Annotated in this window: 58 protein-coding genes (2 of these 58 cut by a window edge); 21 read left to right on the top strand and 37 right to left on the bottom strand. The window is 41.6% G+C overall.

The annotated features are described in order from the left end of the window. The 5 genes from HWQ40_RS27910 to HWQ40_RS27890 form a co-directional block, all read left to right on the top strand. On the top strand, positions 1–1,517 hold the 3' portion of the coding sequence (locus HWQ40_RS27910; RefSeq protein ID WP_292784616.1) for a proteasome protein. 1,033 nt of this gene lie to the left of the window's left edge; 1,517 of the gene's 2,550 nt are visible here — the last part of the coding sequence; its start codon lies beyond the left edge, outside the window; its stop codon occupies positions 1,515–1,517. Between the two features lie 31 nt (positions 1,518–1,548). After that, positions 1,549–2,397 (top strand): Rpn family recombination-promoting nuclease/putative transposase, encoded by an 849-nt coding sequence (locus tag HWQ40_RS27905; protein ID WP_292784614.1) that lies wholly within the window; start codon positions 1,549–1,551, stop codon positions 2,395–2,397. A 56-nt stretch (positions 2,398–2,453) separates the two neighbouring features. Beyond that, positions 2,454–2,705, top strand: coding sequence for a hypothetical protein (locus HWQ40_RS27900; RefSeq protein WP_292784612.1), 252 nt, complete (start codon positions 2,454–2,456; stop codon positions 2,703–2,705). A gap of 347 nt (positions 2,706–3,052) precedes the next feature. Beyond that, entirely contained in the window at positions 3,053–6,028 is a 2,976-nt protein-coding gene (locus HWQ40_RS27895; RefSeq protein WP_292784609.1) for a molecular chaperone, read from the top strand. Positions 6,029–6,147: 119 nt separating this feature from the next. Then, positions 6,148–7,239, top strand: a complete 1,092-nt coding sequence (locus HWQ40_RS27890) for a hypothetical protein (protein WP_292784607.1) — start codon at positions 6,148–6,150, stop codon at positions 7,237–7,239. 102 nt (positions 7,240–7,341) lie between these two features. On the opposite strand, the gene HWQ40_RS27885 is transcribed toward HWQ40_RS27890, so the two are convergent. Then, a complete protein-coding gene (locus tag HWQ40_RS27885; protein ID WP_069071239.1) occupies positions 7,342–7,521 on the bottom strand; it encodes a high light inducible protein in 180 nt (59 codons plus the stop codon). A 676-nt stretch (positions 7,522–8,197) separates the two neighbouring features. Between HWQ40_RS27885 and HWQ40_RS27880 the strand changes: the two genes are divergently transcribed. Further along, a complete protein-coding gene (locus tag HWQ40_RS27880; RefSeq protein WP_292784604.1) occupies positions 8,198–8,428 on the top strand; it encodes a hypothetical protein in 231 nt (76 codons plus the stop codon). Positions 8,429–8,797: 369 nt separating this feature from the next. Next, a complete protein-coding gene (locus HWQ40_RS27875) occupies positions 8,798–9,643 on the top strand; it encodes a DNA adenine methylase (protein WP_292784602.1) in 846 nt (281 codons plus the stop codon). Here the strand turns inward: HWQ40_RS27875 and HWQ40_RS27870 are convergent. The 5 genes from HWQ40_RS27870 to HWQ40_RS27850 form a co-directional block, all read right to left on the bottom strand. Continuing rightward, positions 9,604–10,629: an NAD-dependent epimerase/dehydratase family protein gene (locus HWQ40_RS27870; protein ID WP_292784600.1), complete on the bottom strand. Its 1,026-nt coding sequence runs from the start codon at positions 10,627–10,629 to the stop codon at positions 9,604–9,606. The genes HWQ40_RS27875 and HWQ40_RS27870 overlap by 40 nt on opposite strands. 49 nt (positions 10,630–10,678) lie before the next feature. Further along, positions 10,679–11,287 (bottom strand): ATP-dependent Clp endopeptidase proteolytic subunit ClpP, encoded by a 609-nt coding sequence (gene clpP / locus HWQ40_RS27865; RefSeq protein ID WP_292784597.1) that lies wholly within the window; start codon positions 11,285–11,287, stop codon positions 10,679–10,681. An 89-nt stretch (positions 11,288–11,376) separates the two neighbouring features. Beyond that, entirely contained in the window at positions 11,377–11,715 is a 339-nt protein-coding gene (locus HWQ40_RS27860; RefSeq protein ID WP_292784594.1) for a cupin domain-containing protein, read from the bottom strand. Between the two features lie 123 nt (positions 11,716–11,838). Further along, positions 11,839–12,411: an SRPBCC domain-containing protein gene (locus tag HWQ40_RS27855; RefSeq protein WP_292784592.1), complete on the bottom strand. Its 573-nt coding sequence runs from the start codon at positions 12,409–12,411 to the stop codon at positions 11,839–11,841. After that, positions 12,411–12,731, bottom strand: a complete 321-nt coding sequence (locus tag HWQ40_RS27850; RefSeq protein ID WP_229492935.1) for a metalloregulator ArsR/SmtB family transcription factor — start codon at positions 12,729–12,731, stop codon at positions 12,411–12,413. Before HWQ40_RS27850 ends, HWQ40_RS27855 begins: the two co-directional genes overlap by 1 nt. A gap of 173 nt (positions 12,732–12,904) precedes the next feature. Here HWQ40_RS27850 and trpD point away from each other — a divergent pair, with 173 nt between their 5' ends. After that, a complete protein-coding gene (gene trpD / locus HWQ40_RS27845) occupies positions 12,905–13,972 on the top strand; it encodes an anthranilate phosphoribosyltransferase (RefSeq protein ID WP_292784590.1) in 1,068 nt (355 codons plus the stop codon). Here the strand turns inward: trpD and HWQ40_RS27840 are convergent. Beyond that, entirely contained in the window at positions 13,902–14,954 is a 1,053-nt protein-coding gene (locus HWQ40_RS27840; RefSeq protein WP_292784588.1) for a retropepsin-like aspartic protease, read from the bottom strand. The two genes, trpD and HWQ40_RS27840, sit on opposite strands and share 71 nt — an antisense overlap. Positions 14,955–15,234: 280 nt before the next feature. Between HWQ40_RS27840 and carA the strand changes: the two genes are divergently transcribed. The 5 genes from carA to HWQ40_RS27815 all read left to right on the top strand — a co-directional run bounded on the left by carA (position 15,235) and on the right by HWQ40_RS27815 (position 19,754). Next, positions 15,235–16,401, top strand: a complete 1,167-nt coding sequence (gene carA, locus HWQ40_RS27835) for a glutamine-hydrolyzing carbamoyl-phosphate synthase small subunit (RefSeq protein WP_292784647.1) — start codon at positions 15,235–15,237, stop codon at positions 16,399–16,401. Positions 16,402–16,663: 262 nt separating this feature from the next. After that, positions 16,664–17,029 carry an STAS domain-containing protein gene (locus HWQ40_RS27830; protein WP_084227153.1) on the top strand — a complete coding sequence of 122 codons (366 nt, stop codon included), beginning with the start codon at positions 16,664–16,666 and terminating at the stop codon, positions 17,027–17,029. A 582-nt stretch (positions 17,030–17,611) separates the two neighbouring features. Further along, positions 17,612–18,091: a ribonuclease III domain-containing protein gene (locus HWQ40_RS27825; RefSeq protein WP_194044898.1), complete on the top strand. Its 480-nt coding sequence runs from the start codon at positions 17,612–17,614 to the stop codon at positions 18,089–18,091. 92 nt (positions 18,092–18,183) lie between these two features. Then, positions 18,184–19,365 (top strand): 23S rRNA (guanosine(2251)-2'-O)-methyltransferase RlmB, encoded by a 1,182-nt coding sequence (gene rlmB / locus HWQ40_RS27820; RefSeq protein ID WP_292784585.1) that lies wholly within the window; start codon positions 18,184–18,186, stop codon positions 19,363–19,365. 86 nt (positions 19,366–19,451) lie between these two features. Continuing rightward, on the top strand, positions 19,452–19,754 hold the full coding sequence (locus tag HWQ40_RS27815) for a DUF1816 domain-containing protein (protein WP_292784583.1): 303 nt from the start codon (positions 19,452–19,454) through the stop codon (positions 19,752–19,754). 175 nt (positions 19,755–19,929) lie between these two features. Here HWQ40_RS27815 and HWQ40_RS27810 read toward each other — a convergent pair whose 3' ends face one another. Then, positions 19,930–20,778 carry an alpha/beta hydrolase gene (locus tag HWQ40_RS27810; RefSeq protein WP_292784581.1) on the bottom strand — a complete coding sequence of 283 codons (849 nt, stop codon included), beginning with the start codon at positions 20,776–20,778 and terminating at the stop codon, positions 19,930–19,932. Positions 20,779–20,925: 147 nt separating this feature from the next. Continuing rightward, positions 20,926–22,158: a methionine gamma-lyase family protein gene (locus HWQ40_RS27805; RefSeq protein WP_292784579.1), complete on the bottom strand. Its 1,233-nt coding sequence runs from the start codon at positions 22,156–22,158 to the stop codon at positions 20,926–20,928. An 85-nt stretch (positions 22,159–22,243) separates the two neighbouring features. On the opposite strand from HWQ40_RS27805, the gene HWQ40_RS27800 reads away from it, so the two are divergent. The 3 genes from HWQ40_RS27800 (at position 22,244) to HWQ40_RS27790 (ending at position 25,647) form a co-directional block, all read left to right on the top strand. Continuing rightward, positions 22,244–23,065 carry an acyl-CoA desaturase gene (locus HWQ40_RS27800; RefSeq protein WP_292747045.1) on the top strand — a complete coding sequence of 274 codons (822 nt, stop codon included), beginning with the start codon at positions 22,244–22,246 and terminating at the stop codon, positions 23,063–23,065. A gap of 220 nt (positions 23,066–23,285) precedes the next feature. After that, positions 23,286–24,338 carry a fatty acid desaturase gene (locus HWQ40_RS27795; protein ID WP_292784576.1) on the top strand — a complete coding sequence of 351 codons (1,053 nt, stop codon included), beginning with the start codon at positions 23,286–23,288 and terminating at the stop codon, positions 24,336–24,338. Between the two features lie 220 nt (positions 24,339–24,558). After that, entirely contained in the window at positions 24,559–25,647 is a 1,089-nt protein-coding gene (locus tag HWQ40_RS27790; protein WP_292784574.1) for a fatty acid desaturase, read from the top strand. Between the two features lie 312 nt (positions 25,648–25,959). Here the strand turns inward: HWQ40_RS27790 and HWQ40_RS27785 are convergent, their stop codons facing one another. The 7 genes from HWQ40_RS27785 to fdxB all read right to left on the bottom strand — a co-directional run bounded on the left by HWQ40_RS27785 (position 25,960) and on the right by fdxB (position 32,991). Then, entirely contained in the window at positions 25,960–26,493 is a 534-nt protein-coding gene (locus HWQ40_RS27785; protein ID WP_292784571.1) for an ArsC/Spx/MgsR family protein, read from the bottom strand. Between the two features lie 96 nt (positions 26,494–26,589). Then, positions 26,590–27,201 (bottom strand): cupin, encoded by a 612-nt coding sequence (locus HWQ40_RS27780; RefSeq protein WP_292784568.1) that lies wholly within the window; start codon positions 27,199–27,201, stop codon positions 26,590–26,592. Between the two features lie 353 nt (positions 27,202–27,554). Beyond that, the gene (locus HWQ40_RS27775) at positions 27,555–28,040 is read right to left on the bottom strand and encodes a hypothetical protein (RefSeq protein WP_292784565.1); all 486 of its coding nucleotides are present in this window, start codon (positions 28,038–28,040) and stop codon (positions 27,555–27,557) included. A gap of 107 nt (positions 28,041–28,147) precedes the next feature. Beyond that, positions 28,148–28,747: a heme-copper oxidase subunit III gene (locus HWQ40_RS27770; RefSeq protein WP_292784644.1), complete on the bottom strand. Its 600-nt coding sequence runs from the start codon at positions 28,745–28,747 to the stop codon at positions 28,148–28,150. Positions 28,748–29,385: 638 nt separating this feature from the next. After that, positions 29,386–31,077, bottom strand: a complete 1,692-nt coding sequence (gene ctaD / locus HWQ40_RS27765) for a cytochrome c oxidase subunit I (protein ID WP_292784641.1) — start codon at positions 31,075–31,077, stop codon at positions 29,386–29,388. Between the two features lie 138 nt (positions 31,078–31,215). Further along, entirely contained in the window at positions 31,216–32,205 is a 990-nt protein-coding gene (locus tag HWQ40_RS27760; protein WP_292784562.1) for a cytochrome c oxidase subunit II, read from the bottom strand. A 492-nt stretch (positions 32,206–32,697) separates the two neighbouring features. Next, positions 32,698–32,991, bottom strand: a complete 294-nt coding sequence (gene fdxB, locus HWQ40_RS27755) for a ferredoxin III, nif-specific (RefSeq protein ID WP_292784559.1) — start codon at positions 32,989–32,991, stop codon at positions 32,698–32,700. Between the two features lie 1,073 nt (positions 32,992–34,064). On the opposite strand from fdxB, the gene HWQ40_RS27750 reads away from it, so the two are divergent. Further along, a complete protein-coding gene (locus HWQ40_RS27750) occupies positions 34,065–35,660 on the top strand; it encodes a helix-turn-helix domain-containing protein (RefSeq protein WP_292784557.1) in 1,596 nt (531 codons plus the stop codon). A gap of 32 nt (positions 35,661–35,692) precedes the next feature. On the opposite strand, the gene HWQ40_RS27745 is transcribed toward HWQ40_RS27750, so the two are convergent. Beyond that, positions 35,693–36,670, bottom strand: coding sequence for a sucrase ferredoxin (locus tag HWQ40_RS27745; protein WP_292784555.1), 978 nt, complete (start codon positions 36,668–36,670; stop codon positions 35,693–35,695). A gap of 1,103 nt (positions 36,671–37,773) precedes the next feature. Between HWQ40_RS27745 and HWQ40_RS27740 the strand changes: the two genes are divergently transcribed. After that, a complete protein-coding gene (locus HWQ40_RS27740; RefSeq protein WP_292784639.1) occupies positions 37,774–38,526 on the top strand; it encodes a Mut7-C RNAse domain-containing protein in 753 nt (250 codons plus the stop codon). A gap of 4 nt (positions 38,527–38,530) precedes the next feature. Here HWQ40_RS27740 and HWQ40_RS27735 read toward each other — a convergent pair whose 3' ends face one another. Next, positions 38,531–38,752 carry a hypothetical protein gene (locus tag HWQ40_RS27735; protein ID WP_292784552.1) on the bottom strand — a complete coding sequence of 74 codons (222 nt, stop codon included), beginning with the start codon at positions 38,750–38,752 and terminating at the stop codon, positions 38,531–38,533. Positions 38,753–38,863: 111 nt separating this feature from the next. Here HWQ40_RS27735 and HWQ40_RS27730 point away from each other — a divergent pair, with 111 nt between their 5' ends. Continuing rightward, on the top strand, positions 38,864–39,823 hold the full coding sequence (locus tag HWQ40_RS27730; RefSeq protein WP_292784549.1) for an ROK family protein: 960 nt from the start codon (positions 38,864–38,866) through the stop codon (positions 39,821–39,823). Between the two features lie 119 nt (positions 39,824–39,942). On the opposite strand, the gene HWQ40_RS27725 is transcribed toward HWQ40_RS27730, so the two are convergent. From HWQ40_RS27725 to HWQ40_RS27665, 13 genes are all read right to left on the bottom strand, one after another. Continuing rightward, complete coding sequence (locus HWQ40_RS27725; protein ID WP_292784546.1) at positions 39,943–40,338, bottom strand: hypothetical protein; 396 nt, start codon at positions 40,336–40,338, stop codon at positions 39,943–39,945. Positions 40,339–40,356: 18 nt separating this feature from the next. Continuing rightward, a complete protein-coding gene (locus HWQ40_RS27720) occupies positions 40,357–40,734 on the bottom strand; it encodes a hypothetical protein (protein WP_292784544.1) in 378 nt (125 codons plus the stop codon). A 219-nt stretch (positions 40,735–40,953) separates the two neighbouring features. Continuing rightward, positions 40,954–41,544 carry a Uma2 family endonuclease gene (locus HWQ40_RS27715; protein ID WP_292784541.1) on the bottom strand — a complete coding sequence of 197 codons (591 nt, stop codon included), beginning with the start codon at positions 41,542–41,544 and terminating at the stop codon, positions 40,954–40,956. 52 nt (positions 41,545–41,596) lie between these two features. Beyond that, positions 41,597–42,706, bottom strand: coding sequence for a glutamate 5-kinase (gene proB / locus HWQ40_RS27710; RefSeq protein WP_292784538.1), 1,110 nt, complete (start codon positions 42,704–42,706; stop codon positions 41,597–41,599). Between the two features lie 257 nt (positions 42,707–42,963). Next, positions 42,964–43,503: a YqeG family HAD IIIA-type phosphatase gene (locus HWQ40_RS27705; protein ID WP_099100917.1), complete on the bottom strand. Its 540-nt coding sequence runs from the start codon at positions 43,501–43,503 to the stop codon at positions 42,964–42,966. Positions 43,504–43,556: 53 nt separating this feature from the next. Continuing rightward, the gene (locus HWQ40_RS27700; protein WP_292784531.1) at positions 43,557–44,183 is read right to left on the bottom strand and encodes a hypothetical protein; all 627 of its coding nucleotides are present in this window, start codon (positions 44,181–44,183) and stop codon (positions 43,557–43,559) included. Positions 44,184–44,411: 228 nt separating this feature from the next. Beyond that, positions 44,412–44,984, bottom strand: coding sequence for a DUF3727 domain-containing protein (locus tag HWQ40_RS27695; RefSeq protein WP_292784528.1), 573 nt, complete (start codon positions 44,982–44,984; stop codon positions 44,412–44,414). Positions 44,985–45,130: 146 nt separating this feature from the next. Beyond that, a complete protein-coding gene (gene ruvX, locus HWQ40_RS27690; RefSeq protein ID WP_292784525.1) occupies positions 45,131–45,628 on the bottom strand; it encodes a Holliday junction resolvase RuvX in 498 nt (165 codons plus the stop codon). Next, positions 45,609–46,865: a GNAT family N-acetyltransferase gene (locus tag HWQ40_RS27685; RefSeq protein ID WP_292784522.1), complete on the bottom strand. Its 1,257-nt coding sequence runs from the start codon at positions 46,863–46,865 to the stop codon at positions 45,609–45,611. The genes ruvX and HWQ40_RS27685 overlap by 20 nt, the downstream gene beginning before the upstream one ends. Positions 46,866–47,073: 208 nt before the next feature. After that, a complete protein-coding gene (locus HWQ40_RS27680) occupies positions 47,074–47,280 on the bottom strand; it encodes a hypothetical protein (RefSeq protein WP_194044194.1) in 207 nt (68 codons plus the stop codon). Positions 47,281–47,404: 124 nt separating this feature from the next. Next, positions 47,405–47,896, bottom strand: coding sequence for a hypothetical protein (locus HWQ40_RS27675; RefSeq protein ID WP_292784516.1), 492 nt, complete (start codon positions 47,894–47,896; stop codon positions 47,405–47,407). Positions 47,897–48,007: 111 nt separating this feature from the next. Continuing rightward, complete coding sequence (locus HWQ40_RS27670) at positions 48,008–50,149, bottom strand: pentapeptide repeat-containing protein (RefSeq protein ID WP_292784514.1); 2,142 nt, start codon at positions 50,147–50,149, stop codon at positions 48,008–48,010. A gap of 182 nt (positions 50,150–50,331) precedes the next feature. After that, positions 50,332–50,670: a hypothetical protein gene (locus HWQ40_RS27665; RefSeq protein WP_292784511.1), complete on the bottom strand. Its 339-nt coding sequence runs from the start codon at positions 50,668–50,670 to the stop codon at positions 50,332–50,334. Positions 50,671–51,008: 338 nt separating this feature from the next. Here HWQ40_RS27665 and HWQ40_RS27660 point away from each other — a divergent pair, with 338 nt between their 5' ends. Beyond that, the gene (locus HWQ40_RS27660) at positions 51,009–51,440 is read left to right on the top strand and encodes a hypothetical protein (protein WP_292784508.1); all 432 of its coding nucleotides are present in this window, start codon (positions 51,009–51,011) and stop codon (positions 51,438–51,440) included. 42 nt (positions 51,441–51,482) lie between these two features. On the opposite strand, the gene HWQ40_RS27655 is transcribed toward HWQ40_RS27660, so the two are convergent. From HWQ40_RS27655 to petB, 6 genes are all read right to left on the bottom strand, one after another. Next, a complete protein-coding gene (locus HWQ40_RS27655) occupies positions 51,483–51,854 on the bottom strand; it encodes a hypothetical protein (protein ID WP_292784505.1) in 372 nt (123 codons plus the stop codon). Positions 51,855–51,938: 84 nt separating this feature from the next. Beyond that, a complete protein-coding gene (locus HWQ40_RS27650; RefSeq protein WP_292784503.1) occupies positions 51,939–53,120 on the bottom strand; it encodes a glycosyltransferase family 4 protein in 1,182 nt (393 codons plus the stop codon). A 10-nt stretch (positions 53,121–53,130) separates the two neighbouring features. Then, a complete protein-coding gene (locus HWQ40_RS27645) occupies positions 53,131–54,120 on the bottom strand; it encodes a GDP-mannose 4,6-dehydratase (protein WP_292784501.1) in 990 nt (329 codons plus the stop codon). 484 nt (positions 54,121–54,604) lie between these two features. Beyond that, the gene (locus HWQ40_RS27640; RefSeq protein WP_292739730.1) at positions 54,605–55,048 is read right to left on the bottom strand and encodes an anti-sigma regulatory factor; all 444 of its coding nucleotides are present in this window, start codon (positions 55,046–55,048) and stop codon (positions 54,605–54,607) included. A gap of 635 nt (positions 55,049–55,683) precedes the next feature. Next, positions 55,684–56,166, bottom strand: a complete 483-nt coding sequence (gene petD, locus HWQ40_RS27635; protein ID WP_104907753.1) for a cytochrome b6-f complex subunit IV — start codon at positions 56,164–56,166, stop codon at positions 55,684–55,686. A 243-nt stretch (positions 56,167–56,409) separates the two neighbouring features. Next, a complete protein-coding gene (gene petB, locus HWQ40_RS27630; protein ID WP_099102529.1) occupies positions 56,410–57,057 on the bottom strand; it encodes a cytochrome b6 in 648 nt (215 codons plus the stop codon). A 406-nt stretch (positions 57,058–57,463) separates the two neighbouring features. On the opposite strand from petB, the gene ctpA reads away from it, so the two are divergent. After that, positions 57,464–57,671, top strand: partial view of a carboxyl-terminal processing protease CtpA gene (ctpA, locus tag HWQ40_RS27625; RefSeq protein ID WP_292784499.1) — the beginning only. The gene runs 1,037 nt beyond the window's last position; 208 of the gene's 1,245 nt are visible here — the first part of the coding sequence; its start codon is at positions 57,464–57,466; its stop codon lies beyond the right edge, outside the window.

Raw genomic sequence — 57,671 nt, 5'->3', positions numbered from 1 at the left:
TCGGTGTGGGTCGCTTCGATCAACTACCTCTAGATAGCGAGGGTGGCGAAAGAGAACTTGACCAATTGATTGAAGATGGCTCATATTTGCAGGAAGAAACGGTTCTCCAAAAACTCAAAGTTCTGCATACGACTATTGATGGTTCACAAGCGTTTACAACCCAAAAAGACCGCATCGTTTTACTGTCGCCACTGTTGGGATTAGCTGAATTGGCAAAACGTTCTAGTACCGTGAAAGTCGGTTCACCAGAGTTTTTAGCTAACTTAGACTATCCTGATTACCTAGATCGGTCTAAACGGCTACAAAATAAATGGGAGCGCTTAAGTAAACATCTGCTAGAATCTGACACCCGTAGCTATTTGGGCAGACAGTTGGGTTACTTTGGTCAAGATGGAGGACTTAGTAAGCTGCGGGAATTGATTCAAACTCACGTAGCTAGTCATGGTTTGAAGCAACTGCATGAAGATACTAAAAGAGCTGCTGATGTGGTGAGTCAGCAACAAGATCACTTGAAAGACATCATAGATGAAATTCACGAGCAAGGTATCCCTACAGGCGATAGTCCTGCTTTTATCGAATTACGTTTTGTGGTCGAAAGCTTAGATAAAATCTATAGAAATTTTCAAAAAGATATCGGGAAAGAACCACTTAAAGATCGGCGCGGTGTTGTTGTCAGCGATATAGTAAAAGACGAACTCACCTTTAGAATACTCAATTGGAACCAATGGACTTTACTCTTCAACAAAGCCAATAATGGAGCGATCGCTCTGGCAGAATCTAAAGGTGCAGCCGGGAAATTATTCGATCGGGGAAACCGCGTAAATACTTCCCTTCCGACTAAGAGCGATGATTTTTATCCAGTATTTGAGAAAACTGTTAAAGAAGTAGAAGATTTTGCCCGCGATCGCATCCATCAAGCCGTGGTAGATTTGTTAAACCAATTATCAAATTATATCGCCCCAGAACGCGAACAATTGCAGGCATTTTTCCACCCAGAAATGGAACAAGAAATCGAAGAAAAATTTGGTTTTGAAGATGCCGATCTATTTTACAAATTATTACTTGGATGCGACCCTAACGAATGGAAAGAAGCAATTATCGCTGAAATCAGTAGTAAAGACAAAACCGTTGCACCCGAAATTATTTTCCCTCTAGCACGTCAAGACGATAAACACAACGTTGGTCAAATATTTGATTGGGCACCAGAGAAAAGCCAAGGCTTACCCAGATCGAGCAATCACCAACTTTTAGTACTGCGACTGCGAGATGAAATTACTGCTAGCGCCAGCCTGCATCTTGTGCAGTATGTTAGCGAAGTTAATCAGCAAATTAATTCCGAACTAGAAGGTATTTTGGATCAAATTATTCCGAGTCTGCAAAACCTTTCAAAGAAAGAAAATTTGTTGAGATATTTGGCAGCTGGGGAATTGCCATCTGAGATCCAAATTCCTACTTGGTTGCAGATTATTTCCGAAATCGCCGCAGTTTCTCACTCAGATGATTTGGATTTGAGATGACGCGATCGGATACGGATATGAGGATGTATTTGTGAGACGTGATGCGATTTTTTATACAATTTTCAAGCGTGTCCCCGGATTGTTTTTTGAGTTAGTAGAACAGCCACCAGCCGAAGCTGCTAGCTATCGTTTTGAATCAGTTGAAGTTAAAGAACCAACATTTCGGATTGATGGGGTATTTTTACCTCCAACGGATGCAACATCTCAGATGATCTTTTTTGCCGAGGTACAATTCCAAAGAGATGAGTTACTGTACCATAGGTTTTTCTCAGAATCCATGCTGTATATGTATCGCAATCCGTCGCTTTACGATGACTGGTACGGGGTAATTATTTTACAGTCTCGCAGCTTGGAACCGGAAAACACCACTATTCATAGATCGTTACTGAACAGTTCCCAAGTACAACGAATTTATTTAGATGAGTTAGGTAGTCCTGATGAGCAAAAAGTAGGTATCAGTTTGATGCAGTTGACTATTGCCTCAGAGACTCAAATGGTGCAAGAAGCGAAACGTTTAATTGAGCGGGTGCAACAAGAACAGATAACTGTTTTAGCTAAGGAGGAGATAATAGATGTAATCACAACGATCGCAGTTTATAAATTTGCCAACTTAAGTCGTGAAGAGGTAGAGACAATGTTAGGAGTTAAGTTAGAAGAAACTAGGGTTTATCAAGAAGCGAAACAAGAGGGACGAGAAGAAGGACTAGAACAAGGACTAGAACTAGGGCGACAACAAGGACTAGAACTAGGACTACAACGAGGACGAGAACAAGCAAAACTTGAACTTGTACCTCAGTTCTTAGCTCTTGGTATGTCGATGGAAGAAGTTGCCCAATTACTTAATTTAACTATCGAACAAGTAAGACTTGCATCTGAATAATCACAACGATCGCAGTTTATAAATTTGCCAACTTAAGTCGTGAAGAGGTAGAGGCGATGTTTGAAATTAAGTTACAAGAAACTAGGGTTTATCGAGAAGCTAAAGAAGAAGGACGACAAGAAGGACTAAAACAAGCACGAGAAGAAGGACTAAAACAAGGACGAGAACAAGCAAAACTTGAACTTATACCTCGGTTCTTAGCTTATGGTATTTCGATAGAAGAGGTTGCTAGGTTACTTAATTTAACTATCGAACAAGTCGAACAACTAAGACTTGCAAATGAGCAAGAATCTTCAACATCAACTTAGTAACTGCTGCAATTTTCATAGCGATCGCCTAGTTTGAGCTACGCCTATGCCCTTTCATATAAAATCCGCATTTCTCACAAAACGGTAGGGGCGGGTTCACAAGATATTTGTGAATGATTGAAGTATATTTGTAAACCCGCCCCTACAGCCTCTGGACTTGGGTTTCATAAATTTGGTGAGAAATCCGGGAGAAGCGTAGCCCAACGTAGATATCGCGCTAAATAAAAAAACCAGTGCTAAAGAGAATCAGTGGTACAAGACCAAAGATTCTCTAAATTTGTAATTTTATGATACAACATTACAGTTTTTAGCCAGCTATAAAACAAACAACAGAAAGTGATACTATAATGAACCCTTTTCAACTCAACAAATATAGCAATCAAGAACCAAGCGAGAAACAACAAAAAAGATTTCCAGGATGGTTTGCTTTAGATTTTGGTACATCGAACTCCACAGTTACACTTTTCGATCCAATTGAAGTACCGATCGCAGAAATTTTACCCAAAGAACAAGAAATGCGGTTGCGCGATCGCTTATCGCAATGGCTAAGTTCTCCCGCCTCTGTAGCTTTACCAGATGTTAGCACTGATGATTGGGCAAAGTTTATCACAGAAATTAGCAAAAATTTGGAGATAGAACCCAGCCGATTGAGTGAAGTATTTGAAGGTGATAATAAAGAGCGATTTTTAGAAGCAATTCGCCAAATTGAACTTTCTTTAGGAAACAGCGAGAGATTCCGCCGGGCTGTCAGCAAAAAACTTTACCAAATTTATCATGAGGTGTTCCGCGTCCCTACCCTAGAGTCGCAAAATCTGATCCCAGTTGTGCTGGATATCGATCGCCGCGACACGGAAATTCCCAGCGAGTCGGAAATTTCACACTTAGGGGATTTAAAACTGCGGATGGGTAGGGAAGCTAGAGATAATCGAAAAAAAGCGATCGCTCAAGGTACAAGCGGTTCTTTAAAGGAAATTATCAGCAGGTTTCACCATTCACCCAAACGTTATTTTGGTCAGGAGCGATCGTTTTCTATTATTTTGGATGGTGAAGAAGAAACAATTACCGCTAACCAGTTAATACAATCTGCTTGGGCGCATTTAATCGAGTTAACTGAAGACTACCGCCAACACGCACGACGCAGATTTTCTGAAGGAGATTTTTTAACAGCAGTTGTCACTTACCCAACAGTCGCCCCACCAGTTGTTCGTAAGGAAGTTAGGGAATTAGTTGAGCAGTTGGGGATCGATGATGTGCAAACTGCTTATGATGAAGCCGTTTCTGTGGCAATATTCTTTTTATGGCGAGAATTTGGCGGTAATCTCAACATTGGGATTGAGTCATTCAAAACTCGTTGTCGCCAAGTAGGAAACAAATGGTCACAAAATGTCCTCGTCTTGGATATTGGCGGCGGAACTACAGACTTAGCCTTAATTGAACTAACTTTAGAAGATAAAACCCCAGCTTTTGCTGATTATGAAGACCGGGGTTTAGGAGGACGTTACTATAAACTTACCCCCAAACTATTAGGTTCATCTGGTCATTTACAGCTAGGTGGTGAGTTAATTACACTGCGAATTTTTAGATTATTAAAAGTTGCGATCGCAGACTTTTTGTTGACAGCAGTTACAACAGGTGATATTGAAAACGAAAAGCTAGAAGATTTAATTAACTCCGAGTTAAACGAGCGCTTCTTAGAACAAGGCAAATTCAAAACTGGCAGTCTTTTAAAATGTCTGGATAGAGAGAATCCAGAAGGAGATATTGCTTACAAAGATGCCCTAGATACTGCCGAGAAAGTATTGCCTACTCGTTGGCAACAAGCACCTCAACGTCTGCAATCTTTTTATATTCTCTGGGATCATGCAGAAGCAGCTAAACTTAAACTTGGGCAAAAGCCACCAGCAGAGAATTCTCTATTAACCTTCACACTTTCTGAGCAGCAAATTTCCGAACTGCTTACCCAAAGCGCCATTAAACTGCAAGTTAGAGATCCAAATAACATCTGCATCACCCTAGACAACCAACAATTTGAACGAGCCGCCGCTTCGGGAATTAAAGAAGCGATCGGAATTGCCAAAGGATTAATGGAAAGTCGTTTGCGTCCCGATCATATCACCAAAGATTCTTGGAATTCCCAAAAAGTTGATTGGTTAATTTTGTCTGGAAAAACTTGTAATTTAGACATAGTGCAGCGCCAAATCTATCAAGAATTTAGTAAATCTCCATATTTTGTCTGGAATCCAGAACGGATTACCTTTGTGTTGGAATTTACCAAGCTAGCTACCTCCGCCGGGGCTTGCTATGCCGAAAAGCTACGAAGATTGAGATTCGATCCAGAAGAGTCTAAAAGCTTGCTGCGTAAGGGAGCAAACCAATTAGAAATTGATGTCAAAAACCTGTTTTATTATTTGCCCTGCAACTTCAAACGCAAAACCCAAAGCAACGATTTACTAACTATATTCAAAGCTGGACAAGAACTCTATCAACTCGCGCCTTGGGAAACTGTCGCCAAAGTTCGTACTCATTGGCAAGGCATACAATTAACTAATATTATCTATCGTCAAGATTACGAAGAAGGAGATTTACGACTTTGGGGAAGCTTTGACGGCAAAAACCTCATGAATCAACTAGAGATGCAAGAAGCAGAGTTTCTGAAAAAAATCAAAGTCCAGTTTGAGATTGACCAAACCCTAGAATTTAACGTATTACTTTGTCAAGGAAATCCCCATTATTTAATTGATATTTCTGGCATTGATTTAGAATCGGTAGTTTCAGAAACTTCAGCGCTATTTACTGATGGTAAATTAAACTGGAATATTGCTGTGGAAGGCTTCAATAAAGACTTAAACGATGGCGATATTGCTGTCAATGTTATTGAGTCAGCAACTGTCGATCAACCAGATGCCTATCATCTTGTGTTTGAAGTCGGAAATGATGGTAGTAAAAGGTTTCACAAATTTCACTATTTGCGCGATGGTGTGACGCAACCAGGAATTGGGTTAATTAGTAATCCCTTACCTCCATTCCCACAAACTGGCCAGCACACCTTCTATGTTTATCAAACAGATGCCGAGACCAACAGCAAAAAATGGATAAGAATTGGCGCACTCAGCAAACCAGATGTGACAACAGATTATCCTTGCCAATATCGTGTAACTCTCGACGATCAAGGTATTCTAAGGATGCACGCTGGTGAAGTACCTTACTGGACATCACAAAATCAAGAATGCCTGAACCAAGAAGGATGTGTTTACCGTGCTGAATTAGAGTTACAACCTAATGAAGTTGATAAAGAACGCGATCCCTTTTGTGGCATACATTAACTCTTGCATTAAACCTCTGCGTTGAAAAAATTAATATTTTTAAACGAAAACGGGTGCAGAGGTTTGCTAAGTTTAATTCGCTAACAATCACATACAGGTAATATTTGGAGGTGATATTCATGCAGCACTTGCGTCAATTATTAGAGATAGAAAACTCAGAGTTAGCCCAATTACTGCGGTTTAGTTTGTATGGACTAGAGGCTACTTTGAATCAGGCTCGCACAGAATTACCACTAGATCCAGGATCTAAAATATGTGATGATGTGCTGCAAGAACTTCATAACCTCTTACAACCTGCACCGCCACAGCAACATACTGGTTGGGAAGATACACAAGATGAGTTAAAACTAAATCACCTTCGAGAAGCTTTTAATTCTGACTCAGAACTTAATTATTATTTGGGTAATTCTCAACTGCAAAGCCAAACAGACTCAGACTTGTGGAATGAGATTCAACGCAAACTGTTGCGAGTCCCAGAGGATTTAGCTGCATCTTGGCAACAGCGCACCTTGGATTTAGCTCAAGAAGTTGGTGCGATCGCAGATAATTCTAACCTCTTTCAGCTTCCCTTTATCCGCGACGAAATTATCTACCCTGGACTTAGTGGTACTGTTCAAACTCAGGGATTATCTTTGTATCAAGAAGCACTTTCAAATTCCCTAAGTACTCAAGGGAATGCATCTGATTTACCAGCAGCATTCCTATTTTTATATATGAATTTTATCGAAATAGACCCAGATTTACATCATGCTTTAAAGAGCGTTTTTAGCTTCGATGTCATTTCCTTGCACTCCAAACCAGAACAGCGCGATCAATATATTGATGCTTTAAGCGATCGCTTCCAACGCACCCAAAAAGCAGAGAAAAACACTGATCCCCTATCAATTCTCCGTGCCTGGATTGACATGGACGAGGCTATACATTCCCTAATTTTTGTACCACCTGCTGAACGCTATTCTTGGTGGGGAAAGCTACAACATGAATCACGGCGCATCCTGAAGAAAGTCGCTGATGAAGCTATTAATGCAGGTAATGAAGTGCGAATTCGCCAATTATCGGGACTTTATGCAGATATCTGTGCTTTATCCAAGGATGACTTACAACTAGACTGTGGTGGTATTCCTGGCGAAGTCTTAACTTGTCTTCGGGTATATGCGCGAATTAATCAAGAAGAATCTCCAGGTCGTGTAATATTTCGCTCATCACGCTAGCTGCTAGCAACTTTTCTAATTCTTGAGATTATGAGGCAAGGCAGACAATTTTACAAATCCCCGCCTTGCCTCATAATCTAATGAAGGTAAAAACGTTTAAATTTAGAGAATGCCCCAGAAGTGTAAAATACCTTGACCAGAAAACACTTCAAGCGCAACAGCAGATAAAAAACCAATCATTGCAAAACGACCGTTCCAGTTTTCGCTCTGAGGAGTGAAGCCCCAGCGCAAAGCATTAGGATCTTCTGAAACCGAAGGCGTAGTCTTCTTAACGTCTGCCATAAATAATACTCCGAGCTTTTATGTTGTAACAGTTATAACTGCCTGTAAAGTAATGTAACAGGTTTTTACGAAAATGCAACATAAACTCAAATTTTTGGCTAAAAGATGAAAAAGGTAATCAAATCATTGATTTACTACTTTTAGATGACCAAGAACAAAAACTCTTGCTGATATAGATTCACAGCGTAAGCAACTACAAGTACTCGAAGAGAATGAAGCAACTCGTAAACAAGAAACTCAGCAGAAACGCGACAAGGTAAACCAAAGTATCCGTGAGTTACAACGAAATAGCAGAATTTCCTTTCAAAGATATACAGAGCAACTTTTAACTGTTGATGCTGTCGAAAAAATTATCCGCAATCTGTACGATGACAAAAAAGAGGCGAAGGAAGGTCTTGCTGGTTATCTAGTTGAGAAAATTCAACATGAGGCAGAACAGATAATCAAACTAAATTCTGATAAATTAACACCTTCAATTGAAGCTTTCCTCGGCTCATACCAAGAGGCTTTACTTAAACTACCAAATTTAGATATATCCATTGAGATACCCTTTGATGCTAAAGGAGCTTTTATAGGCAGACTTACAGGACTAACTAGCATTGGTGCTTTATCTGCTTGGGCAGCAGCACTAGGAAATCTTGGCGGTTATATCCTAGTAGCTAAGTTAGTTAGTCTTTTGTCTGCACTTGGCATTAGTATTGGTGGTGGCACTGCTACGTTAATTTCTTTCGTAGCAGCTATTGGTGGCCCAATAGTGCTAGGTGTAGGTTTAGTTGCTGCATTAGCTTTCGCTGTGTGGGGATTATTTGGAGAATCTTGGCAGAAGCGTTTAGCAAAGCAAATCGTTAAATATTTTGAAGAACAGCGTGTAAGTGATAAGTTCGCAGATGGAATTGATCAGTTTTAACGAGATACAATTAAGAGTTTTGAAAAAGGTGCTAACGCAGTAGAGGCAGACTGGAAGAAATATATTGAACACTTACGTGAGATAACTTCACCTACGATAGAATCAAAAGACCGTATTGAAGAGATTATCAAAATATTGCAGGCTAGTCATAATTTTTTCGGCGAAATTCCTTGGAAAGATATTAATTAGCAATGTTAATTAATAGCATATTCTGACTCCGAGACACCCTTTATTTTTAGGACAATAGCTCCTCTACTCATATACACTGCAAAGTCCTCTAAGGAAGACTTTTATTATTAAAATTTAATTTGATTTTTTGAATAGCATAGTATAAAATATTCTTAAAAAAATTAAACATTTCTGTCAATCATGTTCAAAAGCCCTCTACGATATCCTGGTGGTAAATCAAAAGCAATAAATCAAATAGTTGAATATTTACCAGAAAGCTTTTCAGAATTTCGAGAACCTTTTGTGGGTGGTGGTTCTGTATTCATTTATTTAAGACAAAAGTTTCCCGATCTCAAAATTTGGATTAACGATTTAAACCGCGAACTCTTCTTATTCTGGAAATTTGCCCAATCCGATCTAGCTCAGTTAGTTAAAGAAATTCGCCATATTAAAGTAAAGTATACAGATGGCAAATTATTGTTTCTAGAATTGACCAGTGTAGATGTCAATAAATTATCTGATTTAGAAAGAGCAATCCGCTTTTTTGTCCTCAACAGAATTACTTTTTCTGGAACTGTAGAATCAGGTGGTTTTTCTCAAGAAGCTTTCCATAAAAGATTTACTGATTCTTCAATAGAACGACTTGAAAAGTTAGAAAATATCTTATCAAAAAACGTCAAAATTACGAATTTAGATTATAGCCATCTATTGAAATCACAGGGTAAAGATGTATTTTTATTTTTAGATCCACCATATTTTAGTGCTACAAAATCAAAATTATATGGTAAAGATGGTGACTTGCACACTTATTTTGAACATCAGAGATTTGCTGAAGTTTTGCAACAATGTCATCATCGCTGGCTAATTACCTACGACAACTCAACGCAAATTCTAGAAAATTTTCAATGGGCTAATATTTCAGAGTGGGAATTACAGTACGGCATGAATAACTACAAACAAAGTGGTGCAGCTAAAGGAAAAGAGCTATTCATTACTAACTATGAAGTTCAACGGAATTTAGACAAAATCGCATCTTCTATTGCATAGTCCAGCAACCACGGTACTGCAAACTGCTGCGGTTCTTGAGGTGAATGAGTCCGTTGCCAATCAATAGTTCGTCGCAATGCTTGATCTAACGGCACAATTTCTTTGTATCCCAACTCTTGACGAATACGAGTTGAGTCTACAAACCAATCTTGCTCTGTATTACCAGGCAATTTCAACTCTGATGGTAACTGGCTTTTGGGTACGAGAACAACTTTACCCTGCCATCCTGCTATTTGCCCGACTTTGGTGATGCGTTGAGCTTCCGTAAGTGCTTCTACATCAGCGACATGATAAATGCGACCAGTTGCGCGTTCGTTTATTGCTGCTAGTGCGATCGCATACGCTACATTTTCTACATAGCCGTAAGAGCCACGCCATCGAGCGATACTGTCTTCCAAAACAATCGCAGGACGGTTATCATCCATCCGCTGAAGATAGGAATACAGGCGATGTCGGATATCTCTGGAACCATATACCATTGGCAAGCGTATAATCGTTCCAGGTAAGTTGGATGCCATCACTACCCGCTCCACCAGAATCTTTTCATAATCAATTGGCACAGCGATCGGTCTAGAGGGCATTTCCCGGTATGGATAAAGTTGTTGGCGCAGGGACGAATCTTCGGTAAGTGGTACAGGCACAACATCAGATTCCTTACCCCAAAGCACATCGTATGCACGATACACATCTATACTGCTGATTACAACAACACGCTGGGCAATATCCTCAAATGTGTTCGTTAGAGTTAGTGCATCTTGTTCGTTATAGGCAATCATATCTACCACGACTTGAGGTAAAAGCTGCCTAAACTTGCTTTTCATCTCCAAAAGATGGGAGCGATCGCCCAAAATTTCATGCACATTTGGTGGTAAGTTAGTTGTAGTTTTTCCCCGATGAAATACGCTCACTTCATGACCCATTGCAATCAGTTGATGGACTACAGGAGGGCCAATAAAATTTGTGCCACCAATGATGAGTATTTTCATTTTGGTTTCCATTTCATTACTATTTATGGATATTAGAATTGTTTGCAGATTAAATAGATGCAGATGTTTTCAAGATGATACTGTCAATTAAACCGTAAGCTTTTGCTTCTTCGGGACTCATGAAAAAGTCTCGTTCAGAGTCAAGTTCAATTTGCTCTGGCGATTTACCAGTATTGGCAGCGAGTATTTTGTTAATTAATTGGCGGAAATACAAAATTTCTTTGGCTGCAATTTCAATATCAGATGCTTTTCCCTGAACGCCTCCTAATGGTTGATGAATCATAATTCGAGCATTTGGTAGAGCATATCTTTTACCCTTACTCCCAGCAGCAAGCAAGAATGATCCCATTGAAGCAGCAATACCGATACATACAGTACAGACTTCTGAACGAATTTGATTCATAGCATCGTAAATAGCCATTCCTGCTGTCACCGAACCTCCAGGACTGTTAATATACAATGTGATATCTTGCTCTGGATCTTCAGCATCAAGAAATAGCATTTGTGCAACGATGAGGTTTGCTGTCTCGTCTGTAACTTCATTTCGCAAAAATATAATTCGCTCTGCAAGTAAGCGGGAATAAATGTCTAATGTTCGTTCCCCTCTTTCTGATTGTTGAATAATCATTGGGATGCTGAGTTGAATTTGATAATTCATATTTGATGTCTCCAAGTAATATAAAATATTCATTAAAAACTATGTTTTTAATAAAATGCTTAGGCTATTTTTTGAATAAATTAGGATTTTTATAACTCCTCAAATATTCCCATCTCACCAAGACGAATTGTAATAAGCTCAACGGACGTAATTGCTTTGTGAGGGCCATTCGGGGTATGAGCGGGTGTAAACCAAAATGTTCCTGCTTTGCATTTACGTCCGGCAGTTTCAATCGTTCCCTTCAGGACATAAACATATTCATCACAAGGATGGTAGTGAATTGGAATCACTGTACCAGCAATCATTTGTAGTCTATGAATTGAACCTTTTGGCACTGGTTCAGCTAATGGCAATAATTTTGTACCTGGAATAGGCTGAAACTCAAACCATGTTTCAGCTTCTGTGTCAACAAAAGTCTGTTTATTCATATTTAATTTTCCAAAAGCTCAATTTAATTTGGCTTGGCTAATACTCGTCCAACCACAAATAATAATGTTGCCAAGCTTTGAATTTAAATGTAGATATTGACGTGCAATATGTGAATTGCCACTTTAATTTGTGCAGATTATAGCTAAGATTTGCGGTAGTTTTTCATGCAAACTGTAGTTCCATCCACCATTTAGAAAATAACTAAGAACGATACTATCTAAAGCCTCATGTCTACCAACTGGTATTGACGAAAATACAGTACTGCGATTATTTGGTATTACTGTCTGCATCCTTACCTTGGACTCATGCATGAATTTGCCTTGCCACGGTTGGGAAAGTTCCATTGGTTCATTGAGCTTGATGGCCTTTTGAATCAAACCTTTATGTTCGAGTAGAAGTTTCGTACCCCCAACTACGGGTTGGATTGTCCAGGTGACAACTGAAGGCTGGCACATCATACTGTCTTGCCAAGTGAATGCCAGTCGTCTTGGCTCATCGAGTTCAATTACCTGACAGTCTATGTCTCCCTCCAACCCTGGCAGTGTCGAATGCACAAATCGGAATTTATGTCCCAAACGCGGCTCAAAATCGTTTTCCATTAGCCATATTGCCAATGCCTGGCGGTTAGTGAGTACCTGCCAAACCCGTTGGGGAGGATAGGGATAGAACACTTCCATATTCAAGTTTCGGAGCATCAATTTTCCTCCAAATAATTGCCAAGGGCATCGAGTTTTTCTTGCCAAAACTGCTCGTAATGAGCAATCCATTCAGATATCTGTTTCAATGGCTCCGGGTTTAGCCGATAGAAACGCTGTCGCCCTGCTTTTCGCATTTGTACTAAGCCTGCTTCACAAAGAATCTGTAAGTGCTGAGAAATTGCTGGCAAGCTCATGGCAAATGGCTGGGCTAGTTCTTTGACTGGTTGCTCACCACTACGTAACAGATCCAGTAGCGCCCTGCGTGTGGGATCTGCGATCGCCACAAAAACATCGGCACTGGCAGCAGGTCTACTCATTCCTATTAACCATATATTTAAGCAAATGCTTAACTGTTTATAGAATACATAAGTAATTGCTTAAATGTCAACTCCTGAGAACAGCAAAAAGTTGGGATTTTAGTTTCCCAAGCTTGACTGCTACTTTCTCATTTTTCGGTAGGATGGCTCCCATACCTACAAAAACCTTAGCTATGGCAACTTCCCCAATCCCTGCTCAAGAATCCTCTGTTAGCTGGTATATTCTGTTGCAACAATTAATAGATGGACAATCATTGTCTCGTACTCAATCTGCTGAATTGATGCAAGGTTGGCTCAGTGAAGCGGTTCCCCCAGAGTTATCAGGGGCTATATTAACAGCACTGAACTTTAGGGGTATTTCTGCCGACGAGTTGACTGGTATGGCTGAAGTATTACAATCTCAATGTTCCCCACTCAGCACTCACCACTCACCACTCACCACTGTCATAGATACCTGTGGCACTGGTGGAGATGGGTCATCAACCTTTAATATTTCCACAGCAGTTGCTTTTGTTGCGGCAGCTTATGGTGTACCCGTCGCCAAACACGGCAATCGTTCAGCATCAAGTCTTACAGGAAGTGCAGATGTATTGGAAGCCTTGGGTGTTAACTTAAGTGCCTCTAGCGAAAAAGTGCAAGCAGCACTACAAGAAGTGGGGATCACTTTCTTGTTTGCCCCTGGTTGGCATCCAGCACTCAAGGCGGTTGCGTCATTACGGCGGACTTTGAAAGTGCGAACAATTTTTAATTTGCTCGGACCGTTAGTAAATCCCTTGCGTCCAACTGGGCAAGTGGTGGGCTTATTTACTCCTAAGCTTTTGGTAACTGTTGCCGAAGCTTTACAGAATTTGGGCAAGGAAAAGGCGATTGTGCTGCATGGGCGAGAAAAACTTGATGAGGCTGGGTTAGGAGATGAAACTGACTTAGCGGTGTTATCAGATGGAGAAGTGCAGGTAACTACCATTAATCCCCTGGATTTGGATCTAACACCTGCTACCATAGGTATGCTTCGGGGTGGAGATGTCCAAAAGAATGCACTGATTCTCAAGGCTGTACTCCAAGGTAAGGGAACTCAGGCTCAACAGGATGCAGTTGCCTTAAATGCGTCGTTGGCACTGCAGGTAGCGGGTACGATCGCATTGCTCGATCATGCCGAGGGTATTAGAATCGCTAAGGATATCCTACAAAGTGGGGCTGCTTGGACGAAGTTGGAGCAGTTAGTTGAGTTTCTGGGGAATTGATTTGCGATCGCAATTGCGGGCGAAATTCTACCACATTACGCTTAATGGTGACATCGTAGTTGCCAAAAAAGTCATGTCCTAGAAGTCCAGTTTCTAGTTCCGCACCTGCGATCGCTACTGCTACTTTATTCACTATTACGCCGCCAACTGCCATGGAATTAACATAGCCCACAGGAAATTCTACAGCTCTGGAACTTGCGGTGTTTGCCTTAGCTCTCCCGACTGGCACAATTCCCAAAGCATCGGCCATCTGTTGGGTGATTACAGTGCCACTGGCTCCTGTATCCACAATCATCTCAAATTGTTGCTGACCATTGAAGGTGACTTCCACAATAGGCGTACCACCAATCCGCCTTTTAATCGGGGCTGTAAATACTGCTTCATCTGGAATCAGCACTACTGATGAAGGCAAAGCTGGTTTTGCTGGTAAGGGTTTTGTTTCTTCTGGAGGCGATAAAGGTAAGGTATACTTTGGTGTGGTTGCTGTCTGGGGAACAACAACTACTATCCTCTTCGGTTCGGCAACGCGTACAGGGCGAGGAGTAGCTTGGTGTTGGGCATATTTAATTTGGCGGCGATATTCAGTAATCTTAGTTTGAGCGATCGCAAATTCTGGGCTTTGTCGCCGCACTTTTCGCATCAGCGCGATCGCCTCTTCGTACTGACTCACCACCAATTTCCAATCATCTGGAGATTGAGCCGATTGGCTGATACTCCAAGCACCAACAGCTTTGTCTCGTCCCATCTCAAAAAGACTTGGTTCACTTTCAAATGGATCTACTAGCGGCTGCGCTTCTGGGGTAGCTGCTGGTCTTACTGGTTCAACGGTAGGCTGGACTGGTTCTAGATCCCCAATTGGCGTAGGTTGCTCATCGCCACCAGTAGCGGTGTTCAGTTTGTCTTCACTACAGGCAACGCACAAAACCGCTAGAGCGCTTGATACAAAAATCAGGGTTGCACGGGATAAAAAAGACTGAAGCATAATTAATTTTAACTGCCCAAGCTTTGCCAAATCCACTCCCGCTACTTTAATTCCCTTTTAATTTTAATTAACTATCTTAAAAACTCTCAACTGCTCAACTCATGGGATAATTAACAATCGCAGTATTAAGCAATGGGGAATGGGGAGCAGAGGAGACAAGGGAACAAGGGGGAATTTTTGAACAAGTCTCTCCCTTGTCTCCCCCCTCTTCCTTGTCTACCTAGTCTCTTCTCCATGCCCCATGCCCAATCCCCCATGCCCAATCCCCACTCTATCACCTATGCCCCTGACTGACTCAATACCAGCTTTACTTGTCCTAGCAGATGGAACCACTTATCGCGGTTGGTCTTTTGGTGCGACGGGAACCGCGATCGGAGAAGTGGTTTTCAACACTGGCATGACAGGCTATCAAGAAGTCTTGACTGACCCTAGTTACCGTGGCCAGATAGTCATTTTTACCTATCCTGAATTGGGGAATACTGGCGTCAATCTTGAAGATGAAGAATCAGATGGGCCCCAAGTGCGGGGTGCGATCGCCCGGAATACTTGTCACCGTCCAAGTAACTGGCGATCGACACAATCTTTACCTGACTACCTCAAACAAAATCAAGTACCAGGGATCTACGGCATTGATACCCGCGCCCTCACTCGCAAAATTCGGATGTTCGGAGCGATGAACGGTGGTATTTCTACAACCATTCTCGATGAAGCGGAATTGCTAGAGCAGGTACTAGCAGCCCCCAACATGGCAGGATTGAACCTAGTTCGTGAAGTCACCACCGCAACGGCTTATGAATGGTCTGATCCCACAATTCCAGCTTGGGAATTCAACGCTGAAGCTGCAGAAAATCACGGGGAAGCCTTTACCGTTGTTGCCCTTGACTTTGGCGTTAAACGCAATATCTTACGTCGATTAGTAAGTTATGGTTGCCGGGTAATTGTTGTACCCGCTGATACACCACCAGAGGACATCCTCAATTACAATCCAGATGGTGTGTTTCTTTCTAATGGGCCTGGCGACCCTGCTGCCGTCACGGAAGGGATTGCAACTGCCAAAGCACTCCTGTTAAGTGAAAAACCCATCTTTGGTATTTGTATGGGACACCAAATTTTAGGTCATGCACTAGGGGCAGAAACCTATAAACTCAAATTTGGTCATCGTGGTTTGAATCAGCCTGCCGGTTTACAACAACGGGTAGAAATTACTAGCCAAAACCATAGTTTTGCTATTGACCCAGATTCTTTACCTACGGCAGTTGTGGAAATCAGCCACCTGAACCTAAATGATCGCACCATTGCCGGGGTACGTCACAAATCTCTACCTGTGTTCTCCGTACAGTATCATCCAGAAGCTAGTCCTGGTCCCCATGATGCTGATTACTTGTTTGAGCAATTTGTTCAAGCCATGCGAACAGCACGTCAACCCCTTCGGGGAATTCAAAATTAAAAATTAAAAATTCAAAATGAAAGATTTCTTTTTGAACTATGCATTTTTAATTTGGAATTAGAGCAAAAAGCAAGAGTCGAGTTGTCGCATCTGAGATTAAATAAAAATAGCAAAATGCAAATGGGGGATCGGGGACTAGGGACTGGGGAAAAGTTTTCCAATTCCCATTACCCAGTACTCAATCCCCTATTCCAACAGATTGTAGACAACTTGCTCAAAAACCATCTATACTTGAGCGTTCACTTTAACTCATGAGGAGGGAATTATTGCTGAGCCACTGAATCTAACCGTTAGCCTGAGGGGCACTCGTGAAGTCCGGGATAACTGTCAGCTATTCCGCCTCACAGGTTTGTTAGATGCTTTTTCTGAGCCGACATTTCGCAAGACACTTGGCAGCAAGATAGACGAGGGTCCTAAGCACATTATTTTGGATCTCTCACAAATTGACTTTGTTGATAGCTCTGGCTTGGGTGCTCTGGTGCAGCTAGCCAAGCAGGCTCAAACTGCTGATGGCACTTTGCAAATTGTCACGAATGCCCGCGTAACTCAAACGGTCAAGCTTGTTCGCCTAGAGAAGTTTCTCTCCCTGCAAAAATCAGTTGAAGACGCTCTAGAAAACGTCAAGTAGTCTTGATTGCTCGAACTGAGAGTTAAATTTAGCTATCCAGATTCAATATCGGATAGCTTAATTTTTAAAACTTCTGGCAGAAAACCTCTCTCCTTGTGGGAGAGGCATAAAGCCAGTTAAGCTATTATGTTTAAAGTTGAGTAATAACTGAAGATATAGACACCCAACTCTTGGGTATGTAATCGTTGGCTAGAATATTGGATAAATAATCAAGCCTAAGATATTTGTTGTAATAAATACAAAGCCAGCAGATTTGTTTATAGATAGACTTGACTAGATACTGTATAGTTAAAAGTTGTCGCTTACTAAGTAAGTATGGCAATGTTACCAAGTAAAAGGGTAAATTTGATGTTCAAATTCTACCCCATCTTAGGCAGATACCACAAGAAGTAGGCAAAATTTGGTTTATAGGTGTTGACATCAGGGTGATTTAAAATGCCAACTCTCAATCAAAAAGATGAAAATAAGAAGTAATTTTGATAGTATTGATTATGCTAAGTATACTATCATGGCATACTTCAGAAAAATCAGTCTTTGCGAAGAATGCTTGCCAAATGTAGCCCGTGAAGGAATGATTTATTTGTGAAGTCACAGGAGGAAGAGCTATTAGATGGACAAGATGAAACTCCCAAACAGAGTTTATCTTGGACAGAAGCACTCTTGGCAACCACAGGGCCATTCCAACAGATTTCCCTCTCGCAAGTGCAACAAATTTCTCCTAGTGCTTTAGCATATTTGGGGGATGCAATTTATGAGTTGTATGTTAGAATGTTCTATCTGCTGCCATTACAGCGGTCAGGAATTTACCATCGTCTGGTAGTGGAGCAGGTAAGAGCAGAAACACAAGCGCTACATTTGCGATCGCTGATTCCTCATCTCAGGGATACCGAATTAGAAATTGTCCGACGGGGTAGAAACGCCGCAACAGGACGCCCTAAGCGACTTAATCCCGAAATTTATCAACAGGCAACTAGTCTAGAAACCTTAATAGGCTACTTATATATCACCGATTACCAACGTCTAACCGAACTGTTGCAAATACTTCATCTAGAAAAAGAGTGAAAACTCAATTTCGCAGTAGCCACAACACTAGATTAGGTTCAAAAAATTGAGGTAATCGGAACAATCAACCATACGCTATATCCATAACTAAAATGCAGGATAAACCCAGAAAAGTCAAGACTTCTAGCGAACCCAATCGGAGACAACCCGTAAAAATTAAAGGTAAACGTGTTGTGACTAATCCGACTAGCAATCCCAGAAAAGTAGATAGCAACCCTGTCTCTGTTGCGAATCCGACTAGCAATCCCAGAAAAGTAGATAGCAACCCTATCTCTGTTGCGAATCCGACTCGCAATCCCAGGAAAGTAGATAGCAACCCCATCTCTGTTGCGAATCCAACTCGCAATCCCAGAAAAGTAGATGGCAACACTATCTCTGTTGTTAATCCGAATCGCAATCCCAGAAAAATAGATAGCAACCCCAGTTATGGGAACTCTCGACAACGAAATAGCAACTTTTCCCAGCCGTCTGTATCTACACAATCAACAGAAGAAGATAACGATCTCATCTACGGTCGTCATCCAGTATTGAGTGCATTGCAAAATCAGCGCAATCTCAACCGTCTCTGGATTACTACCCGTCTGCGATACGATCCTAGCTTTCACCACTTTCTCTTGCAAGCAAAGGAAAATGGCACAGTTATTGATGAGGTTGAACCCAAGCGTTTAGACTATCTCACCAACGGCGCTAATCACCAAGGTGTGGCAGCACAAATTGCTCCCTACGCTTACATCGAATTGCCCGATCTAATTGAGCAATGCAAATCTGTAACCGATGCTGTAATTGTCGTGGCTGACGGAATTACCGATCCCCACAACCTGGGAGCAATTATTCGCACTGCCGAAGCAATAGGCGCTCAAGGATTGGTGATTCCTCAAAGAAGGGCATCTGGGATCACTTCCACTGTCATGAAAGTGGCAGCAGGTGCTCTAGAAAATTTTGCTGTAGCTAGAGTTGTCAACCTCAGCCGTTCCTTAGAAGAATTAAAAGAAGCTGGCTTTTGGATTTACGGCACTGCTGCAAGTGGCAGCGAACCTTTGCATACAGTCAATTTCACTGGGCCAATTGTTTTGGTAATCGGCTCAGAAGGTGAAGGTCTGAATATGTTAACTCAACGCTCCTGTGATTTTTTAGTATCGATTCCTCTACAAGGTAAAACTCCCAGCCTCAATGCTTCTGTAGCAGCGGGTATGGCGCTTTATGAGATTTATCGCCAGCGATCGCTAAATACGCTGCACTTAGATAAATTGCAAAAAATCTCTTTGAAAAAATAACAGTAACAGAGTATAAAGAAATGTAAAAGATAATAAAGCAGCATATCGTTTAACACCCTGTAGACGTTTATAAATCGGCTAAAACCATGAAAACCATTTGGCATAACCTCAAGGAAGTCTTAATTAACACATTCGACTACATCGGCTTGGCTTGGTGGGTAGAGATTGTGACGCAGAATCCCCGTTGCACGTATTACTTCGGGCCATTTCTAAGTTCTTCTGATGCAACATTAGCAAGCAAAGGCTACATAGAAGATTTGGAACTCGAAGGAGCGCAGGGAATTATTGTGAATGTCAAGCGCTGCAAACCTAATACCTTAACAATTGCTGACGACTTGGGGGAAAAATTTGACCGCAAAGTACAGCCTGCCTTTGGCGGTCAAATTTAAGTTAGGCCAGAGAATGAAAAGGATGCTCTGATGCAAAGACGTAAAGACATAAAGACACAGAAAATTCTTTTAGCGGGGGTTATTGCGTCTTTTTGACTCATTGCGTCACCACAGCTTCCCTCTCTATTTCTTCTTCGTCAATAGTCAAAATTTTTTTAAATATTAAATATTTAGACTATTGACTACCAATTACCTGCGGATGAACTTCAAGCCAATGGTCAATATCATTTAGCACCTGCTGGGGAACTTCCCACGGAAAAAGATGGGCGGTGTTGGGATAGCACTGCCACTGAGAATTGTTCAGGTGTTGAGCAGTTTGGAAGCTAGAATCAGATGTGATGTGGCGGTCTTGTTCACCAGCAAGTATTAAACTGGGACATTGTATTTGTTGCAAATCTAGAACCCGATTGTATCCTGATTGAATTGCACTATAGAGGGCGCGAGTAGCAGCAGAAGAAGTTTGCAAATAAGCTGGTACTGCTTCTTTGGCAATGTAATTGTAAGTAATAGATGTATGTTGTTGGATTAAGTAGCGGAAAAGCGATCGCTTACCAAAAGTTTCAATATTCCATTGCCAACTCGGTTTTATATAGTTCAATAGGGCAGCAACGCCAGTATATAAATTATCTTGCCAAGTGATAGGAGGATGACTGCCACGAGGTTTTGCAGCTGTCGCCACTAAAATCAGCCCAGTAACGCGCTCTGGCAAACGTAATGCCATCTCCATTGCCAGAATGCCTCCAAGTGACCATCCCAATACTAAGCACTTTTCAATCTGCAAACGGTCTAGAAGCGCTTCTAAATCAGTCAAATGGTCATGCATGTCAAAATTGCCGTTGTAGCGACTTTTGCCGTATCCACGTAAATCAGGGGCAAAAGTTTTGTAGCGTTTTGATAAATGATTGGTAAAGACAGAAAGACTACGGCCAGTGCCAGGATGACCATGTAAGCCCAAAATTGGGAATCCTTGACCTTGGATGTAGACATTGAGACGTGCAGCAGTTGTGGTGTGGCGATCGCTCATTACTAGCTGTTCTCCTGTCTAGCGAACAAATATTCTAAAATACGTTGATTTTCAGTTCTCAACCATCTAATTTCCGATCTGATTTCTCTGAGTTCAGTGACAATCGCTTCAAGGTTACGTACCTGCACTATGCTAAAAGAATATGTGCTATGCATTACTGCCAACTGCATTGATCGCAGCCTCCAGGGCGATCGCTACATGAGTCCAATGAGTCCCACCCTGGCAATAAACCACATACGGCGATCGCATTGGCCCATCTGCTGATAATTCCAAAGTACTCCCTTCAATAAATGTCCCCCCAGCCATCACCACCTGGCTCTCATACCCCGGCATATCATCTGGAACAGGGTCTAAGTAGGAACCGATAGGAGAATGCTGTTGTATGGCTTTACAGAAAGCAATTAGCTTTTGGGCAGAACCAAGTTTAATTGCCTGAATTACATCTCCACGGGGAGCCAGGGGAGCGGGATTTACTGGATATCCGAGTTTATCAAATACATAACCAGTAAGATAAGTCCCTTTCATCGCCTCTCCCACCATTTGCGGCGCGAGAAATAGCCCTTGAAACAGCAGGCGATTTTGGTCAAAAGTAGCACCGCCATAACTACCAATACCGGGAGCAGTGAGGCGACAGGCGGATGCTTCCACTAAGTCGGCGCGACCGACGACATAACCGCCAGCGCTGACAATGGTGCCACCAGGATTTTTAATCAATGACCCTGCCATTAAATCAGCACCTACGGCTGTGGGTTCCCTGGTTTCAATAAATTCGCCGTAGCAGTTATCTACAAAGCAAACGGTGTTTGGGTTTTGCTGTTTGACTAAGTGGACGATTTTTTCAATATCGGCAATTGATAAACTAGGACGCCAAGAATAGCCACAAGAGCGCTGAATTAAGACTAAACGAGTGTTTTCAGCCACATTAGTACTTAAAGCTTGCCAATCTATAGTTCCTTCGGGGGTTAGCTCCAATTGGCGGTAATTTATGCCAAACTCAATAAGGGAACCTTGACCTTGACCCCGTAAACCAATGACTTCTTCAAGCGTATCGTAGGGAGAACCGACCACTGCTAACATTTCATCTCCCGGACGGAGAACACCAAACAAAGCACAGGCGATGGCATGAGTTCCCGAAACGAACTGCACTCGCACAGCCGCAGCTTCAGCACCCATAACTTCGGCAAAAACTTTATCTAAAGTTTCTCGTCCTAAATCATCGTGACCATAGCCACTTACACCAGCGAAGTGGTGTGCCCCTACACGGTGATTACGAAAAGCATCCAGCACTCGTTTTAGATTATGCTTGACCTGAGTGTCAATTACAGAAAAAATTTCTAATAGTGCCTGTTCTGCTTGCCGCAGCTGTTCTAAGCTGTTCATCAGTTCCTCGTTCAAAAAAAATTATAGATATGCGGATTTTTAGATCGCACAGACTAGGCTGGAAAATTCAAATTCAGGTTACTGCATGACAATTGCTACCTCAACTAAACCTCAAATTAACTGGGTCAATACCCTGTTTTTCATTGGACTGCACATCGGCGCTTTATTTGCCTTTGTTCCTGGTAACTTTAGCTGGACGGCAGTTGGTGTGGGTTTCTTGCTGTACTGGGTGACTGGTGGTTTAGGCGTGACTCTAGGATTTCATCGCCTTGTCACCCACCGCAGTTTTCAAACTCCCAAGTGGCTAGAGTATCTCCTGGTTTTCTTTGGGACACTCTCCTGTCAAGGAGGCCCAATTGAGTGGATCGGGACACATCGCATTCATCATTTAAACTCTGATACTGATGCCGATCCCCATGATTCTAATAAAGGCTTCTGGTGGAGCCACATGGATTGGCTGATTCACTACTGTCCCGCTCACGCTGATGTTCCTCGTTTCACCAAAGACATTGCCGAAGACCCAGTTTATCAGTTTTTAGAAAAATATTTCATTTTGATCCAGGTTGCTCTAGGTGTATTGCTTTTGCTTCTAGGTGGCTGGCCATTTGTTATTTGGGGAATTTTTGTTCGCATTGTCTGGGTTTACCACTGCACTTGGTTGGTGAACAGCGCGACTCATAAATTTGGCTATCGCAGTTATGATTCTGGTGATAGATCGACTAATTGCTGGTGGGTAGCCGTACTAGTTTTCGGTGAAGGCTGGCATAATAACCATCATGCTTTTCAATACTCAGCTCGTCATGGGCTGGAATGGTGGGAAATCGATTTAACCTGGATGACAGTTCAATTGCTGCAAGCAGTTGGTCTGGCGACTAATGTGAAGTTGGCCCCAACAAAAGTTAGTTAGGAGAGACGCGATTAATCGCGTCTGTACAGGAGTTAGGATGTGTAGCGTTTTTAACTCATAACTCATCACCTCTAACTCCTAACTTTTCAAAAAGCTATTTACTTACGGGTGCGCTTGTGTCGTTTAGATTGCTATAATCCAAAGCGCTAATATTAAGAAATTTTGCGGCAAGTTACTTTTTGGTGACTTGGTGGAGGAGTTTGTTGTTTTTTAGGTGTCCATGACTACATCAATAATTAATAGCCAGAAACTAAGTGACGAGCCTAGTAATTCCGACTTGCGGCTCAAAGATATTGTCAAAACCCTGCCACGGGAATGTTTTCAGCAGAACCGTCGCAAAGCTTGGACACAAGTCCTACTGAGTGTCTTGGCAGTCGCCTTGGGCTATTACAGCCTGATTATCACTCCTTGGTTTCTCTTGCCCCTAGCTTGGATTTTTACGGGGACTGCTCTAACAGGTTTTTTTGTAATTGCCCATGATTGTGGTCATAGGTCTTTTGCCAAACGTCGTTGGGTAAATGATTTGGTAGGGCATTTCTTCATGATGCCGTTAATTTACCCCTTTCACAGTTGGCGGATTAAGCATAATTACCACCATACTCATACCAACAAGCTGGATGAGGACAACGCTTGGCATCCAATTAGACCAGAAGTGTTTGAAAATTGGGATAAAACCCGACAGTCTGCTTTTGAACTGTTCATGCGTAAACGCTTCTGGTGGGTAGGTTCCATTGGACATTGGGCTGTGGTGCATTTTGATTGGCGGAACTTCAAAACGAAAGACCAATCTAGTATCAAGCTGTCTGTGGCTGTAGTAGTTGCATTTGCAGCGATCGCTTTCCCGACTCTCATCGCCACAACTGGTATCTGGGGATTTGTCAAGTTCTGGCTAGTGCCTTGGATGATTTACCATTTTTGGATGAGTACTTTTACTATTGTTCACCACACTGCCGCAGATGTTCCTTTTGCGACAGCGAACAAGTGGAACGAAGCTCTAGCACAGCTATCTGGAACTATTCATTGTGATTATCCGCGTTGGGTAGAAATCCTGTGCCACGATATCAATGTTCATGTCCCTCATCATATTTCCACTGCTATTCCTTCTTATAATTTGCGGTTAGCTTACAGCAACATCAAAGAAAATTGGGAGCCTTATTTACATGATGAGTATCAGTTTTCTTGGCCTTTAATGAAGCAGATTACAGACCAATGTCAACTATACACAACTGATGTTGGCTATAAGACTTTCGACGAATATTATACAGAGCGATAAATAGCACTGTGGCTACACTCACGCTCTTGAACTCAACGAGAGCGTTTATCATGCTGTGTTTAAATAGAATTTGGCGACTTTTTACTAACTAAAAATTGTTAGGTAAATTGCCAAAAATTATCTTCTTTGGTGTTAGCGATCGCTAGTTTCGTGGGCATCCTAGAGGTGAGATGATTTTGTCTCAAATAAAGTTCCGATTTATATCCAACAAAAGAATCCAGTGCAATCAAATCTCGTCACGTTCAAAAATCCTGCTGACTGCGAAACGTCTGAGGATACGACTAAATTACCTTTCACTCTTCAAGATTTAAAAGTTGCAATCCCTGCTGAATGCTTTCAGCCCAATGTGACAAAATCACTTTTTTACTTTTTTCGTGACATCCTGATTATCGGTCTGCTTTATGCAGTAGCTAATTACCTGGATTCTTGGCTTTTCTTCCCGATTTTCTGGCTAATGCAAGGAACGATGTTTTGGGCTTTGTTTGTAGTCGGACATGACTGCGGACACCAATCTTTTTCTAAGCATAAATGGCTTAATGATTTGATTGGACATCTTTCTCACACACCAATACTTGTTCCTTATCATGGTTGGCGGATTAGTCACAGAACTCATCACAAAAATACTGGCAATATCGATAACGATGAAAGCTGGTATCCTGTGACAGAATCACAATATAAGGAGATGCCTTTAGCCCAAAAGATAGGCAGATATTATGTTTTTCTCTTGGCTTATCCTGTGTATTTGTTTAAGCGTTCTCCTAATAAAGAAGGCTCCCACTTCTTGCCCAGCAGTCCGCTTTTCAAGCCATCAGAAAAAGGGGATGTCATCACTAGTACTGTACTTTTGATTGGCATGGTAGGTTTGCTCGGTTTCCTCACCTACCAATGGGGTTGGATGTGGTTGCTGAAATATTATGCTGTGCCCTACCTTGTATTCATAATTTGGCTAGATTTGGTGACATTCTTGCACCACACAGAGGCAGAGCTTCCTTGGTATCGTGGAGAAGATTGGACTTTCCTGAAAGGCGCAATTTCTAGTATTGACCGTGATTATGGTTTGGTTAATCATATCCATCACGATATCGGTACTCATGTTGCTCACCATATATTCCTTAACATCCCTCACTACAATTTGCTAAAGGCAACTGAGGCAATAAAACCAGTAATGGGTGAGTATTTCCACAAATCGGAAGAACCAATTTGGAAGTCATTATGGCATTCATGTATCAGCTGTCATTTTGTACCTGATACTGGTAGTAAGGTTTACTACACATCCAACAATAAGTTAGCTAAAGGCTCAGACTACTAACACTTTGCGTAATTAGTAATTACGATTGTGTGAGAGTTTTAGACATTTTAAATAGGTGGCTTATTTACGTCGTACTGTACTAGCCCTGTCAAGGTAATAAAAGTAACCTTGACAGGGCTAGGATGTTATGGACTTTTGCAAGAAATCTAATAGACCTTTTGCACAAATGCAAAATTTGCCCACCCTGGGGGATCTTGCTACATCCCCCAACCCCTTCTCCAAATTTGGGAGAAGGGGAGCCAATTTCAAAGTCCTTCTCCCAAGCTTGGGAGAGGGATTTAGGGTGAAAGCTCATTGATTCATGCAAGAAATCTAATGACTACAGCTGCCTTGCTTTTGATGTTTTTCACCATGATGGTTGCAGCCACCCTGCTGATTATGGTGATGAGCACTATGATCATTACCGTGGGAGCAGTTTTGCAAATCTTGCTTCATCAGATTGTCGCTCATTTCCTGCAAAGATTCGTCCACTGGCTTTAAGCCAATCCAAGCATCAATCTTTTCTACATCGAATCCTACCTCGCGACGTAGGCTTTGCCCGCCGGAGGCATCGCCTATTTCTAACAAAGGACGGCGAATTAACAGTGGCTCTCTCAACATCAACTGCAAAGCGGTTTCTGCATCAATTTTTTCAGGAACCACCTCACCAGATTTTACCTTTGGAGCGGAACGATTAAACCATTCGGCTACGGGGCGATCGCCAAAAAAAGAACGCAACCGCTCAACTGTCCAAGGTTCTGTTAGCAGGTTGTATGCTACCACCTCATGACCAGCAGCTGTGAGCAAAACTTTTTGCTTAGTACCACCTTGACAGCCTGGTTTGCTATAGAAAATTACTCTTGCCATTTAACTACCTCCTAATTACTTAATTGTTTGTAGTTGGCGCTTTGAATGCTAAAGCAGCAATTACGAACCTATGAAATTAATCCTGACGATTCCTAATTAAAAATTCCTAGCCTGATGAGTAACTGAGTCAAACTCAAATCTCTCCTTCGGATCGGTTTCGCCGTAAACATTAAAAGTCACAGTTGGTTCATCACCCACTGCTTCTACACAGTGAATTGCATCGGGAGTAAAGCTAATAATATCCCCTGGAAATAGAGTTAGCTCTCCCGTCTGCTCAATTTTGTCCTGAAATTCAGGGCTATTAGTGCGTTGCCAAAAAGTATTTTTTTCCTGACCTTTTAACACCGCGACTATTCCCCATGTCCCATGATTATGAATGTTTGATCGGGTTCCTGGTGCAAATGTTACTGTTTGCACAGTCAAGGGAAAACCCAATTCATCGTATAGGAGTAAAACAGAGGTTCCCGTTTTGGGCGAAGGCTCTAAATTTTGACTTCGCACCCAGTAGGAATTTACTATTAAGCGCCTTACGAGCATCCGAATTTCTGGCAGACGGCTGGCTTGATCGTCTACATTATTGAGAACATCTTCTATCTCAGTTAAAAACCGATAAAGACGATAATTCTCTCTCAATAAATCCCATGCTCTTACAGATTTACAGGCTTGATGCTGACCATCGCCCGTTAGCAGCCAATCTCTACCTTTCATAATATTTAAATTGATAAGGGATAAGATTGGATGATCAGAATCGGAGAGACATTAGGCATATTACCTACAGGAAGTTGAGTCGGTATCGTGACAGGAGGAAAGATAGAGTTACTATCAGTAGCTGCTCCTAATAGGGAGTAAGAGGAATACGATCTGGTAGATAACCAATTGTTCATGATTTTTCACAAAAAGGGCATTGGGCACTTGTACTGAGCGAACGCGAGTGTGTCTCCAAGAGTTGCTGTTGGTGCAGCCTCTCCAAGAGTTGTATTGGGCATTGGTTATTTTACAGACTTGATTAATCGCGTCTCTACCCACACCCACTCTTTCTTGTCGAGAAGTGCATTGACTAATTAATCATCTTCTTCTGCTGGACGTGTCAAAATATCCAGGAGAATTCCGGCACCAAAATCATGCTTTTCGTCTATCTCTTTGACTTTGGTGCTGATTTGTTTTGCTTCGTCAATTTCTCCTAACTTTGCTAGTACTAATCCAGAAGCAGCATAAGCATTTAAGTACAATCGAATTTGTGGGTCTTCTTTGCGATTGACTAGTATCGGCTTAAGTTGCTCCCAGTCATCAGGAAATTTTTCTAGTTCTTTAATTTTATCTAATAATTTGATTGTTGTTTGTAGTGCAAGAGAATAATTATTTTTATAATAGAAAAATCTATATGCGGCTACCAATACATCTGTATTTTCACCAGTTTGTGCTAAAGCTTGTTGAATATATTTTTCTGATTCTGATGTGTTTTCCCAGTTTTGTGCAGCTAAAACTAATAAATTTTTGATGTCCTCTGGAACCTGGAACCATGAGAATTTGTTTGTATTAGCTTGCATAATAAAGTCCTGGAGAGTTAGGAGTTAGGAGTTACAAGTTGTTAATTACGAGTTAGAAGTTATAAATTCTTAACTCTTCACTTCTAACTCCTCACTCCTAACTTTTGTTAAAACAAAGTGAGAATGTACACCAAGGTGAATAAAACAATCCAAATAATGTCTACGAAGTGCCAGTAAATTTCTGTCATTTCGATGAAAGTATGATTGGTTGCAGAATATTCACCTGGAAGACGCGATCGCCACAATACACGTAATATCAATAACAGTCCCACAAAAACGTGCAAACCGTGGAACCCTGTCATGATATAAAAGCAGTTGGCGAAGACGTTGGTAGTCAGCCCGTATCCTAATGTTGAGTACTCATAAACCTGACCACCCAAGAAAATTGCCCCCATGATTGCGGTGATTGCGTACCACAGTTGCATTCCCTTGACATTATTCTTTTTAATCGCCGTATCACCGAAGTGAATGACGAAACTACTAGACACCAGAATAATGGTGTTAATTGTCGGTACAAGTAGTTCTACTTCACTTCCTTCTGGAGGCCAAACGGCTGTAGTACCTCGGAAAAACAAATAAGTGGCAAAAAATCCTCCAAACATCAGGGATTCAGAGGCGAGGAATGTCAAAAGCCCCCAAACTCTTAAATCTGGATGTTCTTCGTGTCCTGCACTGTGATCTTCGCTTGTCGTTCTAGCTATAGTCATAGATTTTTTGACAATATTATCCGCTGCGTCTGTTGTGGAAGCTTGAATGAAGAATGAAGTCTGAAGCGGCAAAATTTTCATTCTTCATCCAAAATCCTTGTTTAACCGGACTCTTCACTTGTTCAACAATTCTCAAAATCCCAAGTTCCGAGTTCTGAAGCTCAAATTCCGAGTTCTGAAGCTCAAATTCCGAGTTCCAAGCCCGGAGTTTTGAGTTCTGAAGCTCAAGTTTCGAGTTCCAAGCTCGGAGTTTTGAGTTCTGAAGCTCAAGTTTCGAGTTCCAAGCTCAAAGTTCCGAGTTCTGAAGCTCAAGTTTTGAGTTCCAAGCTCAAAGTTCCGAGTTCTGAAGCTCAAGTTCCGAGTTCTAAGGCTCAAGTTCCGAGTTCTAATATCATGTCCGCTAGATTACTTATTAAACCTGAAGAACCCCACCCCGCCAAAGCTACGCTTTGTCTCCCCTCCCGAAGAGCGGGGAGGGGCTGGGGGTGGGGTGCAATGACTGTGGAAATCATAACTAATTATACGGACATGATATAAGCTTGAAGTTCCGAGTTCTAAAGCTCAAGTTTCAAGTTCTCAAATCAAATGACTAGAAATTGCAGTCACCTTAATAGCGATCGCATTACTCACCCTACTAACTAAGCACTAGCTTCCGGCGTTACAGATGGCTCTATTTCAAGCCTGTTATCATGACCGTAGTCATAAGGCCCATGAGTAACAACCGGCAACACTTCCCAGTTTTCAATAGTGGGTGGCGAGCTAGTTGTCCATTCTAAGGTCAAAGCTTGCCAAGGATTATCACCTGCCAATGGCCCCTTCAGCCAACTGTAGATCATGTTGATGGTAAAGGGAATTACCGATATCCCCAAAACAAATGAACCATAGGTACAAATTTGATTGAGGTCGATAAATTGGGGGTCATACATTGCCACTCGTCGCGGCATTCCTTGTAAACCCAACTCGTGCATGGGTAAAAAGGTCAGATTAGTGCCGATGAAAGTGAGAGCAAAGTGAATGCGTCCCAAATTTTCATTCAGCATTCGTCCGGTCATTTTGGGGAACCAGTGATAAATACCGGCGTAGATGCCAAACACGGAACCGCCAAACAGAACGTAGTGGAAATGTCCTACTACGTAATATGTATCGTGGACGTGAACATCAAAGGGCGCTGTTCCCATCGTCACACCACTTAAACCGCCCATGACAAACATGGACAACAAGCCAATGGCAAAAAGCATCGCACTAGTGAAGCGGATTTTACCACCCCAGAGGGTAGCAACCCAGGCAAAAATCTTCACGCCAGTGGGAACTGCAACGATCAGCGTGGAGATGGTGAAGAACATCCGCATCCAACCGGGTGTGCCACTGGTAAACATGTGGTGTACCCAGACGAACAGACCGACAACGCAGATTGCCAAACTGGAATAAGCGATCGCTTTATAACCAAAGATTGGCTTGCGGGAGTGAACTGGAATTACCTCGGACATGATGCCGAAGATGGGCAGAATCATTAAATATACTGCCGGGTGCGAATAAAACCAGAATAAGTGTTGGTAGATAACAACGTTACCGCCTGCATCTGGTTTAAAGAAGGAGGTGCCAAAGTTGAGGTCAAACAATAGTAGAATTAAACCCGCCGCTAATACAGGTGTGGAGACGAGTGCTAGGACGGAGGTGGCTAAGATTGCCCAGCAAAACAAAGGCAGCTGATCCCATTTCATGCTAGGAACCTTCATCATCAAAATGGTGATCACAAAGTTCAGTGAACCCAAAATTGAGGAAGTTCCTACTAAGACGATCGCAAGTATCCACATAGTTTGGGCGATTGGTGCTGTCACCAAGCTCAAGGGTGGATAAGCTGTCCAACCAGATTGCGAACCGCCAAAAATGAAACTACCTAATATGAGCGCACCTGCTGGGGGATTTAACCAAAAGGCGATCGCATTCAGCTTCGGGAAAGCCATATCCCTAGCACCGACCATCAACGGCACCAAATAGTTACCAAATCCCCCAATCGCGCTGGGGACAATCCACAAGAAGATCATGATCGTCCCGTGATTGGTCATGAAAGCGTTATACAGATTGGGGTCGAGGAAGTCTGCATCTGGTGTTGCTAATTCGACACGGAGGGCAACAGCCATCAGTCCACCGATGAGATAGAACACAAACGCTGTCACCAGGTATTGAATACCAATAACCTTGTGGTCAACATTAAATGTAAAATAGTCCTGCCATTTCCACGCCTTCGGATGCGAGGTGTGGCTAGCCACCAGAGTTTCTGGTTTATTTTCTTCTGGTGGAGTATTCCGTGGAAATTCTACCTGCGTCATATTTTTATCCTTTGTCATTTGTCATTTGTCTTTTGTCCTTTGTCTTTGTTTTTTGTCCGTTGTCATTTGTCTGTTGTCATTCGTCAGTTACTAATGACTATGACCAATGACCAATGACTAATGACCAATGACCAATAACTAATGACTCATGACTACTGACTCTAAAGTTGCTGCACTAATTCCCATATCATGGGTGTGGGGCGCGAGAAACTCTGATGTTGATAAGTCGGCTGGATTAATTGCAACGACTTGATTTAGGTTTTGCTGTTGAGCAATCTGGTTTTCTGTCCGCCAGCTATTATATTCTTCTGGTGTGTGGACAATTACCTGTGTCCGCATTGAACCGTGATAACCACCGCACAACTCAGCACAAACTACGGGATATGTACCTGGTTTGGTGGCAACAAATCGTAGTTCAGTAGGGATACCAGGAAGTGCATCTTGTTTCAGGCGGAAGTTTGGCACCCAGAATGAATGAATTACATCCTGTGCTGAAAGGTTGAGTTGGACATCAGCACCAACGGGTATGTGCAATTCCCCAGAGGTAATGCCACTATCAGGATAGTTAAATAACCAGGCGTACTGTATGCCTTTGACATCAACAACTAAGTCGGCTGGTTTGTTTAGGGTTTTAGGAGACGCGCCGATACCTATTGTTGGGGCTATTGCTGGGGCAGTTGTTGCTTGGGAAGTATCGCTTAATGTAGCTGCAAGAGCGCTTCCCGGCATCTGAGCAACATGAGCAGCTGAATGAGGATGACCCGCAGGCTCAAAGCCTCCCATTCGGTTAAAAACATCTACACTGTAAATGCCCAAGCCGAGGACAATCACTGTTGGGATTGCTGTCCAAAAGATTTCTAAGGGAACGTTGCCTTCCACCCACACGCCATCGGTATCGTCACCCGGACGGCGACGAAACTGAATCAAAAACATTACAATTGTTCCTTCTACCACCAAGAAGAGTGCGATCGCAATGGTAAACATGACGTTGAAAAAACCGTCTACCAAAGGCGCTTGTAACGATGCCTGCACCGGCATGAGAGTGTGGTTTTGACCGATCCAAATACTGATTGCTGTAACTACTATCCCAGCAACCAGAGTCCATAGTGAAACAGGAACTTGTTGCATACATGCTACCTGCTTTGTAAACTGTCTTTTGAGGTGTTATTTTCTGGAAATTGGGCATTGGGCATTGGGCATTGTTATCTATTCCCCATCCCCTATTCCCCATTCCCTATTTCCCATTTCCTTTTCACTTATTAACTTTCTAACGTGCAGCCATAAAAAATGGGGGAAACTTCCAGATTTTTTCCATATCTTTCCCCCAAAAATGACAAATTATATTTCAACTCATACCACAAAGTTAGCCCCCTGCTTTCAGAAAAGCTAGTTGTTCCAAGAGGGCACTGTTAGACTAATATTGATTAGGCTATATTAGCAGCAAGTTTAAATTTGTTAATAGCTAACGTTTTGCGATTTACGGATTTGTTTACTACGAACTTTTTATTAGTTCCAGTAAAGATTTAGTATTCCCCTCAAGTTACCTTGCCTAGCGCATTTGCGCTTTATTCAAACAGTGCCTCCTTCGACGAACAACAATTTTGACTAACTCTAAAAACCTTAATTATTTAAAGCAACGTGGGTGTAGCAGTTCTTCGGACAGATCCGTGAACAAGCTTCACAACCAATACAGTTTTCTGGAGAAGTAACTGCCATTACTTTCCGTTCAATTTCTTCATCATCTTCATCTTCCACAAATTCACCTTCTTCATTGAGTGCCTTCAACCCAAGCACATTGTATCCGCATACTTTAACGCATCTGCCACAGCCGATACATTTGTCCTTGTTGATTTCCTGAGCAAATTTTGGTGTCCATGCCTTACCGCCAAATGTCAAACCTGTTAGTTGTGCCATGAATAAATCCTCGGCAATTTTGCCTGTCAATCTGTTTGTGCATTAATCATCATATTATCCTAATCTTTTATTGTTTTGTATTCAAAACTTACTTTTATCACATCAATTTCCGATGACTTTGAACACAATGTTCAATTGTTTTTAATTTTAATTTATAGATGAAAATTATTGCCAATGATTCTTATGAATATTTAGTATTCCTCGTTCCCATGCTCTACATGGAAATGCATTCATTGAGCCAGAGACTCAATATCTGACTAGAGGCAGCAACCCACAATTAGCCATTTCCATACAGAGGATAAGTAAAAAGTTGAGGGTTTGAAACCTATATAGGTGAGTAAAGCCTCATGTATATGTGGTTTATAACTGCCGATTTAACTATTATTTCCAGCAAATGCAACTATATCTATAAGAGTAATGATATTTTTTTTCAAATATTTGTAGACTTGGGCAAATAAATTTCTAAAAACAGTATACATATATACCAAAATAAATGCTTATCAGTTACATTTTGATATATGCAATATGTATTTTAGAAAGCAACAATTTTCAATTTAGTTTGATTTAAATATTTAGATAAATGATGACAAAAGGGATATTCTTATTTCATCTGAATAAACAGAATTAATTTATAAAGGAACTGTAAAGTTTATGGCAGAATATTATCATGCCTTAAATATTAAAATTATTAACAAATTAGAGGAAGTTCAATTGTCGGAGGCTTAAACATTTCCTAAAAATATTTTGTATAAGGTTTTATGGTCAAAGCTAAAATGTTCATTAAGTACCTAATTAAATAAATGTTAAGATTTTTTTCTAAGCTCAATACGAACAAATTAATCATTTTTTTCATGAAATGTATAGTTAATAAGAAGTTTTATTAGGCTATTTTTGAAGCCTTAAATAGCTTGCAATTGGATGTGAATTTAACAAGTGGATGTGGGGATTGAAAGTGGTGAGAAAAGATTATTCTCACTAGAAAGATAATGTGGTAGCGAATCATGAATAAACAGGACTCATCCAGGGGAGACCTGAGCCAGACATCTCAACGATTAGAGTGGGAAAAGAGCCAAATGCCTTATACAATTCCTAACAACAGTTGCGTTGGATGTGACAACTGCCGCCCCCAATGTCCTACGGGTGCAATCAGAATAGAGGATAATGAATACTGGGTTGATCCTGGTCTTTGTAATAATTGTGAGGGCTATTATTCAGAACCGCAATGTGTAATAGCTTGTCCAACTAATTCTCCTATTCCTTGGCAGGCGAAAAAGGGAAGATGCAAAGTTGAACCAAGAGATGCTAGCAGCTTAGACTTGTTTTCTAATGGCAAGAATAATCCATTTGCTTCAGCGATCGCAATTTGGGAAGCTTGTAATGTATTAGCGCAGCGCACATCCCTACACTGGGAAACCGATGAAGAAGGTTACATCAGTTACAGCCGACAAGTCAATCAAGGCCGAGGTGCGATCGCTTTTCATATCCAAGATCCATTCAAAGTGAACGACAAGGCCACAGATATAGCAGCAATTGAGGGGCTTGACATTAGAGCCGCTTGCATACATCTAATTTTTGCAGCTTATGCCACAGCTTTAGAGCAGCCTTGGGAGCAAGAATTTGCGATCGATGAGCGACAAATTGAGAAATATTTGGGGATGGAGAAACGCAAAGACTTGAGCAAAGCTGCCAAGCTAGCTTTAATGAAAAATATCGTTCAGCAAGCTTGCTCCCTGATTATCTCCATTGACTGGCCCCAACAAGGTCGAATTAACGGATTCTCTGTTGTCGGAAGCCGCTTATGGCACTTAGTAGATATTCAGCACCACTTCCAGGAAGACAATCTCGGATGCAAATATCTAATTGGGCTAACTTTTAAAATCAAAGCAGGCTTATGGGCACAATATTTCTTAAACAAACAAGCATGTAAAGAGCGAACCGCATTCTATCAATACGGCAGTCTTCCCAAAACACTGCTAACCACAGTCATGAGTATTTGGCAGCAACATGAAGGCGCAGTTCGACTAATGTTGTGGTTGCTGTTTAAAACCAAAATGGGCAAGGAACAACGCATTACCATTCCTACCTTACTGCGTATTGCTTACGGTGAAGAAAAAGTCGCACTTGCATCCAGACAACGGGAAGAACGCAAACGTTTGCTGCGAACTTTTGAAAGCGATTTGGAAATTCTCAATCACTATGGAATGAAACCGCTTTTCGATCCAGTTACTTACCCACCAGAAATTCAACCTTTGTGGGCAAAGTTAATTGATCTTCCCGAAGATCCAGATGAAGCATTAGAATTTTGGACTAATGACGGTGGTGCTGAAACTCGCCTCACAGACACAGGCCCCCGTGGTAAATGGAATCTGCTAATGAATGCGCGGATTTTGGCTTTTGAACTTCCGCCAGAATGGGAACAGCAAATCTCAGAATCGGAAAAAAAGAAAACAAGAACTGCTAAAGCCAAAAAGAAGCCCAAAGCTACAAACGATTTGCTAGGCGAACAGATTTTGCAAGCGCGAAAAAATTTGAATCTTTCCCAAAGAGAATTGGCAAAACTCACAGGTAAAAGCCAAAGCTGGATTCGAGATATCGAGAATGGTCGTTTAAAAGCCAAATTAGAAGACCAAGTACTGTTACGAAAAGTCTTAAATATGGCTTCATCTTGATTCAGAATTTAGAATTTAAAAACTCTCCACTTCTATGTACTATAACTCATTACCTTACTAGAGGTAATCCAAAAACTACCGACAGCATATTTAGTAACTACCAACTCTCGTGTAGCATTGCATGAACTCTTCAGTTGTTGAGTCTTGGTTTCATCTTTCACAAGTTTAGCCTGGTAAGTGTAAAGAGAACCACAAGGTTGTTCAAAACTAAGTTCAGCTAAGATAGTAGTATTGTCTAAACTTTGCTCTAAAATTTTGCCTGCAACTTTGTAATTGAACCAATCCCATCCTTTACAGAGGATTAACTCTCTTTCCAAAACCTGAAGTGCAGCAGGCAGAATTCCCCAGCCTCGATAGACTTTATGTAAGCATTGAATATCACCAGTACGAGTCAAAATCGATCTAAATGAATCTTGATCGAGACGACCGTAGTATCTTCCTTCTGGCAAGTCTATAACTGTTGGTGCAAACCGATGTCCACCAAAGTGCGATGATTTCCAAATTCGCACATTATCTAAGCACAAATCAGCATTACTCGCTGTCACATGGAAGTAAAAAGGAGCGCCATATCTCGCACAACACTTATCATGGCTACCGTGGGTACAAACTAAAATATCTCTAGTTGTACTAGTTTCTACTTCAAAATTAGAATTGATACCCCATATCCAGTTTTGGACAACTCCTGCTACTTGCTCAATATTTGCTAGCTTAAACTCTTGCTTATGGTATCCATTACTTAGCCCCTCTTCTTTTTGATAAATCAAAAGTGTAGTGTGATTTACCTTGTGTGATACATCATTAGCAATTAAGAGAAATCTAATCGGTAGTTTAGCACGCTTCACTTCTTCTACTAAAATCCTCAAATTCTGAGGCACCCATTTGGAGTTAAAGGCTTCTGATGTCCAAGGTAAAGGACACTCAACTAAAATATAAGTTTGATAATTGGTGGCACTACCAATAACATCTTCTCCTACTTGCCGTGAATCGTCAGAACAAAAAAAAGTATTCATCTCGCTGTACTCATTAGCATATTTTATGGACAAAAGGTATTCCCAAATACAATTGTGTTCTTAGCTACAATATCCTTGACTAAAGGAGATAAAAAAGAACAATATTCATTTCTCAGTTCAACTAGGTAGCCACTTTATAACATCATTATTGATTGAGGTCTTTCCGGTTAATAAATTCTCCACAATAAAGATAAATAGTGTCAAGAGATATTTTTCCGTATGAGTGGCGTTAATTTTGTATCTAGTTTTATTATTATTTGGTATTTAATAAATTTTAATTTGCGGGAACTCAGTTTTTCTGAACTTGGTTTCTTTGGCAAAATCAAATATATTAAACCTGCTACATAGACGCAAAGCGACTTGGAGAGTTACTAACGATTAACTTGCTTACAATATCGATGTAGCTGATACTACAATCAAAAATATTCTTAGCAGCAACCTAGTTGTTTAAAGTTTTGCTGAAATTATCTACATAGTTAGTTACAGATCCTGTTTTTACATATAAAAATATAATTCTGTGCTCCTCTTGTGAGAAATATATTCCTAAAGGTAGATGCGGAAACATTTAATAAACAGCTATCGGCTTGGTAAGCCAATACTGTTTTAAGACTTCTTCCACACTATCTGCTTGCAATGTATCTATAAAACTATCCATATTGCAAATAATTCTCAATAGGTTGAGAAAAATAAAAAAGTCAAATTAGGGGTAAATGCTTTACTTCCCCGTACTCCATCTGCGATAAGTTAATAATTAAAAATAGTGACTAATTATTAGCAGCGTCACTGACATTAACATTAACAAACTTGGTATTTAGCGTTTTACCTAATCTAACTTCCCGAAGATAGTGTCAGGGTTTGATGATAGGCATCTGCTTTGACTGTAACTGAAGTCAATAAGAAATGCAAGTATTTAAGAATCTTTATGACTTCTTTACAGTTTGTTGCCTCTATGACATTGATTAAATCAAGGTAAACAGGCATTTCATCGTAGATATATCTTAATATAACAAGCATTGATAGCTTAAATTTCATAGAGAAAGTTTTGCAATTGTGACGAATTGTTGCTAATAAAGGCGCACTTACTAATCCAAATATCTGTAGCTATGGCGATCGCATATTTCTACTTTCATGCAGAATTGAATCATTTTTTACCACGGCATCATAAGCAGGTGAGAATCTCTCATTTGTTTGAGGAAAAAGCCTCAATTAAGGACATGATTGAGTCGTTGGGTGTCCCTCATCCAGAGGTGGATTCTATAAATGTTAATGGTGAATATGTAAATTTTTCTTACATAGTTTCCAATGGAGACACTATCAATGTTTATCCAATTTCAGCTAGGAATGTTATTATACCAAGCGTTTCTGTTCTACCAAAACCGCTCAGTATTATCCGCTTTGTTTTAGATATTCATTTGGGGAAGCTTGCGACATCTTTACGACTTTTAGGTTTTGATACTTTATACCGCAATGACTACGAGGATGAGAAATTAGCCCAAATATCCTACAACCAAGCGCGGATTCTCTTGACTCGTGATAAAGGTCTATTGATGCGTAGTTTGGTAACGTATGGCTATTATGTTAGAAACACTGACCCTCAACAACAAATACTAGAAGTACTGCAACGCTTCGACTTGTTTAAATTAATCTCACCATTTAAACGATGTTTGCGTTGCAATGGATTATTAGAACCTGTGGATAAGCAATCCATTATTGAACAAGTGCCAGAAAAAGTGCGATCGCAGATTGATGAATTCCAGCGTTGCCAAGACTGCGATCGCATTTATTGGAAAGGTTCACATTATGAACGATTACAACAGTTTATTGATGGCGTAATTAACTCACAAAGAGATGAGTAACTATTTACCCAGCTGAAATATTCCCACTGATTATTTGACTACCCCCGATTCTAGGATCTTCATCTTCACGATTCAAATCATCAGGGGTGGGGTTTTGCTTACTCTGTCCACTAACTTCTTCTGGTTCAATCGGATCTGCCTCTTGAGCTTTATCGATATCAAGAGAAATAGGAGGTTCTTTGGCGTGAGAGAAATCGATAAGTGGATTGGGTTGATCGGTAGTCATGAGTTGTTAAATAATAGTGTAGTTTTATCTAGTGTTAAATGTATCTTGAGCGCAAACATCTTTCTGAAGAAAGAAACTACCTTGTGTGAAGGTGTAAGAAAAGGTGAGTGAATGACATTAATTTTAGCTCTAGATTTTGGCGGAACTAAGCTGGCGGCAGCAACGGTAAATATCGGTTCGAGAAAGTGGTTGCGTTATGAACGTCGTTTCTCACCAGTAGGTGCAGATGCTAGCACTGATTTGGAAATTATGCGATCGCTAATTTACTCTGTGTTGCAAGACACAAAACCTGCTGCGATCGGTGTCAGCTTTGGCGGCCCAGTTGACGCTTCCACGGGGACAGTACGACTGTCTCATCATGTAGCTGGATGGGAAAATATTCCTCTCAAAGCTTTGTTGGAGGATGAGTTTGGCGTTTCTGTTGGTGTAGATAATGATGCCAATGTTGCGGCTTTGGGCGAACACCGTTTTGGTGCTGGTCAAGGATACGATAGCCTGTTTTATATTACTGTCAGCACTGGCGTGGGTGGTGGTTGGATACTCAACGGCCAGCCTTGGCGGGGTTCTGGTGGGATGGCTGGCGAAATTGGGCATATCGTTGTCGATCCTGCTGGGCCAGTATGTTTGTGTGGTAAGCGGGGATGTGTGGAACGTTTGGCGTCGGGGCCTTATATGGCGCAAAATGTTAGGGAAATTTTGGAAAACGAACTGTCAAGACGCCGAGGAGGAGAGGTTTTGAGGAGTTTAGTGGGTGATAATTTAACATTGTTGACGGGACAGTTGGTAAGTGAAGCTGCGGCCGCTGGGGATGATTTGGCTAAGGAAGTATTGCACAAAGCTGCTTGGGCGCTGGGTGTGGGTATTGGCAATGTGGCGAATTTGATCAATCCGCAGCGCTTTGTCTTGGGAGGCGGTGTGATGAAGGCGGGGGAGGATTTTTGGCGGGTGGTGCGTCAGGTGGCGCGGGAGACGGCTTTGCCAGAAGTTGATTTTGAAGTTGTCCCGGCGGTGCTGGGAGATGATGCGCCTTTGTGGGGGGCGCTGGCTTTAGCAGAAACGGGGATGGCTTAAAAGGCGATCGTTTTTCTGTAGTTTTTTTTGGGTTACTTATTAGATTCTTTGACTAAAAGCTATTAGGTGAGGAGAACTCTTATCAGCAATAAACATAGTAAGCAATATAAAGCAATGGATTACCTTTTTGGTTTGCGCCTGTAATGTCCCCTCACCCAATGACCGTTTCTCAAATGAGGCTTGACAGGTACATAATCAAAAGCAGGAAACTGATTTCTAATTTCAGGGTTTCTGTGAGCGAATTTCCCAAGTAAATCTTGAGCCAAAGCTGAGGTCGCAATTACCTTTTGAAGTTTGTATGTATCCTCAATAGCATTTAAATCTGCTAGTTTTTCACAAGAAAATTCATAAAATAGACCGAAGCTACCAGCTAATCCTCCAAACACTACCATAGCCCAGTACAATTGAGCGAGTTGTCCCAAAGTTATATAACCGACCATGCACAAAATGGCTAGTGTCCAACTCCAGTCAACTATTTCTTTAATCCGCTGAAAATGCTGGCGCAGTGATAACATTTAAGGATACTGAAAAAGTTAACTATTAGGCGTAGATTTCTTTTGAGGTAGTGAGCATTTCAATAAAATAGGTTTAGGTCTCTCAGGGTTACTTTTTAAATTTAAGTCTTGCTTATAAGGCTCACAATAATTTTTATATATGCGAACTTTAACGTAGTCTGTAGTTGGTATTTGAACTCTGAAAGCGCCTAAATTATCAGTTGTATCTGTATCAGATCCACCTTCAGATTCCATTATTACTTTTGCACCAACTATAGGAACTTGAGTCGCTTCATCAAAAACACTAACTTTTACACTACTTGAGTTTAGTACTGTAGAAGGTTTATTTTCAGCGCTTTCTTTATCTGAGGTATTCAGCCCTGGAACATGAGTCGCAGCCCCATAGCCTATAGTCAACAAGAGAAATCCAGTCAGGGCATACCAAATAGGTTTCGGTATATTACTCAGATCCATATAGTTGGCAGATGCGGATGTGTATTGATTAGCAAAGTTAAATTCTAAACATACTTATACTACCGCACGCTAACGATAGTTTATGGAGTCTTCATCAAACAAGCTCGTCTGTGAAAAACTGGTTAAGAATGTGGTGAAATTGAAAAATGACTAATCGTTTCACTATGACTTTTGAATATCTTGGCGAAACTCCCTAATTGCTTCCAAGGGAGACGATAACAAAAGACAACGATTGAGCATAGATAAATCTAATTCTGCTAATAGCTCACTTTTAACAACTTTCTCATATTCTTGTTCTCGTAAGCAGTAAACTTCAATTGTGCCATCTTCCCAAAACCAAACTTCCGGGACTTGCATTAATTTGTATTTCTGTAGTTTGATGGGACTACCGCTAGTAATCACTATTTCAATGCACAAGTCTGGTACAGGTTTGTCGGTTTCAAAGCAATAAGATAAATCTGCTTGATATTCTACTACCTTGGGAATAATCTGATTAAAACTACCACTAGGAAAAAATTCAATGCCTTTGACTTCAAAATAAGTAATCAATAGTCCAGCAATTAAACACTTAATTACCTCATGAGGTTTACCAATAGTCACAATTTCTAAAACTCCATCACAATAAAACAGCCGCACTCCTGGTACGTTTTCAAAGCTGGCTTGAATCGCTTTGAACTGTTCCCAACTTAACCCACGTCGAAAGAAGCGTTGTTCTTCTGGTAAGTTAACAGCATTTTCTAACGTTTGAGTCATAATATGTTTTACTCCCTGAGTTAATAGTCACAAAATTCATCTCATTTCGATTTTAAGTCAAAACCAAATTATCCCGATGAATCACAGTTTCCACACCCGCATATCCTAAAATTATGGAAATTTCTCGTGAATGACAGCCGCGAATCTTTTGCAGTTCATTGCTGTTGTAATTTACAAGTCCTCTGGCAATTTCGTTACCGTTAGTGTCACACAATTGCACGGCATCCTGTGTGTCAAACTCTCCTTCTACTAGCTTAATTCCAGCAGCCAATAACGATTTTCCTGCTAGAGAAATTGCTGCGATCGCACCTTCATCTAAATACAATTTCCCCGCAGGTACAAGTCCGTAAGCTATCCAACGTTTACGCGCCGAAGTTGGTTCAGGTTGCGGTTCAAAATGCGTCCCAATCAGTTCGCCTTGGATAATTTTTTCGATATTCCGGGGAAATCGCCCTTGGGTAATTACGGTACGTACTCCCGCAGCGATCGCAATTCTCGCAGCCGAAATTTTTGTCACCATACCACCAGTACCCCACCGAGAACCTTGGGAATCTGTTTGTATTTGTAATTGAGCTAATTCTTTAATGCTACTAACTAGAGCGATTGGCCGCGCATCTGGCACGGAACGCGGATCGGCTGAGTATAGCCTATCGACATCAGTGAGCAAAAATAGCCAATCTGCTTCTACTAAACTGGCAACTAATGCCGAAAGGGTATCATTATCACCAAATTTTAGTTCGTCTATTGCTACGGTATCATTTTCATTGACTATGGGTATCACTCCCAATCCCAGTAGTTGCTGAAAGGTATTGTAGACGTTGAGATAGCGGCTGCGCTGTACTAAGTCACTGCGAGTCAGTAATACTTGGGCGATCGCCTGTTGTAGGGTAGTAAATAAATCATCGTATATACGAATTAACCTGCCTTGTCCAACTGCTGCTACAGCCTGTTTGAGTGCGATCGCCTTGGGACGTTCAGTTAAACCCAACCGCGCACAACCTACGCCTACAGCGCCAGAAGAAACCAAAATCACCCGATGTCCTTGGCGTCTTAAATGGCAGAGTGTTTCCGCCAAGGTAGCTATGGTAGAAAGTGCTAATTGTCCCGTTTCTGGTTGAGTTAGGCTGGAAGTACCGATTTTGACAACAATTGTTAGTGGCATCTAAAAAGTGAGGAGTTAGGAGTGAGGAGTTAGGAGTTGAATTTAATTCATAACTCATAACTTCTAACTCCTAACTCAATTTGTAAAGCGCCAATCCCTCTATAGTGAAGGTTGACGCTTTACGGAAGTATATTTACTTAGTATGAGTTAGGGTCTTTTTTGGCTGACCCCATGTTATTAATACTTATGATCCCCGATTTTTTGGTTCCAGTAAGATTCCTTAAGCATTTCTTTAGATTTACTTTTCTGACGATTTCTCAACTTTTGTGAATCTTGGTTTTCTTGGGGGTAATAGAGGCTCCCAAAATTTCAGATATCCAAACTTCAAAGTTGCGGACTGGATGAGAACGGAGAGCCGCATCTGCATGAACAATCGGTTCGACTAAAATGGTAAACATTCCTAGACGATTACCTGCTAAAACATCGGTAAACAAGCGATCGCCTACCATTCCCACTTGATGCACTGGTAGATCCATTCCCCTAAGTGCTGCTCTAATTTTGCGTCGGGAAGGCTTGGCTGCACCTAAATAGTAAGGTAGGTTGAGCGATCGCGCAATTCCACCAATTCGGGCTTCACTAAGGTTGTTACTCACTAAACACAGTGCAGTACAGGTGCGGATTTGCTCCACCCACTCTCGTAGTTCTGGGGAAGCTATCCCGACTGTAAAGGGTACTAAAGTTTCATCTACATCCAATACCAGCCCTTTAAGCCCGTATTTTTGGATAATATCTGGTGTTAGGTTCAACACTGAACCCTCTAAAATCAAATCAGGCTGTAAAAGATTGTTCCAGACCATAATCAACAGTCAAATGTAGATAGCTAAGACAAATGAGCATAACCCAATATAGTTTAGTTAGTCGAACTCCATTCTGGAATATCTCCCTGAACATTTTGAGATAAAATCCCTAAAATCTTATCTATCTCTTTAATGTAATAATTATTCAAATCAATAAATATATAGTTTTCTTCTAACTTCAAAAACTTCCAAATTTCCCCTGTTGTTACCGCGCCGTAAATTTTTCTGATTTCATTTCCTTCTTGTTGATTAAACAAATGTGCTGCCAAGATTGCGGCTGCACATTCACCTAATCCACCTTTAATATTTTCATTTTTGGCTTCAATAATAACCACCACTGGCAGATTAATCGTTAGCTGCTCTCTAGAACGACTGATAATAAAGTCACAGTATCCATTCAGACCTTTTTCTGCATCTACATTAAAATCTGTTCCCGAAAATAAGCTAATTGGATAATTAGCCCTGCGTCTTACCTCCAACAATATCGGAGTGATCATCATTTCTGAGCGAGCTTTTTCAGTATTAATTGCTAAAGCTAGTTCTGTAGTCTCTTCTAAAGAATTTTTGAGTTTCTCACTTGGCTCTAAAGGTTTTATGTCAGCACATAAATCAGTTTTTTCATCAATGCGGATGCTGAACGACTTTTTAAATTTACTTAATGTAAAATCGTTATAAGCCATTTTCAGCAACTCATACTAATTTGGTATTTTAGATAATGGAATTGAAAATCACGACCAAACTACTTGTTCCAGAATCTTAAACAATACTAATTGTCCCAATTTCTTATCAATCTTTCATAGCTTCCACATTTAATGGGACATGATAAAAGGTTTAGGTAGATTTTGATTACAATGAAAATTCCCAATTAAAAATTCAAAATGTAATATTTTCATTTTGAATTTTTAATCTTATTCCACTTCATTAAAAAGATGTTCTTCTAACAGAGGTTGCACTTTGCGGAACTCCTCTGGAGAAAGTAATTCTGGCTCACCTGTTTTTGTTATCCGTGCAAAAAACAACAGGGGATCTAGGGGTGTATAAATTGCATACTCCTGATCTTCATCATAGAAGCTAGCGAGTAGCTGTAATTGTTCTGGGTCTAAATCTTCCCCTTCATCTTCGATTTCTAAGGTGAAGAGTTCTGATTCTTCCACTGGCGGTAAATCACCTGCAACTGTCAGAGCATAGGCTGTGTTCTTCAGTATCAGGTTCTGCTCAGATAGTACAGCTTGGGCATTAGCAAAAATTTGCTCAATGATGGCGTCATCTTCTACCAAAACCGCTTCTTCTTCCTCACCCTCACCTTCCCAAGAAAAAATTTCTACAGGTGAGTCTACAGGAAGAAGCAAAACGTATTCTTGCTCATCAACCTCAAGGCGATGCTCTACATAACAATCGAGCGATCGCCCTTTGTCATCGGTTAAAGTGATAGAACCCGCATGAGCGTTATCATTTTCTTCAGGAAATGGAGAGGAAAACATAGCCGAAATGTAGAAATTTAATAAATACCAGCAAGTTTGAAAATCGCTTAACTATAGTTAATGACATATTATTATGTCAAACAAATAGCTTTATACGTAGATACAACTGCTGGCTAATCGTTTTCAGAATATCATGTTAAAAGGTATCAATATTCAATAGCCGCAACTGAACTGCGGGAGTTAGCACGCTTAACATCCAGCCATTGTTGCAAAATCAAAGCGGCTGCCTTGCGGTCAATCAAACCTTTATTGCGTGATGGGGAGCGGTTTTCAGCTATTAGCAGTTGCTCTGCTTGAAATGAAGTTAATCGCTCATCCATATATTCCACAGGCAGGTTTAGTGCTTTAGCAAGTCTTGTAGTAAATTTCTGAACTTGACGAGCCTGAAATCCTAGTGAGCCATCCATCGAATAAGGTAAGCCCATAACTAGAACTTGCACCTCACGTTCATTAACTATTTGTCGGATTTGCTCGACATCTTGCTCAAAAGATGTACGCTCAATAGTGGTGATTCCCGTGGCAATTAAACCCGTGCGATCGCACCCAGCCACACCAATCCGCTTGCGACCAAAATCTAGTCCCAAGGCTGAAATAAACGGTTTTGGTTGCTCTTGGGATATCACACTAATTCTCCTGCTTTCCATCTGCTGATTCAGGAATCGGCGATATTTCTATGCTAGGGTTTTTTACCGAAAAGTTAATCGGTTCTGACTTGCTTGGCAGAGGTTTATCTGACGATGGCAACTTTCCTGGTTGTATCCATGACATCCCACCTGGTATAGGTTTACGAGTCGGTTGTAAACCTTGCAGCATATCAGTCCACTGGATTCCTTCTAAGGAGACGAATTTAGACTCCCGTAGCTTATGCCACACAGAGCGAGACATAACTAATGTATGTTCTATGCGTTTTGCTCCAATTCGCTCCAAATATTCTTCTCGCTCTGCCTGATAGTCTGAGGAGGCTAGTTGTAACCCTTGCTGGGGAAAATCTTGGGCAATGCGAGCCAGTTGAGATAGTAATTCTGGATAAAGCCAGGTGTAAGCAGGATGAACTGTCAGCGTTGCAGTATGGGGAACTTCACCCTTGCGATCGAGTTGCACCTGAAAATAGCCGATCGCAGCTTTGCGTTGCGGTTCAAATACGTAACCACTGACTACTTCTGTTTTGGTCAGCCATTGCTTGACTGCATCAGTTAAAGCGTCAAACAAGCTAGTTTTAAAGTCGCGGGTATTGCGGTCAAAAACCTGACGTACCAGAGGTGGCATCGATGCCGTATCTAATTGATACAGTAACTGGGCATCAGCATTGCTCACTGGCAAGAGGTTGGGCAAGTCTGGCTCTGCTTGTGCCAATTCAGCCAATAATTCTGGCCCAATTTCCCAGTATGTCATTTCTGCCAGACGCTGGAATCCATTTTGCCGATATAGTGCCAGCGCCTCTATGTCATTGATGTTAACTTCTAATAGCCAAGTGCGAGCTTCCAAAATCGATTCAAAGCAATGACGCAAAAGTTGCGAACCAATTCCTTGTTTATCTACACCACGCTCTAGTAACACTTGATCGATCCGCCAAGTACTACGTGTGCGGTTAAAAGGTGACACTTGAATCATTCCTAAAAGTATCCGCCCTTGCTCCGCCACATAAGCACAGAGGCGATACTGTAGCGGGTTAGGAAACCAACTTAAAAATTTGAGTAATCCATACCAGCGACGCAGCCTTTGCATCTGGCTGATGGCAAAACCTGCTCCCTGGGGAGTGAGGGCTGCGAATGACTCTTGAGTTATGCGCTCAATGCCGTCCAGATCCCGGTATTGGACTGGTCGGATAACAACGCTGACGTTTCTGGGAAGTAATGAAGTCATTTTTATTCGAGCCGCCATTTAGCCTTAATTAACTGCTCTTGAAAGGAAGGAACTGCTGCAATAATCTTAACTACTTTCTGCTCTCTACTATTGTGCCAAAAGGGTGATTTTAGTAACTTAATACTTAAAAAGCAGAAAAAGCAGACCTTGTGGGAACACCATTGGCATTGACCCAACAACATCTGCCCTTATTTTATTTGAATTTTGATTAAAATTTGTATATATTTTATAACCCTTGCCGAGAAACTAGCTTTTCAAAGTGGGCTTGGGTTTGATGGAGTAATTGGTGGCGACTATCTACCAGTGTTTGCTTCAGCGTTGGAACAAGATTGCGAGCTTGCAGAGTCATGTGAAGTTGCAGATTGGCGACATATTCACTGAAATCTTGATTCACTTCATCTGCGCTCGCATCCGTTAATAAATTTGATTCCATTGCCACTGTGTTCTCCTGTGTTAATCCTGTGCTGTCTCTCTTCATGACCAAAAACTATCATGTTGTTTGGACTAACTTCTTAATTTGCAATGAAGTTTAACGCTTCTTAGAGATAGCGTGCCCCTTAAAATCTCAAACCAACGCCACCTTGTACAGAGATAGCTGTACCACTGCTATCTCGGTAAGCATCAAAAGCAATAATGGCGTTGCCAAAAAGGACAGTATTGCTATTTGGGATCATATAATCAATGCCCGGTTGTAAAGCAAAACTAATTTTGTCGCCCACAGGAGAAGAACCACCACCACCAGCCAGCACTAATCCAGCACCCAGGTAGGCATCAGCTTGCCAGTTGAGGGGGAAATCGTAAGAAACCGTTGGTACAACTGCCGTATTATTACCAATTAATACTTGAGCGCGGAGTGAAATTGGTGCTTCCAAAAGCTTGTAGCGCCCTGCTATCACCCCCCCAAATTGGATACCATCGGTAAAACCAACAGTGGGGCCGATACCAATATAACTGCCATAAGCTACTTGAGCTTGTGCTGGTTTCGTACTCGCCAGACTCAAGACCAAACCAGCCCCCAAAACTGAAACCAAAGATGGAATATACTTCATAACCAACTCCTCACACCATTTTCTTATTGGGCATTGGGCATTGGGCATGGAACATTGGGCATGGTTATTTTCCTTGTCCCCTTGTCCCCCTGCTCGCCTGCCCCCTTCATTCTACGGGCAACGGGGATGAATGCCTCCTTGAGTACAAATGTACGCTAATTGCTTGGCATCTAAATTTTTGGCTTGAGAAAAATCAACCCCTTGGACTACAGCAGATACTGAGCCTAAATCTGGGGTTTGGACAAATTGATCTGCTGGATCTTGTTTGCTAGGAGCGAGAATTGCCCCCTTAAAATCTGCTCCAGCGACATTTGCCCCTCGTAAATCTGCAAGACTCAGGTCGGCATTTTGCAAGTTAACGTTTTCCATTTGGGCAGAACGTAAAACAGCACCAGTTAAACGAGTAGCACTAAGGTTAGCATTGCTGAGATTAGCCCGATCCAAATAAGCTCCTGATAAATCTGCCCCTTGCCAATCAGTGTTAGTTAAGTTGGCAAAAGATAATTGCGTTCCGATGGCAGTGGCGCGACCTAAACGCGCTGCATACAGATTGGCTTCGTTCAATTTGGCATCGCCTAAATCTGCCCCTGTCAAGCTGGCTTTTTCCAAAACGGCGTTTCGCAGATCGGCTCCGACTAGTTGGGTGCTGTTGAGTTTAGCATCATATAGACGCGCGTTGGATAAGTTGGCTCTGTTAAGAGTGGCGCGACTCAAATCGATCCGGTTCATCAAGACGCGACTGAGGTTAGCATCAGTAAGATTGGCTTGCTGCAACTGAGCTTGGCTTAAATCAGCCATTACATCGTCGTAGGTATCCCAGCGTCCATCTTCACCCACGCCCCGGAAGCGGCTACCCTTAAAGCTGGCTTGGTTAAGATTTGCAGATTTAAACTTAACTCCTGATAAATCAAGATTGTCCAGTACCAAGTTGAAGTAGGAACTTCCTGAAGTACCACTTTGTCCTAATTGGGTGCTACTAAGGTCAACATCCTCGATTTTTTTACCGCTGTAAACAGAGAGAATCTTGTTGATTGTCCGCTGGTTTCTTTGTAGCCGCCCTTGCCGTAATTCCCGCTCTTTGGTTGCAGTACTACCCACAGATTCCAGTTCGCTGACCAAAAACTGATTCTTATTTTTGAGTTCCGGGATGGCTTGGGGCCCGACAGTTGTCAAAGCTTGTTGAATCGTATCCAGAAGGCTGGGGTTAGTTTCGCTAACTAATAAATCCGCCAGAAATTTAATGGATTGTGGGTCATTAAGACCACCCATAGCCAGAATTGCACTTTGGCGTTGCTCATTAGTCGCTCCAGAGTTGGGAGTCAATTGTTTGACAAGTTCGAGGAATTGTTGGCTGTTGATTTGCTTGGTTGCTCGTTGGGATTGTTGAATTTGGATATAAACTTGAGTGCCGATTAAAGTTGCCAGCACAGCAGTCATACTCGTCAGCCCTACCCCAAACAAAGTCAGATTGGGATTTTGCTGTATTCGCCGCCACAAATTAGGCGACTGGCTGGTTTGATCTGCCGCTAACTCTTCTCCCTCTTGCCATTCTTCTGCTTGATCATTACCGTCAGCAGACTGAGCTTGTCTGTTGCTAGCTAAGACTGCATCGATTGTATAAGTACCTGCGAGTTGATTGTGGAATGCGCGACGCCCCCGACGCGACGGTAAGCCTATGCCTTCACCCACAATCATTAATAAAGACAAAAATGTGAATAATCCTAAATTCGGAAAAGCAAAGCTGTAGCGCCACAGCAGATAGGCGATGGAAATGGGTACAGTCCAACGCCCAACGCCTTCTCTAATCACAACTGCCCCCAATCCGGGCGGCTTCCCTTGCTCGTTGACAACCCGCACTTTTAACCAATGTTTCGGAATTGTGCTACCAGTCTTAGCTAATAAATACAATTGCCACCACGAGAGAGTTACAGGCGCTAACAGGGCGATTGTCCACAAAATATTAGTCGGCCATGCGACGTTACGGATGCCATAGCTTACAGGTAGAGCTAGGGGTCTGGCGATCGCTCTTTCTGTGACTACCAGTACGGGATTAAGCGGTACTCGGTTCAGATCGCTTCTAGAATTGGCATAGACACCAATGCCGAAGGGAATCAACCCACTAGTAACCACTAGTGTGATTTCAGCCGCCCAAGCAGCAAAACGTCTACTTGCTAGCAGCAGCGAATTGGCTCTTTCCGATTTTTTTGACTGACCAGATTGATTACTAGTTCTCCTGACAATTGGTGACGTCATCGTATAATTTCCTTTGATATTATTTCTACGCCGCGATCGGCACAATTAAAATAGACTAAGCTAATCAGCAAAAAGAAAAGCATATTGAAATAGGATTTAGGAGTTATGAGTCAGGAGTTGTTTGTATTCTGGCTCCTGACTCTCATAACTCCAGGCAGAGTGCAAAGTAAATGCATATCAACTTATTGCTTGCGTTGAAAGCTACCAGACACAAAAAATTTGTATCCAACATACACTAACACTGCCAAAAGTGCCAGACTAATTACAGATGCAACTAGTTTAAACACTGCTTGCAGTATCGCCAAGCCTACTAGTACCGTCACACCCGAAACTACCAGCTTTTTCACACCAGATAAGCTGTTGAACCAAATCTTAAATCGCTCCAGTTGCAAGTTGAAGCTGGCAAAAACAGACTGAGACGTTTGTTTTTGTTCTTGTGAAACTACCCCAGGCGGAGAATTAATCTCTACCTCTAGCTGATCGAGGCGACGCTGTAAGTTTTCTTCTGGTTGAGGATTCATCAATCTTTCCTACTTCAGTAGCGTACTTATTCAACAATAGACCAACCAAATTCTATTTTTGGTGGTTGTCTTAGTGATTTTAGCTAATGTCTGTGAGTGCAAGACCTTTCTGGACAGGGAAAAATTATGTTTTTTTTGTTGCCTTCCAGACATCAATTGTAAGACGTTGCAATGCAACATCTCTACAGATATACACCTATTAAATCTTCACAAATAATCTTTAACGGACTGGTGTTGCTTTATACGGCAGCTTTTGGAACTAAGACGGATTGCTGTCGTCTATATAGATCAGACTGTATAACAATATTGCTCTAAAAAAATCTGGAGCATTAATTAAAATGAAGACGCTTAGGCTACTTGCAATTATTCCCACAGCTTTGGCGATGAGCTTGGTTTTCACTGAGGCTAATTTTGCACAGACACCAACAATCCAAATTAATCGGAATTCCCAACCAGATCCATTAATTTTGAACGGAAAGTCTGGGGGAACTGTCAAAAGTAATTGTGGCAATATTACCACTGAACCAAGTCAAGTTATCCAAGTTACAGAGTCATTACCTTATTTGCGATTAACAGTAGAGAGTCAAGGAAAGCCAACACTGCTGATCGACGGGCCTGGGGGGCGCTTTTGTGTACTAGCAGATAGTTACTCTGGAGGTAAGTCAGAACTTTCTGGTTATTGGCAGGCAGGAAAATATTCGCTGCATGTGGGCGAACTATCCCCGCAACAATATACTTACAGCCTCTCAATCTCGCAAAAAAATAAATAGTCATTAGTCATTTATGCTTTGCTAATGACTAACGATTCTTGACTATTCTTCCAGTGATTTGGCTGGAACTTCGACAGCAGTGACATCAATTGTGCCTTCTGGTGTGAAGCGCTGAAAATGACTATTTTGTACTAACAGTAACTCCTTACAGTTAGGACATTGCAACTGACTGTTATTTAAACCTGTAAATTCATATCCACAGACGGGACATTGATCGGCAACCAAGTTGCGTTGCAGCCACCAACGAAAGCCAAAGAAAGCCACAATAGGTGCCAACAACAGCAACCCGAAAATAATTAGCAATGAATTAACTAACCAACCCAAGCCCACTGATGCCAGCAACCAAATAACTGCCAGCAGGGTGAGCCAAGGGCGGAGATTTAAAAGATTCAATTGAAATGACTTAAAACTCATTTTTAATAAATTTTGTCCTGCTCTCCTTCTAGGATAGCGATTTTAGTCATTAGTTATGAGTTATTGATCGTTTGTCATTTGGACTCAAATGGACTTTATTACTGAGGATAGCAGCATTTTTTGTAAGTGCTGTTGAAAGGCATTTAGGCCAAACAGAGCGATCGCCTGTTCTCTTAGCCACTCCCCATCACATCGCTGGTCATCCCCTTGAAGCATTTCTATACAAGCTGTTGCTACAGCATCAGGACTGCGGTGTCGTACTCGCCATCCCAGTTTACCATCCTGCAAAGGGTCAGCGGAACCATCGTCGTCACCGGATAACACCGGCACTCCACAAGCCATTGCTTCTAGATAAACTATGCCAAAGCCTTCTTGCGAAGGCATAATATAGGCGTCAGCAAGGCGATAATGTTCCATTAATTCTTCTGTGGCAACGAAACCAGCAAACACGACGCGATCGCTCACACCTAAATATGCAGCAAGTTTAGCTAATCGCGGTTGGTCATCGCCGCGACCAATTACCAAATATTTCACTTCTGGGAAAACTTGAGCGATTTGTGGTATTGCCCGAATCGTGACATCTACACCCTTGTAAATATCTCCTGACCATAACCGTGCTACTGTCATCAACACTTTCGCACCAGTTAAGCCATACTTCTGGACTAATTCTGGTTGTTTGGAACCAGGAGTAAATTTATCCGCATCAATGGCACAAGGCATCATCTGTACCATTTTTGGGTTTAGACTATTGGCAACACAAGCGCGATCGCGGCTGTAGCGACTAATTGTCCAAATTCTATCTGCTGATATCAGGGCGCGACGTTCCTGATTTTTCAACGGTTCCCAGACTTCTTTGCCGTAAGTTAGCACAGTGTAAGGAATCCCTAAGGGCTGGCAAAGTGTTTGGATTAATACTGCTAAGTTAATATGACCGCAGAAAACCTGCTGCGGACGGCTCTGCAACAGACACTTTAGTAAAGCCGCTGCCATTTGCAATCTCCCCAAATAGGGGGACTGATTTTTAAAGTAATGAAATTTTAAGTTCTCGTCTTCAAACGGATTTAAGCTATCAGCACTATCTCGTAGTAAAAAAACTTCTGCCTTGTAGTCTTGGCTCAATCCCAGATAGGCGCGAAAAATATCTTTTATATACGATTGAATACCACCTTCGTGAGCGAAAATTTCTAAAAACACGAAGACATGGTTAGTTTTTTTCTTAACTTTATCACCTAAACTCAGGTTTTTTGTCACTGTAGTGATCTGCATTTTAGATTATTTACACTCGCGGTAAGGGCGCGATCGCACCGCTTTCTAACCGCTCCAAATCTGTTTTTACCATTTTTTCTAAAAGTTCCTCAAAGCTTACTTGGGGTTCCCAGCCGAGGTTTCTTTTAGCCTTGCTGGGGTTAGCTACTAGTTGAAAATGCTCATCTTGTCGCAACAAGCTAGTATTTAATACTACATACTGCTTCCAATCCAATCCGACTGACTCAAAGGCTGTGGCAACTAAATCTTTAACACTATGCAGTTTACCAGTGCCAATCACATATTCTTCTGGCTCATCAATTTGCAACATTAGCCACATGGCCTCTACATAATCACCTGCAAAGCCCCAATCACGTTTGGCATCGAGATTACCCATTTCTAAGGTGTCAGTTAAACCCAATTTAATTGATGCAGCCGCCAAAGAAACTTTGCGTGTGACAAACTGGGGTGCGCGTAGAGGAGACTCGTGATTATATAAAATTCCGCTACAGGCAAATAGCCCATAGCGCTGTCTGTGATGCACCATCGTCCAGTGAGCGTGCATTTTAGCCGCAGCATAAGGATTTTTGGGACGAAAAGCGGTTTCCTCATCTTGGGGCGAGAGGAATACATCGCCAAACATTTCTGAACTGCTGGCTTGATAAAATCTAGTAAACAAACCGACTTTTCGTACTGCTTCCAAGAGCCTAGTAGCTGTACCAGTTATTAAATCCAGGGTTCCCAATGGGTCGTTCCAGGAGTCGGGTACAAAACTGGGAGCCGCCAAATTGTAAATTTCTTGGGGACGCAGTTGTTCAACTGCGGTCAACAGTGCCGCTTTATCCCTCAAGTCAACCGTAAAAATTTCTACCTGATTTGCCAGGATTCCCAGCTTTGTCAAATTAGGTTGTCGATGTGGGGGTACTAATCCGACAACTCGATAACCACGGTTGAGGAGCAAATGGCTGAGATAGTAGCCATCTTGACCAGTAATTCCTGTAATTAGGGCTGTCTTACTCATATTTGTCCCCTATTCTGTCTATCTCTTTAAGCACGAAATGGCACTTGTTGGAGAACAAACATTAAGACTCTCAACACTGCTGACAAATCTTAACAAGCGAGCTAGTGTAACTCGAATGCTATTTTTACTATATTCACTAATTCTTTTTATACAAAAATCTTACTTGAGATTTTACAAAAAAATCATAATGAATAAGCAATTTCACGTAAAAAATATATTTATCCAATTTAAATAATATTGAAAAAAGAGTATACTTTTATCAATCAAATAACTATGTATTTCAGCAAAAACTGCTTCTGTTTGAAAGTGTGTACTTCAACTTTGAGCAAAATCTTCGTTACCTTGGTGACGACTATATGAGAAGTTTTATTTGTTTGAGTCCTAAGTACGGGCGAGTTAGCAAGAGAGTATTGTAGAGAAGAAAAGCCCTCGTTTTTGGTCGATACTCCTTCCCTACACTCCGCTCACAAGCCAAATTTCACTGTTACTTTTGTGCTTCTACAGAGTATTTGACAATGAGCAGGCAATTTCTACCATCCGCACCACGTTCGTATACAACCCGATCGGCCAACCGCCGGAGGAGAAACCATCCATACCCACCTACTTGCAGAGTACCTGGGGCTGGCTCTGCGATCGCATCAGGATTAAAAGGTTTTCCGTAATCCCAAATTCTAATCTCTAGTCGGTCAATCCACAGATAAACGTTAATTTCAATGATTGTTTCCGGGGGTAAAGCATGATGAGCATGACGAACAGCGTTGGTAAAGCCTTCTGCTAATGCTAAATTGAGGCGATCAAGTTGGGTTTTTGACCAGCCAAGTTGAGACAAGTGTTGCAGACAAAATTGCTCAAACCATTCTTGCACCTGGTTTAAGAGCCTGAGTTCGCTCTTAACCGTCAGATGGTCTTGCTGCACTATACTAAGCATTAACTGTGAGTTGAATATAAGTAAACCCAAGTTGCTAGTTAGTAAATTCTGCGCTGTTCGCAAAATTTCTCTCACATAAAAAAATCTAAATTGACATATTCTGTGTACCAAAATACAAAACATGAACGATTTTGGCATTCTGAGGGTTGTAACTAGCAACTTAAGTTAAGTAAGTAAGAAATGTTTGTATTTGTTGACTTTTGATGATTTGAGATTTTGAATAGCTTTTCCATCCAAAACTTCAAATCTCAGATGCAATCTGAACTATTGAAGAAGAATTCAGAATAGTGAATTCAGAATTCAGAATGCAATTACTGAGGGATACTCTGCGGGATCTGGCTACAGACCCAACACATTTTGTTGACCACTAAAAAAAGCATATTTAGTGTAGGAATTAAGCCAGTTTATTTCAGACGTTATCTACGAGACGCTGTGCTTAACTTGCTTGCCCGTAGGATACGCGGACTCGCTTTGGGTAGCGTTATCCGCTTTTGATTCAGAATTTAATTCTGAATTCTGGCTTCTGACTCCTGAATTCTTTCCTGTTAAAATTGACGCCTGTTGATTGTTTTCAAAAGCACATCTGCATCTGCTCTTGAAACTCACAGGCGTCAAAGCATTTTCTAGTGACTAATTTAGAATAGTCCCAAGGTCAAAGATTTATCCAATGGCAAAGCAGCACCAATACCCAGCCACAAGGTGACAAGAGTACCAACGAGGAATACTGTGGTTGCAACTGGACGGCGGAAGGGGTTTTGGAACTTATTCACGTTCTCAATAAAGGGAATGAGGATTAGACCTACTGGTACGGAACCCATTGCTAACACTCCTAAAAGTTTGTTAGGAAGCGATCGCAAAATTTGGAAGACTGGATACAAGTACCATTCTGGCAAAATTTCCAATGGTGTGGCAAAAGGATTTGCTGGTTCCCCGGTCATTGCGGGATCTAGCACAGCTAGAGCCACAATCGCAGCGAAGGAACCCATGATCACAATTGGAAAGACGTAAAGTAAGTCATTAGGCCAAGCGGGTTCACCATAGTAGTTGTGACCCATGCCTTTAGCGAGTTTGGCTCTTAACTGAGGATCGCTCAGGTCAGGTTTTTTTTGTGTTGACATTTTGAAATGTGCTCTCCTGCTTAAGTTAAATTAAAGCATTTGTGAAAGCTATCAGCTACTAGGCAACCAACAGCGTTTCTATATCTACAGTCATCCGCCTGAAGTTTTCTACAGCTTTAGGCTTAAGATACAAGTATTTGTTTTTTGGAACTTATGTGCAATTAATTTCTTGTGTTTCATAAGTTTAAAACAAACAACTCGATCTGAAAACTAACAAATGTTGCCTTTCGCTAATAGCTGAGATTACAAAGGCCCGGAAATGCCTTGCTTGCGGATCATCAAGAAGTGAAACAGCATGAAGACTGCAATCAACCAAGGCAGTACAAATGTGTGTGCGCTGTAGTAACGAGTTAGTGTTGCTTGACCAACACTAGAACCGCCGCGCAGCAGGTCGGAAATCAGAACTCCAACCACGGGAATTGCTTCTGGTACGCCGCTAACAATTTTCACAGCCCAGTAGCCAACTTGATCCCAAGGTAGAGAATAGCCAGTAACTCCAAAGGAAACGGTAATCACAGCTAGGATCACACCACTTATCCAGGTCAGTTCGCGAGGCTTTTTGAAACCACCAGTCAGATAAACCCGGAAGGTGTGCAAAATCATCATCAATACCATCATGCTGGCAGACCAGCGATGGATGGAGCGAATTAGCCAACCGAAGTTTACTTCATTCATGATGTACTCTACTGAGGAGAAAGCTTCAGTAACTGTTGGCCTGTAGTAGAACGTCATGGCAAATCCAGTAGCAAACTGGATGAGAAAGCAAACTAGGGTAATTCCACCCAGGCAGTAAAAGATATTGACGTGGGGAGGGACGTACTTGCTAGTAACGTCTTCGGCGAGTGCCTGAATCTCCAGGCGTTCCTCAAACCAGTCGTAAACGTTGGCCATACAATCTCAAGTTCCTAAAAGTCGGTTGCGGTTGATAAATCCCGAAGTTCTGAATCGGCAGAAGCCTTCGCTCAGACTTCTCTCCCAACTAGTAATTTTGGGATTTTAGTAAAGGGGAGTTTTTGGAAAGCTTTTCAGCTTTTGGCGTGCTAAGAGACTTCAGAAACTTTACACTCTGTAAAGATGGAATATATTGCGATCTCTTTACGCCCCTACACACAAAATGGTGGACACAAAGTAGATTTTATCCTTTGGTGAGTGGATACGATGCATCAGTTGACTGAACAACTTGATGAGAAAAATGCACCACTTCTATAAAAAAAGTAACATAATCGAGAGATAGATTTCATCAACAACAGAGGAAGTGGGCATTATCTAGGCAATTTGGGTTGAGGTGGAATTGATAATGGGGTTCATGAACAAACAAGTCTTTCGGGTTGGATTTTCATTGTTAATGGCATTTTGCTTGGTGTTGGGTACGCTCACTCAGCCAGCACTGGCTTTGACGGGGGAACAAAAGCTGGTTTCGGAAGTTTGGCGAATTGTTAATCGTACTTATCTAGATGAGACGTTTAATCATCAAAACTGGGCGGCTGTCAGGCAAAAGGTTCTAG

The sequence above is a fragment of the Nostoc sp. NMS9 genome (genome assembly GCF_017114995.1).
Lineage (GTDB): Bacteria > Cyanobacteriota > Cyanobacteriia > Cyanobacteriales > Nostocaceae > Nostoc.
This window is presented reverse-complemented; position numbering and strand designations above follow the sequence as displayed.

Bases quoted from the DNA above. Each gene is read 5' to 3' on its own strand.
- HWQ40_RS27750 (WP_292784557.1), top strand. From the start codon at position 34,065: ATGCCTTATACAATTCCTAACAACAGTTGCGTTGGATGTGACAACTGC.
- HWQ40_RS27815 (WP_292784583.1), top strand. From the start codon at position 19,452: ATGAAAACCATTTGGCATAACCTCAAGGAAGTCTTAATTAACACATTC.
- rlmB (WP_292784585.1), top strand. From the start codon at position 18,184: ATGCAGGATAAACCCAGAAAAGTCAAGACTTCTAGCGAACCCAATCGG.
- trpD (WP_292784590.1), top strand. From the start codon at position 12,905: ATGGCAACTTCCCCAATCCCTGCTCAAGAATCCTCTGTTAGCTGGTAT.
- HWQ40_RS27700 (WP_292784531.1), bottom strand. From the start codon at position 44,183: ATGGCTTATAACGATTTTACATTAAGTAAATTTAAAAAGTCGTTCAGC.
- carA (WP_292784647.1), top strand. From the start codon at position 15,235: ATGCCCCTGACTGACTCAATACCAGCTTTACTTGTCCTAGCAGATGGA.
- HWQ40_RS27655 (WP_292784505.1), bottom strand. From the start codon at position 51,854: ATGAGTTTTAAGTCATTTCAATTGAATCTTTTAAATCTCCGCCCTTGG.
- petB (WP_099102529.1), bottom strand. From the start codon at position 57,057: ATGGCCAACGTTTACGACTGGTTTGAGGAACGCCTGGAGATTCAGGCA.
- HWQ40_RS27805 (WP_292784579.1), bottom strand. From the start codon at position 22,158: ATGAACAGCTTAGAACAGCTGCGGCAAGCAGAACAGGCACTATTAGAA.
- HWQ40_RS27705 (WP_099100917.1), bottom strand. From the start codon at position 43,503: ATGGTCTGGAACAATCTTTTACAGCCTGATTTGATTTTAGAGGGTTCA.
- HWQ40_RS27745 (WP_292784555.1), bottom strand. From the start codon at position 36,670: ATGAATACTTTTTTTTGTTCTGACGATTCACGGCAAGTAGGAGAAGAT.
- HWQ40_RS27695 (WP_292784528.1), bottom strand. From the start codon at position 44,984: ATGTTTTCCTCTCCATTTCCTGAAGAAAATGATAACGCTCATGCGGGT.
- HWQ40_RS27795 (WP_292784576.1), top strand. From the start codon at position 23,286: ATGACTACATCAATAATTAATAGCCAGAAACTAAGTGACGAGCCTAGT.
- HWQ40_RS27810 (WP_292784581.1), bottom strand. From the start codon at position 20,778: ATGAGCGATCGCCACACCACAACTGCTGCACGTCTCAATGTCTACATC.
- HWQ40_RS27670 (WP_292784514.1), bottom strand. From the start codon at position 50,149: ATGACGTCACCAATTGTCAGGAGAACTAGTAATCAATCTGGTCAGTCA.
- HWQ40_RS27735 (WP_292784552.1), bottom strand. From the start codon at position 38,752: ATGACTACCGATCAACCCAATCCACTTATCGATTTCTCTCACGCCAAA.
- HWQ40_RS27760 (WP_292784562.1), bottom strand. From the start codon at position 32,205: ATGCAACAAGTTCCTGTTTCACTATGGACTCTGGTTGCTGGGATAGTA.
- proB (WP_292784538.1), bottom strand. From the start codon at position 42,706: ATGCCACTAACAATTGTTGTCAAAATCGGTACTTCCAGCCTAACTCAA.
- fdxB (WP_292784559.1), bottom strand. From the start codon at position 32,991: ATGGCACAACTAACAGGTTTGACATTTGGCGGTAAGGCATGGACACCA.
- ruvX (WP_292784525.1), bottom strand. From the start codon at position 45,628: ATGGAAAGCAGGAGAATTAGTGTGATATCCCAAGAGCAACCAAAACCG.
- HWQ40_RS27645 (WP_292784501.1), bottom strand. From the start codon at position 54,120: ATGAGTAAGACAGCCCTAATTACAGGAATTACTGGTCAAGATGGCTAC.
- HWQ40_RS27855 (WP_292784592.1), bottom strand. From the start codon at position 12,411: ATGCTCCGAAACTTGAATATGGAAGTGTTCTATCCCTATCCTCCCCAA.
- HWQ40_RS27740 (WP_292784639.1), top strand. From the start codon at position 37,774: ATGGCGATCGCATATTTCTACTTTCATGCAGAATTGAATCATTTTTTA.
- HWQ40_RS27660 (WP_292784508.1), top strand. From the start codon at position 51,009: ATGAAGACGCTTAGGCTACTTGCAATTATTCCCACAGCTTTGGCGATG.
- HWQ40_RS27875 (WP_292784602.1), top strand. From the start codon at position 8,798: ATGTTCAAAAGCCCTCTACGATATCCTGGTGGTAAATCAAAAGCAATA.
- HWQ40_RS27895 (WP_292784609.1), top strand. From the start codon at position 3,053: ATGAACCCTTTTCAACTCAACAAATATAGCAATCAAGAACCAAGCGAG.
- HWQ40_RS27665 (WP_292784511.1), bottom strand. From the start codon at position 50,670: ATGAATCCTCAACCAGAAGAAAACTTACAGCGTCGCCTCGATCAGCTA.
- ctaD (WP_292784641.1), bottom strand. From the start codon at position 31,077: ATGACGCAGGTAGAATTTCCACGGAATACTCCACCAGAAGAAAATAAA.
- HWQ40_RS27685 (WP_292784522.1), bottom strand. From the start codon at position 46,865: ATGGCGGCTCGAATAAAAATGACTTCATTACTTCCCAGAAACGTCAGC.
- HWQ40_RS27800 (WP_292747045.1), top strand. From the start codon at position 22,244: ATGACAATTGCTACCTCAACTAAACCTCAAATTAACTGGGTCAATACC.
- HWQ40_RS27870 (WP_292784600.1), bottom strand. From the start codon at position 10,629: ATGAAAATACTCATCATTGGTGGCACAAATTTTATTGGCCCTCCTGTA.
- HWQ40_RS27860 (WP_292784594.1), bottom strand. From the start codon at position 11,715: ATGAATAAACAGACTTTTGTTGACACAGAAGCTGAAACATGGTTTGAG.
- petD (WP_104907753.1), bottom strand. From the start codon at position 56,166: ATGTCAACACAAAAAAAACCTGACCTGAGCGATCCTCAGTTAAGAGCC.
- HWQ40_RS27640 (WP_292739730.1), bottom strand. From the start codon at position 55,048: ATGCTTAGTATAGTGCAGCAAGACCATCTGACGGTTAAGAGCGAACTC.
- HWQ40_RS27675 (WP_292784516.1), bottom strand. From the start codon at position 47,896: ATGAAGTATATTCCATCTTTGGTTTCAGTTTTGGGGGCTGGTTTGGTC.
- HWQ40_RS27725 (WP_292784546.1), bottom strand. From the start codon at position 40,338: ATGTTATCACTGCGCCAGCATTTTCAGCGGATTAAAGAAATAGTTGAC.
- HWQ40_RS27775 (WP_292784565.1), bottom strand. From the start codon at position 28,040: ATGCAAGCTAATACAAACAAATTCTCATGGTTCCAGGTTCCAGAGGAC.
- HWQ40_RS27900 (WP_292784612.1), top strand. From the start codon at position 2,454: ATGTTTGAAATTAAGTTACAAGAAACTAGGGTTTATCGAGAAGCTAAA.
- HWQ40_RS27850 (WP_229492935.1), bottom strand. From the start codon at position 12,731: ATGAGTAGACCTGCTGCCAGTGCCGATGTTTTTGTGGCGATCGCAGAT.
- HWQ40_RS27715 (WP_292784541.1), bottom strand. From the start codon at position 41,544: ATGACTCAAACGTTAGAAAATGCTGTTAACTTACCAGAAGAACAACGC.
- HWQ40_RS27890 (WP_292784607.1), top strand. From the start codon at position 6,148: ATGCAGCACTTGCGTCAATTATTAGAGATAGAAAACTCAGAGTTAGCC.
- HWQ40_RS27840 (WP_292784588.1), bottom strand. From the start codon at position 14,954: ATGCTTCAGTCTTTTTTATCCCGTGCAACCCTGATTTTTGTATCAAGC.
- HWQ40_RS27730 (WP_292784549.1), top strand. From the start codon at position 38,864: ATGACATTAATTTTAGCTCTAGATTTTGGCGGAACTAAGCTGGCGGCA.
- clpP (WP_292784597.1), bottom strand. From the start codon at position 11,287: ATGAATTATCAAATTCAACTCAGCATCCCAATGATTATTCAACAATCA.
- HWQ40_RS27885 (WP_069071239.1), bottom strand. From the start codon at position 7,521: ATGGCAGACGTTAAGAAGACTACGCCTTCGGTTTCAGAAGATCCTAAT.
- HWQ40_RS27780 (WP_292784568.1), bottom strand. From the start codon at position 27,201: ATGAAAGGTAGAGATTGGCTGCTAACGGGCGATGGTCAGCATCAAGCC.
- HWQ40_RS27650 (WP_292784503.1), bottom strand. From the start codon at position 53,120: ATGCAGATCACTACAGTGACAAAAAACCTGAGTTTAGGTGATAAAGTT.
- HWQ40_RS27770 (WP_292784644.1), bottom strand. From the start codon at position 28,747: ATGACTATAGCTAGAACGACAAGCGAAGATCACAGTGCAGGACACGAA.
- HWQ40_RS27680 (WP_194044194.1), bottom strand. From the start codon at position 47,280: ATGGAATCAAATTTATTAACGGATGCGAGCGCAGATGAAGTGAATCAA.
- HWQ40_RS27785 (WP_292784571.1), bottom strand. From the start codon at position 26,493: ATGGCAAGAGTAATTTTCTATAGCAAACCAGGCTGTCAAGGTGGTACT.